Raw genomic sequence first — 57,401 nt, 5'->3', positions numbered from 1 at the left:
TGCCCATCTTCATGATTTAGCAAGTTCAGCACACAGGACGCAACCCTCTTTCAATGAATCCAGGATTCCCTTTCTATATTGGTTACCGTTATTGGCGGGCCAAAAAAGCGAACGCGTTCGCGTCGTTCATTACCTTATTTGCCGTTTCGGGCATTTTTTTAGGCGTTGCAGCCCTGATCGTTGTCAGTTCAGTGATGAATGGCCTTGAAGGCCAACTTAAGCAACGTATCTTAGGTGCAGTGCCACAATTAACCCTTTATAGCGAAGCGCCGTTAGTCGATTGGACAAAGCAGGCGAGTGCGCTTAAAGCCTTACCGGGGGTGTTAGGCGTTACACCGAGCGTATCGACGCAGGCCATGGTGCAATCTGCGTCGAATATTCGCGCTGTGCAGGTTTATGGGGTGTTTCCCGAATTAGCGCAAAAGTTATCCTCCGTTGCGCAGCACACTTACTCAGGTGCATTTGAACAGTTGGCGAGTGGCGACTTCAAGGTGATTTTAGGATCTGAGCTCGCACGGCAACTCAAAGTTGCTCCCGGTGATACGGTACGATTATTGAGTGGCGATGGTGTGGTGTACTCCCCATTAGGCCCAGTTCCGAGTCAACGTAAGTTCTTGGTATCTGGCATTTTTGAAATGGGCTCTCAGGTTGATGCTGGCGTTGCATATATCCATTATCAAGATGCAAAGCGTCTAATGCGTCAACCGAGTGAGGCTATTGATCAGCTTAGACTCTATTTATCCGATCCCTTTAGCGCGCCCGCTTTAGCGTCTAAAGTGCAGGATGTTCTCGCTAAACAAGATATTAAGGTAACAACCAGCGATTGGCGTGATACCTATGGTCACTTGTTTGGTGCGGTAAAAATGGAAAAGAACATGATGTCACTGATGCTGAGCCTGATTGTGGCCGTGGCCGCTTTCAATATCGTCTCGGCGCTGGTGATGATGGTGGTCGATAAAACCACTGATGTGGCAGTGCTAAAAACCCAAGGCGTAACCACGCCCGCCGTGATGGGCATTTTTGTGGTGCAGGGTTCGCTCAATGCAGTACTCGGTTTAGTGCTTGGGCTCGCGGTAGGTATACTTATCACTTTGAATCTGAATGGCATTATGGCGACCTTAGGCATTTCGATTTTAGGTGCGGGACAGAGTTTGCCAGTAAAACTGGAGTTGATGCAGTTGTCAGTGATCGTGATTGGTACGCTACTGGTAACCCTGTTGGCGACCTTATATCCCGCGCTGCGTGCGGCCAGAGTGCAACCTGCAACTGCGTTGAGATACGAGTAAACTCGTGAGCTTTTACGAATAGTCGTCACCCATGGGCATTCATCCGTGAGTGATGGCTTGCCAAGATAAAAATAATTTAATGCATTGATTTAATGAAATAAATCGATGCCAAAGCATGTTTAAGAGAGAACTTCAATGCAAGACGTGTTACTGCAAGTGCAGAGTGTCAGTAAGAGTTACCATGATGGCGCCGTGACCACGCAAGTGTTGTCTAATGTCGATTTGCAGGTGTTTAAGGGCGAGCAGTTGGCGATTGTCGGCAGCTCAGGCTCAGGTAAGAGCACACTGCTGCATATTATGGGAACTTTGGATGAGCCAACCGCGGGCAAAGTTTTGTTGCTAGGCGAAGATTTATACCAAGTGTCTAGTGCGCGTCAAGCGCAGATCCGCAATCAAGATCTCGGCTTTATCTATCAATTCCATCATTTATTGCCTGAATTCACTGCGCTAGAAAATGTCGCTATGCCGGCATTTATTCAAGGTAAAGATCGTAAACAAGCGCTCGCCGATGCCAAAGTCTTATTGGAGCGGGTAGGGCTAGGCCATCGCATGACTCACATTCCCGCTGAACTATCGGGCGGCGAACGTCAGCGTGTCGCTATCGCAAGGGCGTTGATTAATAAACCTAAGTTAGTGCTGGCCGATGAACCTACGGGTAATTTAGATGCTAACAGTGGCGATGCGGTTTATGAGTTGATCCGCGAGCTGGCCGATCAGTTAGGTACGGCGTTTGTGGTGGTGACTCATGATCATAAATTGGCTGCCCGTATGGACCGCCAGCTGATGATGAAGAACGGCTTCCTGCAATTAGCGGCGGAAACCCAAGTATGAAAGGACCGTTAGCCTTATCCATTGGTTGGCGTTTTTATCGCGCTCGCCAATCCAACAGTTTTATTAGTTTTATTTCCTTTGCATCGACTGCCGGTATCGCTTTAGGTGTGGCGGTATTGATCATAGTTCTGTCTGCAATGAATGGTTTTGAGCGCGAGCTAGAGCAAAGATTACTGGGTGTAGTGCCGCAGGCGGACGTTGTCGGGGTGGACGAACCTATCGTCAATTGGCAGAGTGTTGCGCAAGGTGCACTACAAATTGAAGGTATTCGTGGTGCAGCCCCCTTTATTCGCATGCAAGGTTTAGTGCAGAAACCTGGTGGTTTTCAAGGCTTAGCCGTGGTGGGTATTGATCCGAAAGAAGAAACGAAGGTTTCAACTTTGTCACAGTTTATGAGTGATGCAAGCTGGCAGAGTCTGAGCCAAGATGAGAATCATATCGTCCTTGGCGAGAGTTTATTGACTAAGTTGGGGCTTGAGGTGGGTGATACGCTGGCCTTATATGTGCAGGCTATCGATCCCGACGCGGCAGGCAGTTTACGTGCGGCCAAGAGCCATCGTTTTGTGGTGTCAGGCACCTATCATTTGGGCGGCGAGCTTGAACTGACAACCGCTTATATTCCATTGCAATACGCGGCGCAGATCTTGAATATGAATAACGGTGTAACGGGTGTGCGTATTAGCGTCGATAAAGTGTTTGATGCACCAGTAAAAGTGCGCGAACTCGGTTATGCGCAAAAGCAGTCTGTGTATATCAGTGACTGGACCCGTACTCAAGGGCATTTATATCAAGATATTCAGTTAGTTCGTACTGTGATGTATTTAGTTCTAGTGTTGGTGATTGGTGTTGCCTGCTTTAACATTGTCTCCACCTTAGTCATGGCGGTGCGGGATAAAGCGTCCGAAATTGCGATTTTGATGACCATGGGCCTGAGTCGTTTGGCTGTGATGGGGATTTTCATGGTGCAGGGCGCGTTAAATGGTCTGCTTGGCTGTGGTCTTGGCGGCATCATCGGCATTAGTGTAGCGCTGAATTTAAGCGCGATTGCGAGCTCAGTTGAGCAGTTACTCGGTATTCAACTGCTCTCGGCCGATGTTTACTTTGTCGACTTTTTACCGTCTGAGTTGCATGTTTCGGATGCAGTATTGGTGATTGTGATGGCGTTTGTGATGAGTTTAATCGCGACTTTGTATCCCGCTTGGAAGGCGAGCCAAATTGCACCAGCACAAGCGTTAGCGGGTAGATAACTGGATAAGTGGTTGTTCGTCCTGTTAGCCGATTTAGGCTGAAATCAGTGCAGATGTTTTCAGGACACTCCTTTCTTCCCAATGACTATTGCTTAATTACTATACTATTTCTAAATACGATATTGTGGCGACTGAGGACTTGATGACTCGAGTACTTAAGGCTTTAGAATGAAAACCACATAAACAAAAAGGCCAGTGGGCGCTCTTAAAGAGATTGCCACTGGCCTTTTTGGTATCTGTTGTATGCGTTTATTTAAAGCTAAGCGTTAATCTCGATTAACGCTTTAAGCCTTCATTCAATAATGGACGCATGATCTTCACTAATTCTGTGGTCACCTTAGGTGAGCCAGCAACGATGTTGCCCGAAACCAAATAGTTATGGTTGCCAGTAAAATCAGTCACTGTACCGCCTGCTTCGCGGCAAATCAGATCGCCAGCAGCGATATCCCATGGCTTTAAGCCGATTTCAAAGAAACCGTCCAAACGACCCGCGGCAACATAGGCTAAATCTAATGCGGCAGAACCTGCGCGACGTAAGTCAGCACATTGGCCGAAGACTTCGCCGAAAATAGCCATGTAAGTTTCAGTGTGTTGACGCGCCTTGAATGGGAAGCCAGTGCCAATCATGGTAGGCGCTAATTCATTCACGTTGGTAACACGCAGACGGAAATCATTGAGTTTGGCGCCTTTACCACGTACAGCGGTAAAGAGTTCTTCACGGACAGGATCGTAAACAACGGCAACTTCAGTCTTGCCTTTGTATTGCAGAGCGATAGAAACCGCGAAGTGGGGAATGCCTCTAACAAAGTTGTTAGTGCCATCCAGAGGGTCGACTATCCAAACATAGTCTTTATTCTCACCGCGGTTTTCGCCTTTCTCTTCACCCACGATAGTGTGATCAGGATAAGATTTACGAATTTGGTAAGTAATTGTCGCTTCTGCTTCCTTGTCTACACTGGTAACAAAATCGTTGATACCTTTTGAACTGACTTCGATACGGTCAAGTTCAGTATAGGCGCGCATAATAGTTTGGCCGGCCGCGCGGGCAGCGCGTACAGCAATCGTCAGCATCGGATGCATTGCAATCCCCTGGATGTTAAAGAACGTTAAAATAGCGGGCGGTATTATACTCGATTTGATAGTTATATCAAATACCGATTTTCATATAAGCATTCGGCAATGGCTGTGATAATATTCGTCCCCAACGTTTTATGAATTAAATTAAGTTGTTTCATGCTAAGTAATATTCGAGTGGTTTTAGTGGGGACTTCGCACCCCGGCAATATTGGTTCTACTGCCAGAGCGATGAAGACTATGGGTCTGTCTACTCTGTATCTTGCAGAACCCCGGGTTGAGCCCGATGGTCATTCCATAGCATTAGCCGCGGGTGCATCGGATATTCTGAAACATCTTGTGAAAGTGGATTCACTTGCTGAAGCAATTGCCGATTGCAGTCTAGTGATTGCAACCAGCGCGCGCAGTCGCACCTTAGATTGGCCCATGTTAGAGCCAAGACAAGCTGGGGTGAAATTAGCGACCGAGGCACTTAAAGGCCCTGTTGCGATTGTGTTTGGCCGTGAAAACCATGGTTTAAGCAATGAAGAGCTGCAACAGTGCACTTATCATGTGGCTATCCCTGCAAATCCAGAGTACAGCTCGCTTAATCTGGCGCAAGCCGTACAAATCATTTGTTATGAAACCCGCGTTGCCCATCTCGCGCAAAAAGACGTTGCCGAAGAAGAGCTGACTGAGTATCCCTTGGCTGCCGATCAGGAACGTTTTTTCGCACACCTTGAAACGACACTGTTATCAACTGGATTTATCATTAAGAACCATCCTGGACAAGTGATGATGAAACTTCGCCGCTTGTTTAGTCGTGCACGGATTGAGAGTCAGGAAATGAATATCCTCAGGGGTATTTTGACGTCAATTGAGAAAGTGGCGGGTTCTAAAGAAAAATAGCCAAACCTTAATAATTAACACTAATCGCGAAGGATAAACAATGGGCGTGATAGCTAGGCTAAAAGAAGATATTGAATCTATATATCACCGTGATCCTGCGGCGCGTAGCGCGTTTGAGATCTTGGTTAACTATCCAGGCATGCATGCCATTTGGTTGCATCGGATAAGCCATAAGCTATGGAAGCGCGATTGGCGCTTAACGGCACGTTGTTTATCGACGTTTTCCCGTTGGTTGACAGGAGTTGAAATCCATCCTGGGGCAACCATAGGTCATCGATTTTTTATCGACCACGGTATGGGCGTTGTGATAGGTGAAACGGCTGAGATTGGTGATGATTGCACCCTTTATCACGGTGTCACGCTTGGCGGAACCACCTGGCAGGCGGGGAAACGTCACCCGACGTTAGCCAATAACGTGGTGGTGGGCGCAGGGGCAAAAATCCTCGGTCCTATTACCATGCACGATGGTGCGCGTGTGGGTTCGAATTCTGTTGTGGTGAAAGATGTGCCCAAAGATACCACGGTTGTGGGGATTCCTGGGCGCGTGGTGGCTACACCGTCACCGCAATCGAAAGAGAAAACTGAACGCCGCAGCGCGATGGCAAAAAAATATGGCTTCGATGCGTATGCGGTATCACCGGATAATCCCGATCCTGTGGCCAATGCAATAGGGCAGATGCTCGATCACATGCATTTGATGGACTCGAAAGTTCAAGAGTTGTGTCAAGCCATTCAAGGGCTGGGTGGCAATGTCTGCACTGAAAAACTGCCAGAGCTTGATATGGGCGAGTTTAATGATGCAGAAAAAGCGGCAGCGGAAAAACGCCATAGTGCATTAGATGAGTTTGATCCGAGTATCTAAGTTTCAAGAAATAGTTCAACGAAATGATTTAACTTAGCGGTCTAACTTGCTTAAGGGTTGACCCTCACAAGGGTCTCGCTTAGCGTTTTACTTTAGCTCATCCTGTTGTAAAGGCGCATATTGCGATCAAACCTGAGTTTGATCGCGCCATAGTACCGAGATCACTTTTATCCTGCGTTTATATCGTGCTAGATGTCGATTAATTGGCGCTTTAGCATTGAATCTTAGGCTAGAAAAAGGTTAAATACCCCACCAAGATGAAAGGGTATTGGTTATGTGCACACTCATATACTTGAGTGTTTTAGTAGGTTTTAATACTTGACTGAATTACTCGGGTATGTTGAAATAATGCATACCTGTTCGGGAGCTATGGTAGTTATGAAACTTACATCAAAAGGTCGTTATGCAGTAACCGCTATGCTAGATGTGGCAATCCACTCAGCATCGGGACCAGTTCCCTTAGCGGATATCTCTGAAAGACAAGGGATTTCGCTTTCCTATCTGGAACAACTCTTCGCTAAGCTAAGAAAACACGGTTTAGTTGCCAGTGTACGTGGACCGGGCGGTGGTTATCGCTTAGGCCTAGAAGCCAATGATATTTCAGTCGGCATGGTTGTCCATGCTGTAGACGAGTCTGTCGATGCGACTCGTTGCCAAGGACTTGGCAATTGTCAGAGTGGAACTCGCTGCTTAACCCATTCACTTTGGGGCGATTTAAGCAAACAAATTTCCGATTTTTTAGATGGTATCAGTCTTGCCGGCTTGATGCAGAAGCGAGATGTGCAATTTATCTCACTTAAGCAAGACACTATGCAAAAGGAACAAAGAGTCAGTTTATAGTGGCACTTTGTTATATATAAAAATAATTTTTGTACGTTGTATGTAGCCTCTACCAGAGACTGCTCAGTACGGAGTGTGTTATGAAGCTTCCTATCTATTTAGATTATGCCGCCACCACGCCTGTTGATCCTAGAGTCGCGGAAAAGATGTTCCAATGCATGACAATGGACGGCATCTTTGGTAATCCGGCCTCACGTTCACACCGCTACGGCTGGCAAGCCGAAGAAGCGGTGGATATTGCTCGCAACCAAGTTGCCGAGTTAATTAACGCCGATCACCGCGAAATTGTGTTTACCTCTGGCGCGACGGAATCGAACAACTTAGCGATAAAAGGTGTTGCTCATTTCTATCACAAGAAAGGTAAGCACATCATCACCAGTAAGACTGAACATAAAGCGGTTCTCGATACTTGTCGTCAATTAGAGCGTGAAGGTTTCGAAGTGACTTACTTAGAGCCTGCTGCAAACGGCATCATTCCGATGGAACGTTTAGAAGCAGCGATGCGTGACGACACTATCCTTGTCAGCATCATGCACGTGAACAACGAAATCGGTGTTATCCACGATATCGATGCAATCGGTGAACTATGCCGTTCAAAAGGCATCATTTTCCACATGGATGCGGCGCAAAGTGCAGGCAAAGTACCTATCGATGTGCAAGCCACTAAAGTGGATTTGATCTCGATTTCTGGCCACAAAATGTATGGCCCTAAAGGTATCGGCGCACTATATGTTCGTCGTAAGCCACGCATTCGCCTAGAAGCGCAAATGCACGGTGGTGGTCATGAGCGTGGTATGCGTAGCGGTACGTTACCAACGCATCAAATCGTAGGTTTAGGTGAAGCTGCTGCAATCGCAAAAGCGGAAATGGCCTCTGATGACGCTCGTATCGGTGCATTACGTGACAAATTATGGAATGGCATCAAGCACATTGAAGAAACCTATATCAATGGTGATGCGATTGACCGTGTTAGCGGTAGCCTCAACGTCAGCTTCAACTATGTTGAAGGCGAGTCGTTAATGATGGCACTGAAAGATTTAGCGGTTTCATCGGGTTCGGCTTGTACCTCAGCCAGCCTAGAGCCTAGCTACGTATTACGTGCGCTTGGCTTAAACGATGAAATGGCACATAGCTCGATTCGTTTCTCAATCGGCCGTTTCACAACCGAAGAAGAAATCGATCACGCTATCGAAGTTATTACTCAATCTATTGATAAATTAAGAGAAATGTCTCCTTTGTGGGAAATGTTTAAAGATGGGATCGACCTGAACCAAGTTCAGTGGGCACATCATTAATTCTGACCTTTACAATAGATAATTTTGGAGCAGTACCATGGCTTACAGTGAAAAAGTGATAGATCATTATGAGAATCCACGTAACGTTGGTTCTTTTGATAAAAACGATCCTTCGGTCGTGACCGGTATGGTAGGCGCACCTGCTTGCGGTGACGTGATGAAACTTCAGTTGAAAATTGGTGCTGATGGCATCATTCAAGACGCTAAGTTCAAAACCTACGGTTGTGGTAGCGCGATTGCGTCTAGCTCACTGGTAACTGAGTGGGTTAAAGGCAAGACTATCGAACAAGCTGCGGCGATCAAAAACACGGATATCGCTGAAGAATTGGCATTGCCACCAGTGAAGATCCACTGTTCAATTTTGGCTGAAGATGCCATTAAAGCTGCTATCGACGAGTACAAATCGAAACAAGCTAAGTAACATCTGGAGTTAAGATGGCGATTACAATGACCCCAGCGGCAGCCGATCGTGTCAGATCTTTCTTAGTCAACCGAGGCAAAGGTGTAGGCCTGCGTCTCGGCTTAAGAACATCAGGCTGTTCTGGTATGGCTTATGTACTTGAGTTCGTTGATTCTTTAAATGATGATGATGAAGTGTTTGATATCGAAGATGTGAAAATCATCATAGATGCCAAGAGCCTTATCTATCTTCAAGGGATCGAGCTGGATTTTGTTAAAGAAGGGCTGAATGAAGGCTTCCAATTTAATAATCCTAACGCAAAAGGTGAGTGTGGTTGTGGTGAGAGTTTCACTGTTTAACCGCTAAAGTTGACGCATGAATTATTTCGAGCTGTTTAAATTTTCCCCTGCCTTCGATATTGATACCGCCTTACTTGCAGAACGCTATCGCGAACTGCAACGGGCGGTTCATCCCGATAAATTTGCCAATGATACTGATCAGCAAAAATTGCTGTCGGTGCAGCGCACGGCGCAAGTCAATGATGGTTTTCAAACCTTAAAAGATCCCATTCGCCGCGCCGAGCATATGTTATCGCTGCGTGGTATTGAATTAAGCCATGAAACCACGACAGTGAAAGATACTGGCTTCTTGATGCAGCAAATGGAATGGCGCGAGGCGTTAGAAGATATACGCGATAGTGCCGATCCTCAAGCGAGTATTGACGAGCTATATCAATCTTTTGCGCAGTACCGCGCGCAACTCACTCAGCAATTGACTCAACTGTTAACCAGTGAGCAGGCTGAAGATGCATTGTTAGCGGCAGATCAAGTTCGCAAACTCAAATTTATGGCAAAATTACACGACGAGTTGACCAGAGTCGAAGACGCTCTGTTAGATTGATTTTCCGTGTTTATGTTACTTTGCTGACTCAAGTACGCTTGAGTTGGCATTACTAAGTTGGATATATATGGCCCTTTTGCAGATAGCTGAGCCCGGTCAAAGTGCCGCGCCGCACCAACATAGACTTGCCGTTGGCATCGATTTAGGTACGACCAATTCTTTGGTGGCGGCCGTTCGAAGTGGAGAGACGGCAACCCTGCCGGACGAACTTGGACAGCATTCATTACCTTCTATCGTGCGTTATACCCAAGATTCAGTCGAAGTCGGCGCACTTGCGGCGTTGAGTTCGGCGCAGGATCCGCAAAACACGATCGTTTCGGTAAAGCGTTTTATGGGCCGCAGCCTAGCGGATATTCAAGCTGGCGAGCAATCATTACCCTACGAGTTTGCCGAAAGCGAAAACGGTTTACCTTTATTTGTGACTCCCCAAGGCCAAGTGAATCCCGTGCAAGTATCTGCGGAGATTTTACGTCCGCTGATCGCCCGCGCTGAAAAAACCTTAGGCGGCGAACTGCAAGGCGTGGTGATCACTGTGCCTGCGTATTTCGATGATGCCCAGCGCCAAGGCACAAAAGATGCCGCAGCTTTGCTGGGTGTTAAAGTGCTACGTTTGTTGAATGAACCGACTGCTGCTGCGATTGCCTATGGTTTAGATTCTAAGCAAGAGGGCGTGATTGCCATCTATGATTTAGGCGGCGGTACTTTCGATATTTCTATTTTGCGCTTGAATCGCGGTGTATTCGAAGTGTTAGCCACTGGTGGTGATTCAGCGCTTGGCGGCGATGATTTCGATCATTTACTGCAAGCACATATGCAACAAGTGTGGCAGCTTAGCGACATCGACTCACAATTAAGTCGTCAGTTGTTGATTGAATCGCGTCGAGTCAAAGAAGCCTTAACGGATGCAGCAGAAACTGAAGCGAAAGTGATCCTTGCCGATGGTACTGAACTGACGCAAATCGTTACTAAAGCTGAATTTGATGCCATGATTGCGGCATTGGTGAAAAAGACGATTGCCAGCTGTCGCCGTACCCTGCGTGATGCGGGCGTGACGACGGATGAAGTGCTTGAAACTGTGATGGTTGGCGGTTCAACGCGCGTGCCATTAGTGCGTGAACAGGTCGAAGCTTTCTTCGGTAAACCACCGCTGACATCTATCGATCCCGATCGTGTTGTCGCCATTGGTGCGGCCATTCAAGCCGACATTTTAGTGGGTAACAAACCCGAATCGGATTTGCTATTGCTCGATGTGATCCCTTTGTCATTAGGCATAGAGACCATGGGCGGCTTAGTGGAAAAAGTGGTATCGCGTAATACCACGATTCCGGTGGCTCGGGCGCAGGAATTTACCACCTTTAAAGATGGTCAAACGGCCATGGCATTCCATGTGGTGCAAGGTGAGCGAGAGCTCGTTGCCGATTGCCGCTCACTGGCGCGTTTTACCTTAAAGGGTATTCCGCCGTTAGCTGCAGGCGCTGCGCACATTCGGGTGACATTCCAAGTAGATGCCGATGGTTTACTTAGCGTGACCGCGATGGAAAAATCCACCGGCGTACAATCTAGTATTCAAGTTAAGCCGTCTTTTGGTTTATCGGATACTGAAATTGCCACTATGCTGAAAGATTCGATGAAGTATGCCAAAGACGATATCGGTCGTCGTATGCTGGCCGAGCAGCAAGTGGAGGCGGCGAGGGTACTCGAGTCTTTACATGCAGCGTTAGCGAAGGATGGCGATTTGCTGAATGCTGATGAGCGTGGACAAATCGATGCTACTATGGCCAATGTGGCGCAAGTGGCTACGGGCGATGATGCCGATGCGATTAAACTCGCGATTGAAAAACTGGATGAGCAAACCCAAGATTTTGCTGCCAGACGTATGGACAATTCTATTCGAGTGGCATTTAAAGGCCAGTCGATCGACAACATATAGGTGATGTAATGCCCCAATTAGTCTTTCTTCCCCATGCCGAGTTGTGCCCTGATGGCGCTGTGCTTGAGGCGAATGTTGGTGAGACCATTCTCGATGTTGCGCTGCGTAATGGCATCAATATCGAGCATGCCTGTGAAAAGTCCTGTGCTTGCACGACATGTCACTGTATCGTGCGTGAAGGCTTTAATGATCTTGAGCCAAGTGATGAGCTAGAAGATGACATGTTAGATAAAGCATGGGGACTCGAGCCCGAAAGCCGTCTATCTTGTCAGGCTAGAGTGGTCGACACTGACATGGTGATTGAGATCCCTAAATACACGGTTAACATGGTTAGCGAAGGCAATTAATATTGCTTCGATAATGATTAAAACCAGTCCACGTGACTGGTTTTTTGCTTTTGGCGTTGAGCATTTGTGCAACTAATCTTGTCTATGCCTCTAGTTGTTTGATTTATCCTTGCGCAGGCGTATTATGCGCTCAAAATTAATGGTTGCCGGAGACCAAATGAGAATAGCGATTTTATCGCAAGGGCCAGAGTTATATTCAACGAAGCGACTCGTTGAAGCGGCTCAATTACGTGGTCATGAAGTACACGTAATCAATCCCCTTGAATGTTATATGAATATCAATATGCGGCAATCGAGTATCCACATTGGCGGGCGAGAGTTACCTGCATTTGATGCCGTGATCCCCCGTATTGGGGCGTCGATTACCTTTTATGGTTCGGCGGTGTTGCGCCAATTTGAGATGATGGGCGTCTATGCCTTAAATGATTCAGTTGGAATTTCCCGCTCACGGGACAAATTGCGTTCTATGCAGCTGATGTCACGCCGCGGTATTGGTTTGCCTATTACCGGTTTTGCCAATAAACCGAGTGATATTCCTGACTTAATTGATATGGTGGGTGGCGCGCCTCTGGTGATTAAATTACTCGAAGGCACCCAAGGCATTGGCGTGGTATTAGCCGAGACCCGCAAAGCGGCTGAGAGCGTGATTGAAGCCTTTATGGGCCTGAAAGCCAACATCATGGTGCAGGAATATATCAAAGAAGCCAACGGCGCAGACATTCGCTGTTTCGTGCTCGGTGATAAAGTGATTGCCGCCATGAAACGTCAAGCTATGCCCGGTGAGTTCCGCTCTAATTTGCACCGTGGTGGCACGGCGAGTTTAGTCAAACTAACTCCTGAAGAGCGCTCTGTGGCTATTCGTGCGGCGAAGACGATGGGATTGAATGTGGCAGGGGTTGATTTGTTACGCTCAAACCATGGCCCAGTGATCATGGAAGTGAACTCTTCACCAGGGCTTGAGGGGATTGAAGGTGCCACCACGAAAGATGTGGCGGGTGCTATTATTGATTTTGTTGAAAAAAATGCGATTAAAGTAAAAAAGGTGACGCAAGCACAGGGTTAACACCCTTGGTGTCGAGTATTGACTACGGAATATCAACACTTGATTCACCTCCTTATGGGTAACGGCGTTAAGCACTAGCTTACCCATTCAAGCGAACCGAATAGGGGAAAACGATGACATTAACTTGGATAGATTCGTTAGATATTGCGTTGGAATTACTCGAAGCACACCCAGAGGTGAATCCCACTCAGCTGCATTTCACCCAACTGTATGAGTGGGTGTTAGCTTTGAATGATTTTGCAGATGATCCTAAGCATTGCAATGAAAAAATACTGGAAGCAATTCAGCAGTGTTGGATTGATGAAAAGTAGTGAGCACAGTTGTGGTACGGCTTTTTATGTGAGGCATCTTGTCCTTCAGAAGATTAACTAAGGTGATTTATCTCACGTATTTGCAGTGGCGCAGAGAATATTTGGCGAGAGTTTGATCACAGTCAAGTTCATTTTCAGTGGATATCGTAATTTGTTGTATATTGGTTAAGGCATTTATATGGCTTAACTTTATTATCGCAACTGCAAGGATGTTCACATGAAACTTTTGCTTGTATTGTTATGTATGCTTGTCCCTTCAATGGCTTGGGCTCATCCAGGTCATGGCGGTGTCGGTTTATTCCATCACTTGTTAGATCTTGCACCCGCAGTCATTTTAGTCGCTTTGATTGCATGGGCTGGTATTTGGGCAAAAAATAGAAAATAATCCCATTTTTTAATGAGTTAATGAACCCTGCTAAGGATTTATCCTCCTAGCGGGGTATTTTGTGTGATCAAACTGATTACGAATAAAGCGAATGTGCGCAATATCTCAGACTAATTTGCTATAAAGATAGGATTTAGCTTTTAAATTTCGTATAATCCGCGCGAATTTTTTAAACTTGCTGACAAAGGAAGCTAGTTATGGCGATCGAACGCACATTTTCTATTATCAAGCCAGATGCTGTTGCAAAAAACCACATCGGTGCTATCTACAATCGTTTTGAAACTGCTGGTCTTAAGATCGTTGCAGCTAAAATGTTACACCTGACCAAAGAACAAGCTGAAGGTTTCTATGCTGAGCATAGCGAGCGCGGTTTCTTCGGTGCTCTGGTTGCATTTATGACTTCTGGTCCAATCATGGTCCAAGTATTAGAAGGCGAAAACGCTGTTTTAGCTCACCGTGAAATTTTAGGTGCAACTAATCCTGCTCAAGCAGCTCCTGGTACTATCCGTGCTGATTTCGCAGAAAGCATTGACGAAAACGCGGCTCACGGTTCAGATGCTGTTGAATCTGCTGCTCGTGAAATTGCTTACTTCTTCAGCGCTGAAGAATTGTGTCCACGCACTCGTTAATTCGATGCTAAGACTGAAAAAGGAGCCTAGGCTCCTTTTTTATTGGCTGCAATTTAGCGAATATAGATTTCCGTGTTGCAATGACGCTAATGCCTCTATACAAATCACACGTCAATTCAAAGTATTAAAATTAATAAGAGTTCGTTTTTGTTGGTCTTTTTAAATTTTGCACATTTTTTTAATTTTCTTGCTTGAAATTTTCTCTCCCGTCCTTATATCTATTTCAGGATAGCTCGATGAGGATCCTAGTGTGAATTCTGTGCCGTAAGGGCAGAAGATTTAACTCGGCAGACTCTACAAGCGTTTTCATCGTGAAAACCGTCCGCCAATTCTCCATATTGCTTAAGACAAGGATATGAATATGCGTAATTATGATCTAGCTCCCCTGTACCGTAGTGCCATTGGTTTTGACCGTTTAGCTCAGCTGGCAGAACATGCCGCCGCTAATAATGGCAATACTGGCTATCCCCCATATAACATTGAATTATTAGGCGAAAATCGCTATCGCATTACTATGGCCGTGGCCGGATTCTCAATGAATGAACTTGAGATCAGCAGTGAAGGTGAGAAATTACTGGTGAAAGGCAACAAAGCTGAAAGCCAAACCGAGCGTAAATACTTGTACCAAGGCATAGCGGAACGCGGTTTTGAGCGCACTTTCCAACTGGCAGACTATGTCACTGTGCTCGGCGCAAGTTTAGAAAATGGCTTACTCAATATTGATTTAGTGCGTGAAATCCCTGAAGCATTGAAACCACGCAAAATTGAGATCACTTCATCGCGCTTGCTAGACAGCCAGTCATAATTGACACTGTGGTAACCACCTAAAAACAAGGGGAGCATAATGCTCCCCTTGTTTTTGTGTTCACGCAAAAAATGTCCGCGAGATTTCCGTGAGAAAGTTACGCTTTCATGGCCTTTTCTCCGCGAGCCAAACCCACCACACCGGAGCGAGAGACTTCGACCAATTTAGTCACTTCACCTAGCGCATGAATAAACGCATCGAGTTTCTCTGATGTGCCGACCATTTGGATGGTATATAAATTGGCGGTGACATCGACAATCTGGCCGCGGAAAATGTCCGCCATCCGTTTAACTTCTTCCCTAAACTCGCCTTGGGCGCGGACCTTGATAAGGGCTAATTCGCGTTCAATATAAGCTGACTCGGTAATATTCGAAACTTTTAACACATCGATGAGTTTATGTAGCTGCTTCTCTATTTGCTCTAACACCATTTCATCGGCAACGACTGTGATGTTAAGCCGCGACAGTGTGATATCGTCCGTTGGCGCCACCGTTAAACTTTCAATGTTATAGCCGCGCTGTGAAAACAAACCGACCACACGAGAAAGGGCGCCGGATTGGTTTTCTAATAATACAGATATAATTCGACGCATTAGCATTTCTCCGTCTTGGTCAGCCACATTTCATTCATCGCACCACCACGGATCAACATTGGGTACACGTGCTCAGTTTCATCCACCATGATGTCGATAAAGACCAGTCTGTCTTTCATCGCCAGCGCTTCTGCCATTTTTGACTCAAGTTCGGCGGGATCGCTGATCGTCATACCTACATGGCCATAGGCCTCGGCAATTTTGGCAAAATTAGGTACTGAATCCATATAGGAATGTGAGTGACGGCCAGAGTAAATCATGTCCTGCCATTGTTTAACCATACCAAGGAAACGATTGTTTAAGTTGATAATTTTAACCGGCGTATCATATTGCAGCGCGGTCGAAAGCTCTTGAATGTTCATCTGAATTGAACCATCACCCGTGACACAGACAACCGTGGCATCAGGCATCGCCATTTTAACCCCCATCGCGGCGGGTAGGCCAAATCCCATGGTGCCTAGACCACCTGAGTTGATCCAGCGGCGCGGCTTATCGAACGGATAGTACAAGGCGGCAAACATCTGATGCTGGCCAACATCAGAGGCGACATAGGCATCGCCATTGGTTAGCTTATACAAGGTTTCAATCACTTGCTGTGGTTTGATGCGACCACTGTTTTTGTCATAGGCCAGACAATCGCGGCCGCGCCATTGCTCAATATCATTCCACCAAGTGGCGATGGCATCGTTGTCATTGTGCTCGTTCGATTCATCTAATAGTGTCAACATGCTGTCTAAAATACTGTCTGCCGACCCTACGATGGGAATGTCGACGTGGATAGTTTTTGAAATAGACGAGGGATCAATATCTATGTGTAAAATGGTTGCATTCGGGCAATATTTTTCCACATTATTAGTGGTTCTATCGTCGAAGCGCACACCAATACCGAAGATCAAATCGCAGTTATGCATAGTCATGTTGGCTTCGTAGCGACCGTGCATCCCTAGCATGCCTAGGCTGTTTTTGTGGGTACTTGGAAAAGCCCCGAGTCCCATAAGTGTGCTGACGACGGGAATATTTAATCTCTCAGCTAATTGTAAAATTTGCTTATCACAACCCGAGATAATGGCGCCGCCACCGACATAGAGCACAGGCTTTTTAGCCGCTAATAGTGCCTGTAGTCCACGACGGATCTGTCCTTTATGCCCCGAGGTTGTCGGGTTGTATGAGCGCATTTTCACGCTTTCGGGATAAATATATTCGTGCAGTAGCGCTGGGTTTAAGCAATCTTTTGGCAGGTCGACGACCACAGGCCCAGGACGGCCGGTAGAGGCAATATAAAAGGCTTTTTTTATCGTTTCAGGGATTTGAGTGGGATCTTTTACTAAAAAGCTGTGTTTGACCACTGGACGAGAGATGCCGATCATATCGCATTCTTGGAAGGCGTCATTACCGATAAGGTTGCTCGGTACTTGACCCGATAATACCACGAGGGGAATAGAGTCCATGTAGGCGGTGGCAATACCGGTAATCGCGTTGGTGGCACCGGGTCCTGAGGTGACTAATACCACACCCACTTTACCCGTGGCACGGGCGTAGCCATCGGCCATGTGTACGGCAGCTTGTTCGTGGCGAACGAGTATGTGTTCAATACCTGGGATAACGTGCAGGGCATCGTAGATATCTAAAACTGAACCGCCAGGATAGCCAAAAATGTGTTTTACGCCTTCATCAATCAAAGAACGCACTATCATGCTGGCGCCGGATAACATCTCCATGTGGAACTCCTATTGCATAGTACCGTTACGGTAAACAGTATTTTGTTACAGCGACGGTAATCGCTCTAAAAATTAAGCCTGAAGGGTAATTCAGACTCCGAAATGCTGAACTGACTTCGTAGAAGACAAGTGATTCATCCTTAGGATGCAGCAACTGTTGCAATGAACAGAATTTCATCATATTCAAAAAAAACAACATTTCAAGCCTTTTATGTAAAAAATAACCAACTTGAAACAATTTCACGTTTGAATGGCTGGATAACTTGCTGGAATCGCTAAGTAATCTAGGCTGATTTATGGGCTTATTTTATATTTTTCAGATTGTTAGATGCTTAAAAAGCAAAAACGGCACTAAAAGTGCCGTTTTGGTGTGGGACGTTAGATAAGCAGATACTTAACTGTTGCGATTAAATATTACTTATTTGCTACAAAAAGCCAATGCGCTGTTTTCACGCGATCAAACATGTGTTGCCGATGTGGCATTGGCATCCATGATTTCTTAAAAATAGATCCTTAAATCGTCGGCTGTATTTGATGCTTTGGACGATTAAATTGGCAAATACCGACTAACACAATAGAGCCTAACATGAGGGCAGAGAAGGGCACTGCTGTGCCATCATAGAACACCGCTAATAATGGCCCCGCTAACGCGCCACAGCCAAATCTTAAGGTGCCAATAACCGCCGTTGCCGTTCCGGTTTCTTGTTTGAACTTCATCAGCACTATCGCATCGGCGTTGACCGACATCACCCCTAGGCTGCCCATCAAAGGAATAAGCATGATCACGGTAAAATGATAGCTCATATCCAGTAGGTTGACGGTTAATAAACCAGCTCCCGCAATAGCGCCAAAAAAGGTCGATACGTGCAACATACGCAGCGAACCATAGCGGCCGACAATGCGAGTATTAATGATATTGGCCAACATCAAGGCGCCAACGTTGGTGCTAAACAAGATGGCAAAATAGGATTTATCTAAGGCAAAGACTTCCATATAAACGAAGGGGGATGCGGTGAGATAACAGAAAAACGCAAAAGACGTTAACACGCCGCTGGCAATGTTTAACTTAACGCCAGATCGGGAAAATACGGTCGCATAGGCACCAAGAAACGATTTTTGGCTGCGGGTATCCATATCTTTATCGCTGGGCATTTTTAGCGCAAACAGCACGAGTAATAACAGGGTTGCGGCATAGGCAGATTGAATGAAGAAGATTAAATGCCAATCACCGAGTTCTAAGATAACGCTGCCAATGCTAGGTGCCAGTAATGGCGCTAACATCATGATTAAACTCACGTAAGACATACCTTTGGCGGTATTGTCGCCATAGACTTCTTTGATGTATCCCGGCACCACCACAGTCGCTGCTGCGCCGATAAAGGCCTGCAAAAAGCGTAGTCCAAGAAAGATTTCGACTTGACCAGCAAAACCAATCAATAAACTTGTTAGCATAAAGCCACTCAGCCCCATTATCACCATAGGGCGACGGCCAATGCGGTCAGCTAAGGGACCGAAACACAACATGCCCAGTGCATAACCTGCTAAGTAGATACTCAGGGACTGTTGCACTGTTGTGATATCGGTATGAAAACTAAGGGCCAATGTCGACATCGCAGGTAAGTACATGTCGATGGCCAATGGTGTGATCGCGACAATCGCCGCTAGCATGGGAATAAGCAGTGCTAAATTCGGTATACGTCTGCCGTTATGGGCAGAAGGTTGTGATTGTGGGTCCACTGTTACCTCGGGTGGCGAAAGAATTGAAAGCGTATTTCTCAGGGTTATGCGGCGTGGTTTAAATTGTACTAGGACAATTCACTCTAATCCGTCCATTTTTAGCCAGCATCTTGCGCTAATTGGCGATGTTTGGGGAAAAGTGAATTGTGCTTCGATCAATTTTCACGGTAAGGCATTAAGCAATAGCATAGTAAAGCGCTAGGACAAATAAACCAATCTTTGCGATGATTTCTTTACCGTATTTTACCGATTAAATTGTAACTAAGTAGCAAGTCTCGATAATCGAGGCATAACCTTGGCGGCTCGAGCCGTTATCCTCCAATATGCTTCATTCAAAAGTGTTAGTTGTCATCTGAGTGTCACTGCTTTGTCATCTAGGTGTCTTTTATGCTGACTAATTTAGTGGGCTTTAGCTTCACCTTACTAAAAATAAAATATTCAGGAATGACACGATGAAAACACAACGACTCCCGCTTGCAGCCGCCATTATGGCGAGCTTATTACTCGGTGCTTGCAGCGGTGATGATGGCGCAGCAGGTGATAAAGGCGACAACGGCTTAAATTCACTGGTTAAAGTGACCGCATTAACTATCGGTGATGCAAATTGTCCCGCCGGTGGTCAGCGTATCGATACCGGATTAGATGCCAACCATAATGGACAATTGGATAACAGTGAAATTGCAGTCGCGCAAACCCAATATGTTTGCCAGCCACAAACTGCAAGCTTAAAAGCAGAGTTAATTGGTCGTCATCAGACTGGCGTTTATGGCTTAAGTGCCGCCGAAATCGTTGAATATCACAGTGCATCTAACCGTATTTTTGTGGTCAATGCGATTAGCGGCAAAGTCGATATTATCGATGGCAGTTTATTAGCGACCTCATCAAACGCCACAGATCCTTTAGCATTGAATAATCTCGAAAAATTAGCAGAACTCGATGTTGCTAAGGATGTGGGTCAAGCCTTTATGGGTAGCGTGAACAGCGTGAGTATTTCAGGCAACTTGTTAGCGGCTGCCATTGAGCGTGGTGACGCTGCAGGCAATAAAACCCAAGCCAATGGTTTTGTGGCTTTTTATCAGCTTAATGGCACAGATGCTCCGCAGTTTATCAGCGCCGTTGAAGTCGGTGCTTTACCCGATAATGTAGTGTTCACCCACGACGGTAAAACCTTACTCGTGGCCAATGAAGGCGAACCTAATCCTGCTTATACCTTAGATCCTGAAGGCAGTGTTGCGTTGATTGCGATTACTGACGGTAGGCCCGCAGCTACTGCGACCATCATAAATTTTAGTGCGTTTAATCAGGGCGGTGCGCGTGCAAGTGAAATCACCGCTGACATTAAAATTAATGGTCCAATGGCGAGTGTGGCGCAGGATTTAGAACCTGAATATATCGCCATTAGCCAAGATAACCGCCGTGCATTTGTCAGTTTGCAAGAGAACAATGCCATTGCCGTGATTGATATCGCCAATGCTAAAGTGGCCAAGATTTTACCGCTAGGCCTCAAGGATTACGGGCTTGAGGTGAATAAAATTGATGCGAGTGATAAAGATAATCTCGTGAACCTGCAAAGCTACACAGGGGTGTACGGTCTGTATCAACCCGATACCCTTGCTAGCTACCGTTGGAATAACACTGACTTTATTGTAACTGCGAATGAAGGAGATTCCCGTGACTATGCGGCTTTTTCGGAAGAAACCCGCGCAGGGGATTTAGTGCTCGACCCGAATCACCCACAATTTGCCGCCGCAAAAGATAAAACCCAATTAGCGCGTCTTAAGGTAACGAAGAGCATGGGGGACGATGATAAGGATGGCGACTACGACAAAGTCGTGAGCTTTGGTGCTCGTTCCTTCTCGATTTGGAATGCTGATGGCCAGCAAGTGTTTGACAGTGGCAGTGATTTTGAACGTATTACCGCCGCACTACTGGGGGATAAGTTCAACAATAACAACGAAGAAAATAAAGGTGATAGTCGCAGTGATGACAAGGGGCCAGAGCCAGAAGCTTTAGCCCTAGGCCAAATTGGTCAACGACTATATGCCTTTGTTGGTTTAGAACGTACCTCTGGCTTTATGATCTATGACGTGACTAATCCTTTTGATGTGCATTTTGTCGACTATGTTGTGAACCGTGATTTTGAAGCTGACTTCGTTGTCGATACCGCTACAGGTGCAGTCAAAGGTGATGCAACATTGGCGGGTGATTTGGGACCAGAAGGGATGAAATTTGTCAGTGCCGATAAAAGCCCTAACGGTAATCCTTTGTTAATCATAGGCAATGAAGTCAGTGGCACCACAAGTGTTTACCAACTTAAAATTAAATAGTGGTGCACTAGTAAGTTATAGCTAATGGCTCACCGATAGTTCATCAAGCTTGTCAGTAACACCAGCGCCAGTAGCATGTATGCTACTGGCGCTTTTTTATTCACTCTTCTACAAAATTCGCCATTTTGTGTGAATTAACTTCATCTGAAATGGCGCATAAAAATTGGCTGAGCTTAATGGTCTTTAAGCGCTTTTACACCACTGAATAAGCATTTTGCACTAAGGAACGTATGGTCGATTCTATGCATTCAACCGCGAGATTGAATTGAGTGTCGTTTTCGGCGCCACCAAGGCTCAAGCGGATAAAATTATCATGGCAATTAAAGTCATCACCATTACGGACTAATATGCCTTTTGCGGCCAGTGCGGTAACGAGGTGATGGGCTTTGATATCTTCTGGCAGTTGTATCCAACCGTTTAACCCTCGCCAAGTTTGGGTTAATCCCAGTCGTTCGCCCATGGCGATACAGTGACGTTGGCGTTGACGTACGAGCGTATCTCGTTCTGCAGTGATATGACCTTTCTTTATCAACTGACAGGCTATTTCAATATTCAGCGGCGACACCATCCAGCATTGGCTATGGATAGCGAGTCGCACTTGGGCGATAAGGGGGTCAGGAACCAGAATAAAACCTTGCCTTAAGCCGCCAGAAAACAATTTTGACAGGCTGGAAATATAAATCACCCGTGGTATCGCCAGCTGTTTTGCTAATTGCCACAGGGGCGAATGCCATTCTTCAGGTAAACAATAATTCACGTCATCTTCAATGATATAGAATTGATATTGCTCTGATAATTCAAGGATTTTCTGCCGCTGTGATTCACTGTACTGAATGCAAGTGGGGTTTTGATTATTCAGTGTGAGATAGACTAATTTAGGGTTGTGGATCTGTAATAGGGCTTCAAAGCGCGGCAGATCTAATCCTTCGTGGGTAAGGGGCACTCCAACGCTAGTGACACCAAGCTGTTTAGCACAAATTCTCACGCCTGGATAACTGTATTGCTCGTGTAACAGTACATCGCCTGTTGATAAAAATGCGCTCAAACAGGCAAAAATGGCTTGCTGGCCGCCATGGGTAAAGACCAGTTGCTCGGGCGTTTGCTGTATGCCGCGTTGGTTTAACCATTGGTGGAACACTTGTTGGTGTTGATCTAATGGACTGGCGCGATAACCGAGTAACTGACTCAATTTAGTGGGGTCTTTCGCTAATTGGCTGAGGCAATCGCTTAGGGTGCTGATTTGATCTGTGAGTGGCTGCTGACAGGTCGCCATATTCAATTGTACGTTACCCATTTCAGGTACAGGGGAGGCATTGACATAGGTCCCATCTCCCACACGCGCTTCGACGTAACCCCTTTGTTCCGCCAATGCATAGGCGCGGGTCACAGTGCCAATAGTGATGCCTAAGGCATCGGCTAAACGGCGCTGTGGTGGCAGTTTACTACCTTGGGTTAACACCTTCTGCAAAATGCCTTGTTCTATGGCACTGACTAAGCGCTGATATTTCGGGCCTGAAAAAGTCGTTAGGTCTGGCGTCCAGATTGTACCCATGACAATAAATCCATTGATCTCTAATATTCTCCGTATATTATTTATTGCATCTTTTTATGTCAACAAATGTATGCATACAATTTAAGGCGAATATGAATACTGCACTGCTTTATGATCCACAATTATGGACTTTAATGGCCTCGACCGCGCTATTTTGCGCGACTATGACAATGACTCCTGGACCGAACAATATTCTCTTAGCTAGCTCTGGAGCGCATTTTGGTGTGCAGCGTACCGTGCCACATATTGCAGGGATCCGCTTGGGTTCGACCTCTTTACATCTTGCGGTATTATTCGGCCTCGGTACCTTGTTTGAAGCATTACCGGTATTGCACCAAGTATTGAAATATTTCGCTTTAGCATATTTGCTGTATCTCGCGTACAAATTAGTGACGTCGCCAGTGCAGAGCACGCATATGGATGATGGACGAAAACCTATGACGCTCATTGAAGCTGCATTATTTCAATGGATTAACCCTAAATCTTGGATGTCGACGATTACCCTGTGTAGCGCTTTTACATTAAGTGGCGATGGCTTTTGGTTGAGTGCGTTTCTTGGCGTATTAATGTTCAACATAGTGGGATTTCCTGCATCATTTACTTGGGTATTTGTCGGTGCCGCGATCAGTAAGAAACTCAATACCGATAGACGTAAGCGCCATTTTAATTGGTTTATGGGCAGCTTGCTCTTAGTGTCATTACCTATGATATTACGCTAGCTTGGCTTGAATTAAGTGTCTAACCCTATAAATATTCTGAGGAAGACACTCGCGTAATGATTGGCTTTATGCCATAACCAACATACTATTGATGGCTTTTTAGGTAATGACCTTTTAGCTGAACATTTTCAGTCTCAGTTATACTTGTTGCTTATCTTGATAGTGTGTATATGGAGGTTGCCGAGTGAAGTTCCCTAGTTTGATTTCGTTTATGCCGGGATTGGCGCAATTATTACAATATGAAAAGCAATGGCTTAGGGATGATGTGCGCGCAGGCTTATCCGTTGCTGCTGTGGCATTACCCGTCGCGATTGCTTATGCCCAGCTCACAGGTGTGAATGCTGCCGTGGGTTTGTATTCCTGCGTATTGCCAATGTTGGTATACGCACTATTTGGCACCTCAAAACAATTAATCGTGGGTCCAGATGCGGCGACTTGTGCCGTTATCGCCGCGGTTGTCACGCCCCTAGCTGCAGGGGATAGCATGAAGCACTGGCAGTTAGTGATGACCATGACGGCCATGACAGGCTTTTGGTGCTTGATTGCGAGTCGTTTTAGGCTGGGGGTGCTCGCCGATTTTCTATCAAAGCCGATTTTGATGGGGCTGCTTAATGGCGTTGCAATTACCATTATCGTGGGACAGTTTTCAAAAATCTTCGGTTTTACCTTCGATGAGCGCTATTTAATTGAGCGCCTCAGCGGTGCGCCTTCCTACTTATCCAAAACCCATTGGCCGACATTGACTATGGGGATTGTGACGCTAGCGACTTATGCCTTAGTGAAACGGTTTCGTCCCCAATGGCCTGCTTCTATGTGCGCAATGGCGATGGCGGCTTTCCTTGTTTGGGTGTTTAACCTGACGAGCTTTGATATTAGCGTCGTCGGAGAAGTGACCTCAGGATTACCTTCATTTCAAGCGCCTGTATTTGATTTAGGTATCGCCCGTGAGCTTGTGGTACCAGCGCTTAACTTAGCCATGGTGAGCTTTGTGAGCATGATGTTGACGGCTCGAAGCTTTGCGGCAAAAAACGGTTACGATATAGATGCCGATAAAGAGTTCAGGGCGTTAGGTATAGCCAATATAGCGTCTGCCATATCTCAAGGTTTTGCGGTGAGCGGCGCGGATTCCCGCACTGCGGTTAATGATGCCAATGGTGGTAAGAGCCAGTTAGTGTCTATCATTGCGGCGGTATTGATTGGTGTTGTGGCGCTATTTTTCACTGCGCCTTTGAAGTTTATCCCCAGTGCCGCCTTAGGTGTGGTGCTGGTAATTGCCTCTATCTCGCTTATCGATTTAAAGTCACTGTGGAATCTGCGAGTGCGGGATAGGTCTGCTTTTCTACTTGCCTGTATCACCTTGTTCTCTGTGTTGTTTATTGGGGTTATCCCTGGGATAACCTTGGCTGTATTACTGGGTTTATTCCAGTTCCTTGCTACTGTGATGCGGCCTACGGATCAAGTGCTTGGTTTAGATCATAAGGGCGTTATCCGCAGTGTCGATGAATCGGGTAAAGCTAAATCGGTTCCAGGAGTATTTATATATCGCTTTAATTCACCGTTAACTTACTTTAATGCGACGTATTTTAAGCGCCGTTTACTGGAAAAGTTTATTCGGGAATCTGAGCCTGTTGATTGCATCATTATTGATGCAGTGCCTTGTTTTACCCATTTGGATTTAAGCGTGATGGCCATGTTGGCTGATTTACACCAACTGCTTAAAAAACGTGGCGTTCGTTTAGTGCTTGCGGGACGTAAACGGCAGATGCTGAGTTGGTTTGAGCAAGCGGGCATGCAGACAGGGGAAGGTGGTATTTTGATCCGGCCAGATTTGTATCTCGCCCTTAAAATGAATCAAAGCTATAAACAAGCCTTGGCTGAAGGGCAAGCGCCTGTGATCCAAAAAGTTCCTGATGACTCGGTATTGTTGCACAGTCATTTGTAGTTAACTGTCATGCCTTGTTTGATTAAACTGGGTCGTAAAAATAGCGCAGCTTAAGGTTGCGCTATTTTTTTCTTAATTTGATAAGTAAATCAATTGGATGACTAGCTTTTTGAAGGTATTCAGTTTTACCGTTTAGTCTTTGAGAATTCTATCTAGGGGAATAAAACCGTGAAAACCATAATAACCCATAGGGCCGAGTATCAGACTCAGTAGGCACCATAAGCACTTTTTGTTGGTGCTGAGATCCACTTTACTCTTGAAAGCCCGAAGGGCAAATAGACAATGCAATAGCACCAGGCCCCCAAGCATAATAACGATATTAATATCCATATTTTCCAACTGTCTTATCCTTGTGTTCTATCATTCACGTCCTTGAGTCTTTAGGCGTGGTTACTTTTCTTGAGAAGATTGTCTAGCTTCGATTAGCTAAATTAGTTACCTAGTGGTAAATACCTTACTCGAATATTTTACCGATGGCTATAACATAAAATAAAAATAATCTTTAAATCTTATTGGCTTACACGTCTCCTAACAAACAAATTGGAGAATGGCTAGCGTCCCAGATCACATATTTTTCCATCGCACGAATAAATATTTCACTCGAAATAAGTCGATTTAGCCAAACGGCGACTCGCGGAAAATCATCACTAAGTGCACATTTAAGATCCACTGCGGCAAACTGGCGTACAAAAGGTACGATTGCGTAGTCGGCAAGGCGAGGTGTATCGGCGACTAAAAAGGGGTGTTGCCCTAAGCATGTTTCAAGTTGCAGGAGGAAATGACTCGCCTGCTGATAATAATAAGCTTGCGTTTGCTCAGGGTAACGGTCGGCATATTTATAGCGGTCAAGCCATGGTTTAAATTGCTGATCATTTTGCGCGATAAGTTGTGCCATTTTATCTTCAATAGCAGGATTTTGCTGACACAATAGATCTAAGGGATCTGCTTGCGTGAGTGCCCAGCGCATGATCTCAAGACTTTCGGCAATCACCTCGCCGTTTGCTAGCACTAATACCGGCACAGTACCCTTAGGTGAGGCAGCTAGCATTTGTGGTGGTTTGGCTTTAAGGGTGATTTCACGGACTTCAACATTGCATTGGGCTAACAAGAGTCCCAAACGTGCTCGCATAGCATAGGGGCAACGGCGGAAGGTGTATAAGACGGCTAGAGTCATTCGGATTTCCTCTACTGTGCGGCGCCATGCGTGGAAGTTGATGCGACTAAAGCTGACGTCAGCATGTTTATGCATGTTTATGCATGCTTATTGACGACGCGAGTATGCCAATGCAAATGTTGTGTGCCAATCATGCAATATTCAAAGGGCGCAGATGGTAACGCTTTCATACTGGGATTTCTGCTTAATTTGCCATCATAGAATGATTTTTCTCACCACTGTGCGTAAAGAATTAAAGACCCTGTATTTTATCTGTGTTTATCTTGCTGTGACTCAGGTAGAATTCCGCGCTATTTTTGGGATCTGCAGCAAGGCTGCAGATGATTGATTTGTTTATGCACTGGAAATTAAGTTCCAGCCAGCAAAGAGGGTGTTATGGCTAAAGTTGTCGTATGTGCGTTATATAAATTCGTGTCGTTACCGCATTTTGAATCTATCCGAGCGCCATTGCTTGCTATGATGGAACAGGCCGAGATCAAAGGCACTCTGCTCCTCGCAAGTGAAGGGATCAATGGCACAGTTGCTGGCACTCAAGAAGCTATTGAAGCGTTATTAGTGTGGCTCAACAGCCAAAATGGCCTAGACAATATCGTTCACAAGCTGTCATTTGACGATGAGATGCCGTTCTACCGCACTAAAGTCAAACTGAAAAACGAAATCGTCACTATGGGCGTTGAAGGTATTGACCCACTTAAAGTGGTTGGCACCTATGTGAAGCCTAAAGATTGGAATGCGCTGATTTCTGATCCGGACGTGATTTTAGTCGACACCCGTAACGACTATGAAGTGCAAATCGGCACTTTCAAAAATGCTATTAATCCTGTGACTGAAACTTTCAGAGAATTCCCTGAGTATGTGAAGCAAAATCTTGATCCTGCTAAACATAAGAAGGTCGCCATGTTCTGTACTGGCGGTATTCGCTGTGAGAAATCAACTGCTTATTTAAAAGAGCAAGGCTTTGACGAGGTCTATCATCTCGAAGGCGGTATTCTTAAATACCTTGAAGAAGTCAAAGCGGAAGAAAGCCTGTGGGAAGGCGAGTGCTTTGTATTTGATAACCGCGTTGCGGTAAATCATGACTTGAAGAAAGGCCAATACGATCAATGTAATGCTTGCCGTATGCCAATCACCGAAGCTGAAAAACAGAGCCCTGCCTATGTGCAAGGTGTCAGTTGCCCACATTGTATCGATAAAATTTCTGACGAGCAGCGTAAACGTTTCGTTGAGCGTGAGCGTCAAGTGAATCTGGCAAAAGCCCGTAACGAAGCGCATATCGGCAGCGATGTGAATCAAGTGATTGAAGCGCGCCGCGAGAAAAAAGAAGCGCAGCGTCGACTCGCCGCCGAGAAAAATAACGCGAAAAAATCGCAAGCGCTTTAACTTTATATGCCATTAGATGGGTCGTGAGTGAGTTCGTACTGAGCTCGTTTCTCACTCGGGCAGTTTTCACATGGCTCTTACAGTGAATATGGCTTGCACTCTGGCCCGACTGGTTCGGGCCATTTTTTTATGCCGATTTTAGTTTTAGTGTAAATGTGCTTTAAACCATTATTTATCATAGCGCTATGCCGAAAACCTTAAATTTATGATAACTTTCAGTCGCTAGCATTTCAAAAAAGTCGAGTGCTATATACGAAGGGAGCGATTCAGTGCAAGGTAGGCAAAGCGCATGAGCATTTGGAAAGAGCTATACGATATTTTTGATAAGGAACGCAGTCGCTGGCAGCAATCAAGCGCCAGTAAGCAGGCGATTGCCTTTGAGTTAAAAGCCAATTTGGGTTTTCTGGCCGATGCGTTAAGCAGCGGTTTGTCGCAAAGTGCGATCGCCAGTGGTTTAGAATGCAGTATTTTTGAGGCAAAACTGAAAGAGGGTGCTGCACTCTCTGCGTTAAATCGCCGTAAAGTGACCGTGAAGTTTATTGGCGAATTTGCCGAGTTTGCTAAGTATGTCGGTAAAGAGAACGACGCTTTAGTCGAGAATGCTTACGCTAGAATCAAATCACTGCAGAAGTTAGTCGCGGCAGAGCCCGATAAAAATTATGATCTTAAGATTAAATCCCTGTTTCGCTTTTTAGTCTTTTTAGTGGCGCACCTTGAGGAGCAGCCATTGAGTCGCACATCAGCGAAAAAAGCCTAAGGCTGATGAGTGGCATTGGCTAGCTTGTTATTTGAGAGACAAAAAAGGCGCCTGTGGCGCCTTTTCTATGTTTGCGAACGTCATTGCTCAGTGTTTATAGCACAGTCTTTAAAAGGCGTGTTCAAGAGCCATCTTTAGACCACGCTTTAAAAGCCGCCATTGGTTTTAGTGCTTAGGTGGCTCAATCAGCTTTATTGGCTTCTGACTCTGTAGAACTTGGCTTATTTGAAGCCGTTTCTGCGTCATTCTCAGCTGTCGAAGGCTTGATCTGCTTATCTTTACTATGTTGGCCGAACTGTGGCAATTTGAACTTAGCACTGTATTTCAACGCGGCAAGATTGCTGGCGATGACACCGACGATCAAAATAATAATGATCCAGACTTCTAAGGTCGACATACTCAGCTCCTGTTTCGAATTGACTTGCGCACACCTAACGGGCGATTAATCAACCGCTAAGCGTTGCTCACATTTACGAATGTCTTCTGGCGTATCAACTTCAATAGAATCAAAGGCGCTAATGGCGATTTTGATCTTATGGCCGTACTCTAATGCACGTAATTGCTCGAGTTTTTCCAGATCTTCTAGACGACCTAATGGTAGGGCGGCGAAGGCCTGTACGAATTTGCGTGTATAAGCATACACACCTAAGTGCTTATAAACGGGGTAATCTTGAGTATCGCGGCCAAAAGGAATACGCGAACGAGAGAAATACAAGGCGTAGTTGTTGTTATCGAATACCATCTTCACATGCATAGGATCGTCAAGCTCGGCTTTATTGACGATTTCAAAACCTAAGGTGGCCATTTCAAACTCACCAGGGTTACGCTCGAAGAGGCTGATGACTTGCTCGATAGAGGTTGGGTCAATAAGAGGTTGATCGCCCTGTAGGTTGATCACTAAGTCGTCATCTTTCAGTCCCAGCTGGTTTATTGCATCATTGATACGATCTGTACCCGAGGCAGCATCTGGGCTGGTCATGACCACTTTGCCGCCAAAACCTTCAACGGCCGCTTTAATGCGATCATCATCGGTAGCGACGTAAATATTGGTGAGGCCTTTGGCTAACGACGCGCGTTCATACACGTGTTGGATCATTGGCTTGCCGTTAATCGGGGCTAAGGGTTTGCCCGGGAAGCGGCTTGAACCGTAACGAGCCGGGATTAACAGAGTCACATTCATCAAATTATCCTACTTTTATCAAAGATATACAGTGTAGATATACAATGCATATAGACAAAAGGGTTCACAATTGAGCCCTTTTAACATGTGTTAGAGCTTAGATACGACGGAACAGGGCAGTCAACATTTCATCTGTGACTTTCTCTTCCCAAGCCGCGCCGTAAACGTTAGCCCATAGTGGACCCATGCTCTTAGTCACGGCAACCATTTTCGCTATGGTTTCGTCTGGCAGATCTTTACAGATGTTCTTCGGCAGCGTGATGTTATGTTTCTTCATCATCAGACGGAACTCTTCAACACCTTCTGGATAGAATTCTTCTAACACGTCAAAGGCGATACAGTTGCCGATACCATGGTGGTAACCCAGGATGTAAGACAGACCGTAAGATACCGCATGACAGGCACCCACTTGGCTATACGCTATGCTCATGCCGCCCATGAAAGACGCCATCATTAGCTTGTCGTCTTTTTCTACGTGGTCGTCTAAGTACACTTGGCGACATAAATCCATTGCTTTTTCAGCGTAGGATTTAGAGAACTCGTTTAAGAAGGTACCTTGTAAAGATTCAACACAGTGGATATAGCAATCCATACCTGTGTAGAACCATTGGTCCGTTTCCACGCCTTCGATTAACTCAGAATCCATGATGATTTGATCGAATACTGTGTAATCTGAGTTCAGGCCTAGCTTACGTACTGGACCACATAATACTGCGGTGCGTGACGCTTCTGCACCCGTACCTGAAATCGTTGGGATACCAATGTGGTGTACCGCTGGGTTCTTGATTAAGTCCCAACCTTGATACATAGCAGAGCCACCTGGGTTTGTCAGCATCAGCGATACCGCTTTAGCCACGTCCATGGTTGAACCGCCACCTAAACCGACGACGCTCACTGGCAGTTTGCTATTGAAAGCTTGAACTTGTTCAGTCAGGGCATCGATTTGAATGGTACTTGGCTCTTCATCAACGTTAACCCAAATTACCATGTCTTGTGCTTTAGCTGGAATGCGGCCCTCAAGGGCTTTGCCTTGATGCACGTCATCGACTAAAAACACCACGAAGTCGTCGGCGGTTTTACGTTCAGTAGCTAACACTTCATCCAATTGGACGAATGAGCCACGGCCGAAGATCATTTTTTCAACTACTTTAAAATTCTTAAAACTCATTGCAACAAACTCCCGTAGAATTATTGGGCAAATGCTTTCTTGATGTTTTCGATACGCTCGGCGATCTGAGCATCGGTCCAAGACAACTTGATGAGCATAGAAATCGTGCGGCTCATAATGGCATCGGATTTAGGCACAGAAACTTGAGTATAGTCAGGTCTGTCGGAGATTAATGTGATTGGCAACGCAGCAGATGCCTTAAGCTCCTGAATGTGTTTCCAGTTTTTCAAATAATGCCAGTTGTTTACATACCAGTAGAAGCAGCCATCAACGCCGTTTTCAGCCAGTTTTTTGCTGATTTCTTGCGTGCGCGCTTCGGTTGGCAACATAAAGGTTAAGAAGCCAGCCGAGTCGCCTTCTGGATCTGGGATCTGGCGGAAGGTGACTTCTGGGATAGCGGCCATTGCATCTTTAATGGTCTTTTTGTTTTTACGTTGAATATCGATAATGGTATCGAGTTTACGTAACTGCGCTAATCCTAAGGCGGCATTCATTTCCGAAATACGGAAGTTCAAGCCAATGATAGGGTGTGACTCTGCACCGCGGTCTTTACCAATATGGTCATGGCCGTGATCTGAGAACATGTGCGCATTGTTGTAGATTTCTGTGTTGTTAGTGATCACAGCGCCACCTTCACCACAGGTGATGGTTTTGACTGAATCGAATGAGTAACAACCCACATCCCCGATAGTACCTAGGGCTTGGCCCTTGTAGCTACCACCGATGGCTTGGCAAGCATCTTCTAAAATCAGTAAGTTATGTTTTTTACAGACGGCTTTGATCTCGTCCATCTTCGCCATAGAACCGCACATGTGCACTAAGTTGATGGCTTTAGTGCGTGGGGTAATCGCGGCTTCGATACCTTCTGGAGATAAACACAATGTCTCATCGATTTCGGCAAAAATCGGAATAGCGCCTGCCATAAAAATTGCTTCAACTGAGGCTACAAAGGTAAAAGGTGGCACGATAACTTCATCGCCAGCACCAATGCCTGCAGCCATCATGGCCGTTTGCAGCGCAGCAGTACCGCTTGATAAAAGGTGAGCATGCTTCACGTTCATCTTCTCGCACAGTAGTTGCTCCATATCGCGCGTCTTCCAGCGATCATTACGCATATGGTCGAAGTTGTAACGGAAGGTAAAACCGTTTTCCATAACGTCAGCGACTTCCTGCTTCTCTTCAGGACCAAATAATTCAAAACCGGGCATGGAAGGTATCTCCTTAGAATTTGTGGCGCATAGGTCGCCTGCAATTAACTGGCGGATTATAACTGGCGTAATAGACCCTTGCGATGTTTTATTGCTGAAAATTGTCATGGAAAAAGAAAAACCTGCACAGGGGCAGGTTTTATCTGAGCATAGATGACACTCAGCTAAGGGTTGAAAGCCTATATTCAGGCTGTTAGCGTGGATTGGCTAAACCATGTTCACGGTCAACCGTGACATCTAAATCTGTCAGTAAACCGTTATCAATGCCGTAAATCCAGCCGTGTACCGCCACTTCTTGGCCGCGATCCCAAGCTTCTTGCACTATGGTTGAACTGGTCACATTAGCAACCTGCTCAATCACGTTTAGCTCGCACAGGCGATCAAAACGTTTGGCTTCGTCCATCTGTTGTAATTCTTCCTGATAAATACGATAGATATCACGTAAATGCCCGAGCCAGTTATCGATGAGTCCTAAGCGTTGCTGACCCATGGCCGCGCGCACACCACCACAGCCGTAGTGACCCACCACCATAATATGCTTCACCTTGAGCACATCGACGGCGTATTGCAGTACAGATAAGCAGTTAAGATCGGTATGGATCACCATGTTGGCGATATTACGGTGAACAAAGACTTCACCGGGCATAAGATCAATGATTTGGTTTGAGGGTACGCGACTATCTGAGCAGCCAATCCACAGGTATTCAGGATGTTGCTGTTTCGCTAATTGTTCAAAAAAATCAGGATTTTCTTGGCGTATACGTCCGGCCCAGCGGCGGTTATTGTCGAATAAAGGTTTGAGTAGTTTCATTTTAACCTATTGTTTTATTGACATATAAAATGTCTTCTCATGCTCTAATTCATGCAAGCAGCACATTTTTAGCAAGAGTATACCAGCAAATTTGGCTCTGCTGGTCTATCCAATTAAGGTTTGAATCAGGATATTGAAAAATCGAGATTATTTTTTCTTAACAGTACTGCAAATGGATAAGCCCTCTCTGAGGGGGCAAGCACCATTTGATAGTGTGTTTGTTTATATCGCGCTAATGCTGAGTGGAAACCTTGTCCGCCACAGATTAAGGCGGACAAGGATGATGCCGTATGGGTTAGAACTTACTGATCACTTTCACGCTGTCGTTTACTTCGCTGACGTCAACAAATCCGATCATATTGGGATTGGCGGCAATCAATGCGAGCATTTCAGCGCTGGAGTCGACGACTTTGGGCGGTTGACCTTGGCCTGAAAAGACCAGTTTTGACCAATAGGCTTTTAACTGACTCTCGGTTTTATTAAGGATCTGTTTAACAAAAGCATCACGTGCGGGCGTGCCTTCAGATTGATCGAGTGCGACGACAGTGCCACCACTGGGGAAAGACTTGAGTTTGCCTAAATAGATCCGTGAAATATCCGCAGCGCTAATTTCTGACGTATTAGAAGGGTGCACCACGACGGCAATTTCGGCTTGAACACAGGCACTGCCAAATAGAAGCGCACTGGCGACTAAGGTTTTTATCATCAACCGAGAACTTATTAATAGTTTCATGCTTAACTCCTTAAAAAACTAAGTCTATTGCCATACTCAGCAACTGTTCATCGGAGGACGGTTTGTCATTACTGTAGTTGGTGTACTCTAGTTTCAGTGCGGCAGAAGGATGGAAATCCCAGCGGGTACCTATGATGTAGTAGGCGCTGTCTTCCTGTTGTGCTTCAAGCGCCGCTTGTGTACCAAAAACAAGCGGTGCGAGTGCAGCTTGGTTTGCCGGTGGCAGACCATTGTAAACAGGTAACATAGCGTCATAGGCATCGTATTGGGGCTCACCTTTATCAATACCGTAGGTTAAGTGGAAGGTGAAATCGTGATAGCGGATCCCGCCGGAAACAAAGGCTGAATCTTGAATATTAAAGCTACTGGGATCGACATCAATTCGTGTGTATTCGGCCAAAATAAACCATTTTTCAGCATCATATTTAACGTTAGCGCCAATGAGTAACGCGCTGTCATTAATTGGTAAAAGATCATCAACCACTTGCTGAGTAAAGAGTCCGGTTTGAGAAATTGCATTGCCTAAGCCAAGCAGTGCGGGTAATTCGTAGGAGAAATCGGTAACTATGCCAATATTTAAACCGTACTCAAACCCATAGGTTACAAAGTTAAAGTTCATTATGTGGCCCTCGGCGGAGAAGGGCGCAGGAGGCGTTGATGAACCCGTAGGCGAGTAGTCAGAAACTGAAGTGGTAATGTATTTATAGGTCAAACCTACTTCGGTATCTCCCCATAAATCGGCATAAACTAAGCCTACACCTTCACCTGAATTAAATGGCAGTGAATAAACTCCGCGGGGCGGAGTGATCCAATGATAGGCATAGCCTACATCAATATAATCGGAGTATTTATAGAGATTAAAACGTTGGCGACCTGCCATAAGCATAAGTTTGTCGCTGATGTCATAGGAGATATAAGCCCATTCGAATTCAGCGCTATAATCGTTACTGCCTCTGGATAGCACTTGTGCAGTCGCTCTTAAGCCACTACCAAGATCGGCGGTAAATTGTAAGGCAACTTTGGAATCATTATTAAAATCGAGTTCTTTATCGTAACCATAATAGCTTTTATCGTCACTTAGACTCGAGCCCGCGACAATAGAGGCAAATCCATTTATTTGAACATCGGCATAAAGAGACGGTATATAAAGTGTGCTGAATACGCAGAGGGCAACTGTACTTTTTCTCATGGCAGAATACCTTGTTGAGGGAATACAGTATAAAGGTAGTTGATAATTAGTAGATTTCACCTTTGTGCAACATTTTTTAAGCCGCTTGGAACAAAAACAAGGTCTTTACTTGTTAATAGAGGTTTCACAGATGAGTTTAATGAAACGAGGCGTGCTCAATAACAGACTTTAATAAAGTAAAGCCTAATGTATTTATCCATAAAATAGGAATTAAGTATGGGTGAGCAATATTGATATAAGCATATCTTAGTAACATGTGCTAAGTAGAAATACTCATCTTCAAGATGCGAGTTTTCGCACCTTGAAGCGTAGATTTAGCGATTGATTAATAATGTTTAGCCAGAAAATCGGCTAAATGTTGGTTAATAAATTCCGCTTGTTCGAGAGTTGATATGTGTCCTGCCGCAGGAATATGCACAAGTTGGCTGCCGTCAATGGCATCACTCATCAGGTAACTTTCCAATACGCTGCGGGCCTTATCTTCCACGCCAGCCATGATGAGGCAGGGTAGCGTCAATTGCTCGGCGTATTCCATGGTATCGCGACGACCAAAAATCATTTGTCCAAGTTTAACTATCGTGGGGATTTGCTCCGCTGTGATACTGGTAAGGGACTGTTCAAAGCCCGTAACCAGTTCGGGAGTGTTATTCGCGGCATCATTGGCGAAGAATAAAGGTGAAATTGCACTGATCAGCGGCGCAGGGATCGCCTTAGCGGCGGTAATCATATCCAGCATGCCATCATATTTCGCACGGGTGACTTCGGGTTCGAAACCGATAAAACTGTTGAGCATAACGAGGGTTTTAACTCTTGTTGGTGCTTTCAGTACCAATTCTGCGCCCCACATAGCACCGACAGATTGTCCGACAACACTAAAGTGAGTTATCTCAAGAGCATCCATTAGCTCAAGCATTTGATCGGCAATATCGAGTAGCGTTTTGCAGTTATTGGGCAGTAAATCTGACTGACCATGGCCCCAAAGTTCAGGCACTATGCAGCGATACTGGGCGCTTAAGGTGGCAATTTGAGGCGCCCACATAGCGCTATCCCATAAATAACTGTGCCCAAACAACAATACAGGGCCTGAGCCGACATCAAGGTAACTTAATTTTCGATCGGCAATAACAAGCTGCTGACGGTGTGAAGAAAAATCCATAAAACCTACTTTATCAAATATATCATTGTGTTAAACCGCATTTTGGCGCCAATTTTGACGATATAGCGCTATGCTTAACCTGTGTTGACTGATCTTGGCGAGTATTTCGTGATTAGGGCTGAGCGATACGCAGCACGTATTCATCTATTAGATTGTCTAATCGGGCGAGTACTGCATCTTTTAGCAACATATCACTGTTTTCTAACAGGATTGCCAGTTCGGCACGATCGAATTGTGGCAACAATAACTGTGCTACAGGGAAATAGCTGATGTGCCAAGGCTCAGGACTTACCGCACTTTGTCCCTGCTGAAACGGGAAGTAAAAGCCAAAATCATGGGCATTTTCTACCAGCCAAGCATGTAATTTAGCGCAGGGACCACCCTGAACATATTCAGCTTCAACAAGGCGCAGGGCTTTAACATCAATTTGAGCCGCATCGAACACATCGAGATCGGTACCCCAATGGTGGCGTGAAGCGCCGGGCAACGCCGACCAGAGCAAAATCAAGTCAACTATGGCATCGTCACTTAAGCCCTGAATATTGACCGGTAACTCATTGGCATCCAATACCGCGCGTTTACCGCTAGCCTTGGCATTCCAAATTGCCAGTTGCCGTTCAAAGGGACGATGTGCCGAGCAAATCGCGAGTTTTATGCCCGCATCTTCAGCTTTTGCCGCCATAGACTTAAAGGCGATAGCTGTGTTCTCCTCTAACCCAAAGCTATGATAACCAAGGTGATACGGGCTTAAATAATCCACCAATTCAGGGGAGCTTAAGCCGTAAAGCTTTGCGGTTTCGGGACGGATCTTCAGATGTGCTAACACAGTAATTGTTCCAAAATGACTTCATAACACAGAGCTAACTGCTCAAGGTCATCCACTTTAACGCATTCATTCACTTTATGAATGGTGGCGTTGACAGGGCCAAGCTCTAACACTTTGGCGCCCGTTGGCGCGATAAAGCGACCGTCTGACGTGCCGCCTGTGGTTTGTGGATCGGTTTCATAACCTGTGACTTGGCGGATCGCGATACGGGTTGCATCTAATAACGGGCCATCACCGGTTAAAAATGGTAGGCCATTGAAAATCCAGCTGATATCGTAATCTAGCTCATAGGCTTTCAGTAGAGTTTCAACTCGCTCAATCAAGATTTCGGCGGTCACTTCGGTGGAGTAACGGAAGTTAAACATCACTTCCAGTGCGCCAGGGATCACATTTGATGCACCTGTGCCGCCATTAATATTGGCGATTTGGAAGCTGGTGGGCGGAAAGAACTCATTGCCATTATCCCAGTGCATTTGACTTAGCTCGGCTAAGAAAGGCGCGGCTTTGTGGATTGGATTATCGGCAAGGTGTGGATAGGCCACGTGACCTTGAATGCCTTTCACGGTTAAGTTGCCGGTTAAACTGCCGCGGCGACCATTTTTGACCACATCGCCCAGCTTTAGGGTTGATGAGGGTTCGCCGACTAATGCCCAAGTGATCTTCTCGTTGCGCGCTTCTAAGGTATCAATGACTCGCGTCGTGCCGTTGATGAATGGACCTTCTTCATCGCTGGTGATCAAAAAGGCGATAGAGCCATGATGATCGGGATGTTTAGCCACAAACCGCTCGGTGGCAATGATCATAGCCGCCAGTGAGCCTTTCATGTCCGCTGCGCCTCGGCCATATAAGTAGCCATCAATGATGGTGGGCACAAAAGGCGGCGTGTGCCAGCGGCTCACATCGCCTGTCGGCACAACGTCTGTGTGACCCGCAAAACAAAAAACGGGGCCTTCATTACCACGGCGAGCCCACATATTGGTGGTGTCTTCAAATACCATAGGTTCGATATTAAAGCCGATGGCGCTGAGTCTTTCAGCCATTAAGGTTTGGCAGCCTTCATCAAGCGGTGTTACCGAAGGGCGGGCGATCAGCGCTTTTGTTAGTTCTGTAACGGGATAATTGTCTGCTGGCATCATACTGAGAATACTCTTTTATAGGCGGCTTCATCAAAGCCAATCAGCACTTGTTCACCGACGACCAAGACGGGGCGTTTGATCAGTGTCGGTTGCGCCAGCATAAGTTGAATGGCTTTGGCTTGATCGATATTGGTTTTATCTGCGTCACTGAGGGCACGAAAGCTTGTGCTGCGCTTATTGAATACGGTTTCCCAGCCTGAGGTTTTACACCAGAATTCGAGGTCTTCTTGACGTAGGCCGTCATCTCTAAAATCATGGAAATGAACTGGAAGTTGATGATTTTCAATCCATTTACGTGCTTTACGCACTGTATCGCAATTCTTAATACCGTAGAGGGTCAAAATGATGCTCCAGTGTGGATGGACGCTTGGCTTGCAAGCATTGATTTTGCTGGCATTGTGGCATTGTGCGTCGCATGTCACAAGTGGGATGTGTTGCCGATATCTGGTGATTAATAAAACGTTAATTTTCTAGAGATAATAATCGCTGGTGACTTGCTTTGGTTTAACTTTTTAACACTTGTTTAACTTAAGTGCCTTGTATATATTGTTTTTCCATTAAAATCAGTTTGATTTAAGCATTGAGGTCAATGCGCTTTTAAAGGATTAAGATGCACAGCGATGTTTCATTGCAGCGATTTAAGCAATTTCCGCGCTTGATGTGGATATTTTTGTTTGGGTCTTTTATCACCCGTGGCAGTTATTACATGGTGTGGCCATTCTTAGCCGTTATTTTATATGAGAAATTTGCGCTAAGTGCCACAGAGGTCGGCATGGTCTTGTCCAGCGCCGCGATTATTTCGGTATTTACGAGCTTTGTTGGTAGCTCATTGTCCGACAGAATCGGTCGTCATAAGCTGATGTACCTGACGGGCATCCTCTATATCATCTCGTTTTCGTTATTGGCTGAAGCAAATTCTGTCGAGGGGTATGTGGTCGTGATGACCCTGTGCTCTATGGCCACTTCACTGTGGCGACCGCTGACATCCGCCGCTATTGGCGACATTATTGCCGATCCTAAGACACGCGAATTGGCGATGCAGTCGCTGTATTTTATCGTCAACGTTGGCTGCGCCGTTGGCCCTATGTTGGGGGTATGGCTTGGTCTTACGGGCAAGCAATCCAGTTTCTACCTTACTGCAGTGGCCTTTGCCGTATTGTTGGCCTTGTTATATTGGGGATTTAACCATCAAACCCGTCAGGAACCTGCTATGGCGGCTGGCGCCTTATCGAGTGACAATTTAAGTGGCGATACGAGTGGCAGTGAAAGTGACTTTGTAAATGACATGACAAGTGATGGTGTTAATCGTGGTGTGAATAGCTTATCGACTGATGCAGAGGCAAGCACGAAAAAAGCGGCAGTCGTGAGCCGTAAGCAAATTATCGCCATTCTATTGCAAGATAAATTGCTGCAATGTTTAATTTTTGCCAATATTTTGTGTATGTTCATTTATGCCCAAATGGACAGTTCGTTGATCCAATATCTTACTCGCGCAGGTGCGCCTGATTTGCTGACGTTAATTTCTGGCATGATTTTCACCAATGCTATGGTGATTATCTCCACCCAATTTTTGCTATTGAAACTCATGGCCCGTTTTCCGCTCGTCAAACGGATTCAAATCGGATTGCTATTACTGATCGGCTCACAAATCTGGCTGGCGTTTAATCCACTGGATCTATTTTGGGGCTGGATTGGTGCGATTGTGGTGATGAGTGTCGCCGAGACTATTTTGTTCCCCACTATGAATGTGCATATCGACCGCTTAGCCCCTGATCATCTTCGTGGCGCTTACTTTGGGGCCGCTTCATTCTATGACTTAGGATTTGCGCTCGCGCCCCTTGGAGGTGGCATCATATTGGATCATTTTGGCGGTCAGTGGCTGTTTTTGACAGGCGCTTTACTCTCGGTATTGGTGATTTATCTGTACAGTATTTTAGATAAATTGCCGCGCCCCGATTTTGCCATGTTCAAAGTAGATTAGTTTACTAGAGTCCTGTAGCCGTTATTCGCAGGGAACGTGATGCTTAGCGTGAGAATGGTCGAAATAGATTCTCTCAAGCCTGTGTATCGGTGCAGCTTGGCGAATTCAAATACCGTGTATAGGCTTGGTTTTCAAAACTTAAAAGGCTGGCTCATGATGGTGAGTCAGCCTTTTATTATTCAGAAAACAATCGATAAACGATTTATTCGAAATGGTTAAATTAGAGCTGTACCGTAAAGATCACGTCTTTGCCTGCGGTGACACTGCCTTGGGCTTTGTCGAGGTATTTGACATCTTCCATGTTCGCCAGCACGACAGGAGTGAGTAGGCTGTCGACTTGATCTTTTAGATAATCAATATCGAATGACAGGATCGGATCGCCGACTTTCACTTCTTGACCTTCCTGGGCCAAACGTTTAAACCCTTTGCCTCTCAGCTCGACTGTACCTACACCAAAGTGAACAAATAGCTCTAAACCTTGGGGAGACTCAATACTGAATGCATGATTTGTCTCAAAAATTTTACCTATGGTGCCGTCGATAGGCGCCAGAATTAATTCGCCTTTGGGAGCGATAGCGATGCCATCACCGACAATCTTTTCAGCAAAAACCACGTCGGGGACTTTTTCAATGGCGACAATATCCCCGGAAACGGGTGCATATACCATGATACCGCCAGCTAATTGAGTCTGGCCCGATACCAAGCGCCTTATTCGGCTTAAAAATCCCATAATCTAGAGCCTCTTTTGCTTGTTTTTGTCATTGTTTTTGTTCTGTAACGCAGCATAACGAATAAATGTATCTATTTATAGCTTGTTATACACTGCTGTAAGCTTGCAATTCTATCTTGTTGTAATGCTGTGTGAGCTAATGCCGAAAATTGTGTGATGCTGCCTTGGCAAATAGCTGCTTTCACTTCTAAGAGTGAGCTTAAGTTAACACTGAGTTCGTCCAACCCCATGCCGATTAACAGTGGCGCAATTTGCGGTGAACTGGCGAGTTCACCGCACAGAGAAACTTTAACATTAGCGGCCTTAGCTTGGGTTATTGTCATGTTAATTAAGGCTAAAATGGCAGGCGAAAGGGACGGATAGTCACGGGTAAGCTGCGGATTGGTTCTATCGGCAGCCATCGCATATTGGGTTAAATCGTTGGTACCAATGCTGACAAAATCGAGTCTTGGCAGCATAGCGTTGAGGTTGAATACCGCAGCAGGGGTTTCGACAACGATACCGTAGCTAAGTTCGCCATAGCCTTTCTCTTCTTCTTCCAAGGCATCTTGGCACTGGGCAATAAGTGCAAACACCTCGTCCAATTCTTCGACTTGATTGACCATAGGGAACATCAAACGGATCGGGCCATGGTTAGCGGCACGCAAAATGGCCCTCAATTGGGTTTTAAATAATTCTGGGTGCGCCAAGGTGTAGCGAATGCCGCGAAGACCCAAGGCGGGATTATCTTCAATTTCTTGGCATAAACAGGGTAGTTCTTTGTCTGCACCTATATCTAAGGTACGGATGGTAAAGGTTTTACCGCCTAGGGCGTGCAATGCATCGCAATATAAGCTGTATTGGGCTTTTTCATCGGGCAGGGTGGCGACGTTCATCAACATAAATTCGGTGCGAAACAAACCTATTCCATCGGCGCCGACATCGCTGACATGGGTGATGTCGTTGAGATTACCCACGTTTGCCATGAGTCCCACGGTATGACCGTCTTGGGTTTGCGCTGGGACATCCTTGTAAGTTTGAAGTGCTGCGCGCCTTGCTTGTTCATGGTGAAAGGTGACTGTGAGTCTTGCCTGTTGGTCTGGATTGGGATTGACACAAAGTTCACCCGCGAGCGCATCGAGCACTAAGGGCGTACCGTTGGGAATAGAGTCTGCGTCGAACTGACAACTTAAGATGGCAAGAATACCGGCTGCTCTGGCTAAAATGGCCGTATGGCTCGTTAAACCGCCCGTTTTCAGTACAATACCGCAGAGGTTTTCCCGTGGCAGTAAGGCAAATTCGGCGGGGGTCAAATCCTGCGCTAATAAGATAGTGGGTCTATCGAGTTTTTCGAGTCCTTGAGCTAAATGGCCGTTTATCGCCGCGACGACTCTTTGGCCTAAACAGCGCACATCTTGGGCTCTATTGGCTAAATAGGGGTCATCTAAGGATTGTAATTCATTGGCCTGATGGGCAAAAATACGTTCAACCGCCACACTTGCCGACAATTGTAAGGTGCGAATAGCATCGTTCACTTGCTCGATTAATTCATCGTCTTCTAATAACAATAAGTCGGCTTCGATCAACTGATAATTTTCGGAGTCGCTGTCGAGTGCAGCTTGGCTGTGGGTCAGTTGTGCCTGTAGTTCTTGCAAGGCTTTGGCAAATTTACCCTGTTGTTGAGGGATTTTAGACAGGGGAATAGGGCGATAATCGAGGTGATGTTCGGTGTGGAGCAGGTGAAGTGCCTGTCCAAAGGCAATTCCCGATGACACTATAATCCCCGTTATTGACATATCCCTTCCTAAATTAACCACTGAACTGAGTGTCCGTTAGCGATAGCGAGTCTAGTTGAGTGACGCTAAGCTTGTAAAGCGTTTGTATGTAAAGCATTAGCATGTCAAGACGGTCGAGACGAGTTTTTTGCGTGTCGGTTAAACCTGCAGATAAACGCATTTTAGCGTAAGAAAAGGCCTAGCTTAGGGTAATGAGCAGCTCAGAGACTTTCTCAACCGCGGCCTGAGCCTGTTCACCTTCGGCAAACACTCTTACCGTGACGCCAGAATATAAGCCTAAGGTTTGTAGCTTAAACAGACTCTTAGCACTGGCTTGCTTACCATTACACTCGACCATGACATCACAGTCAAAGGTTTTGGCTTCTTTAACCAGTAAGGCTGCTGGACGGGTGTGAATGCCATGTTTGGCGGTAATGGTGACTGTTTTTTCGTACATAGTAGATGAACTCATATTTAAAGGGGTATTACATTTCGTCTTTCGATTCTATGATGTGATAGCCCTGTTTTTTCAAGGCGGCGATGGCACTTTTGAGGCGATTATTTTTTACTAAAATGTAATCGGTATCAAAGGTCGAAATCGCAAAAATACTGATTTGTTCGTCCGCTAAGGTGCCAGACACTTTAGATAAAATGCCTGTCATCGAAAATCCCAGTGGCCCGAGTACTTCAAAGCAACACCAGCCCGGTTCTTGCTCTAGGCTGTCGAGTTCCATTTCACTGGAAACGACTAAAGATAAACCTTCTTGGGTCTTACCAATGAAATACATGTCCTGTGCAAAAACCTCACTGGGCAATACGGCATTCGGGCTAAAGCTATGAATTGTGTACTGTTCAGGGTGAACGGCTAAGGTCATTCGCATGGCAGTGTCTCGGTTGGATTTTTAAGGCTAAAGCATACCGCATATCAAACGTTAGCGTGACAGAGAATTTGTGGTTAATGGGATTTTTTCGTTGAAATTCATTGTTGGTGAGATAGCGGTTCACAAGCGTTACCAGACGGTTTACCCAAAGAAAAGGGCGCCCTATGGCGCCCCAATCGACAAGTCATGCCGTTCTCATACACTTTAGTTAGATTTTAAACTGGCCTAAGGTGCGGGACATGTCTTGGCTAATGTCTTGCAGTGACTGAGCTGCATGGCTATTACTTTCGTTAGCTTTTACTGAGACTTCGGTTAATTCCGAAATATTACAAATATTTCGATTAATTTCTTCGGTCACCAGTGATTGCTCTTCAGTGGCGCTGGCTAATTGTGTGTTCATGTCACTGATATGGGCAATCAATTGCAGAATCGCCGCCATGGCTTTACCCGCTTCGTGGGCTTGAGCCTGCAGCTCATCGGATTGCAGTTGAGTTTGATTGTTGCTCTTCATCACTGAGCCTACACCGGATTGGATCTCGCTAATGATTTTTTGGATCTCATTGGTCGAGTCTTGGGTGCGAGTAGCAAGGGCGCGGACTTCATCGGCAACCACGGCAAAACCACGGCCGTGGGTCCCTGCTCGAGCAGCTTCAATGGCGGCATTGAGGGCGAGCAAGTTGGTCTGCTCGGCAATGCTGCGGATCACATCGAGAATGCTACCGATTTGCTGTGAGGCGACGCCCAGCTTTTGGGTGATGACTTCAGAAGCTTTTAATTCTGCCACCAGTTTTTCTGTATTGCTGACTGTGTTGTCGATCACTACTTGGCTTTGCTGCGCTTGTTCTTTTACGCTGTTCGCCGCATCGGCCGCTTGCTGGGTGTTGCTCGCCATTTCATGGGTGGTCGACAGCATTTGATTGACGGCTGTGGCGACGCTGCCTGTTTCTCTGTGGATATGTTCAGCACTCTGATTGGACTCTTCAACTGCAATCAAAAGCTGTTTTGCATCTTTATCTAATGCTTGGCCTAAAGGTTGTAAATGGCCGACCATGTCGCCAATTTTTTGGGCGAACATGTTGAAGGCGCGGGCGAGATGGGCAATCTCATCTTTACCTTGAGCATTAATGCGCTGACTTAAGTCGCCTTCGCCTTGGGCAATATCTTCAAGGGCATCAATAGCATCATTTAATGGTGAGGTGATGGAATGGTTAAGCACAAGGAAGAAGGCAAAAATCGGCACTGAAATCAAAAACATGATAATCAGATAGTCGATAATGACTGACTTTAAGCTCGCTTTGACATCGCTAAGATAGGCGCCTGTGATGACTGTCCAGCCCCATTGCGGGTAGTAACGGGCTTCAGCAAGCTTGTCTTCTATCGCACGGGTCATAGGATCGGCGATCGGGTATTCGAGGGTGGTTTTCGATTTAGCACGCGCTAATGGCAGCATAGTGGCTAAGGGATTTGTGCCATTAGGTAACTTGAAGGTTAATGCTGAGGTGCCAATAAGATTTGCGCTATCCCCGTGGGCGAGGATTTGATTATTATCATCAATAACAATGAAGTAGCCTGAACCTGAATAGCGAGTTTGATTGATTAAATCCGCGGCGATTTGTTTAGCTTCTGCTTCGCTAAACTTACCTTTGAGCGCATCCTGACGGTGCACATCTATCACGCTTAACATGCTGGCGAGCTGACCGTCTATCTGCAACCATTTCTGCTCAATTAAATTACTGTACTGCTCTTTAATTGAAAAACTGGCAAAACACACAGTCCCTATCGCGGCCATAAGGAGCATCATCATTAAGCGTTGCAAAATGGTAAACCGGCGCAAAAACGTGATCATTTGGATTCCTTAAGGGCTTATTATTGTGCATCAATATACCTGCGAATCAATCTCAATTGAATCGTCTGTGACATAAATTAAGTAAAAGCCGTTATAAAATATGAGTTTCTTTGATCTAAAGCAGGGAATAGTGATAGGGAACTTTAATCTGTTGCATTATGGGGCATGTTCTTATTAAGTTAGGTCGTTTTATAAGTCGCTTTATGTTGAAGGTTTTATCTGAATCTATTAAATATCAATAAGTTAGCATTATGTTAATTTTGCCATCTTGCTATATTAGGCTAATCAATTGTTTTAATTTTGATTTTTTACGCTTTTACGCGCAAGATTAATTCATTATTCAGTTTGAGAATCGATTATGACCACAAATACTATCGTAACGTCGGATGATATTTTACTGAAGTTATGCCACTCAGTCGCCCACGTCCTTTCTAGCACCAGTGCCAGCAATGTTACCCATGCGGGTATGGTACAAAGTATTGCGCGCACGCGTCTTAAACCTGATCTCGGTTGTTTCTCGATTTTTGATGGTGGTTTTTCAGGGCTAGTGGTGATCAACTTTTCCGCCTCTGCAGCGATTGAAATCTACCGTCGCTACATGCTGAACATGGGCATGCCTGAGTCTGAGCTCGCATTTTCACATACGTCAGATGAAGTGAGTAATGTGATGGGCGAACTGATGAACCAAATTCTAGGGGATTTTATTAATAAAATTTCTAAAGAATTGCAAACGTCAATCAGCCAAAGCCAGCCAAAAATGTTGACGATTAATAAAGAGCTAACCATATCAATCGACGCTAACTTAGACGATGCGGTTGCCCGTAGAGTGTCGTTTAGGACAGAGAATAACCATATTTTCTACCTCGAGTTTGCCATGGACAAAACCGAATTCATTCGCTTAGATGAATTTGTCTACGATGAAGAATTCGATCCCGATAGTCTGTTAGAGCAGCACAGTTCGATTGGGGGAAATAACGACACAAATTCGAATGTTTCGCCTTGGGTTAAGATGGCCGATAAACCCGCCATTGCGACTCGTGCCATTGATAATGAAGCCGATGATTTGCTCGATCAGCTCGGCATTTAAGCAGAGTCTCTAATGTAAGACGGATGTTAACGCATTCGTCTATACAAGTGGGTGGAACTGTTTTAGTATCGACGCAAAATAATAACTAAGGTTAAATCCTCTTTATGGCATCGAAAGCGACCTCGATTGATATTGCTTATCGTGCTGGCGTATCCCAGTCAACGGTTTCCCGTGCCCTTAGAAACAGCCCGTTAGTCAATTTAGAAACTCGCCAACGTATTCAAACCATTGCCAAAGAGCTGAATTATAAGGTCGATAAAAATGCCAGCAATCTTCGCACCCAAAATAGCCATACCTTAGCGCTGTTATTGTGTGAAGACCCCACCAACGATGACTCGTTAATCAATCCTTTTTTCCTGTCTATGCTAGGTTCCATTACCCGAGCAACGGCGCAGCAAGGTTATGATTTATTGGTTTCTTTTCAGCAATTGTCCAGCGACTGGCACGCCGATTATGAAGACAGTAATAAAGCTGACGGCATTATTCTGCTTGGTTACGGGGACTATATGGACTACGAGCAAAAGTTGGAGCGATTGCTCGCGCAGAATACTCATTTTGTGATCTGGGGCGCTGAGCATAACAATAAGTCAGTACTTTCCATTGGTTGTGATAATCATCAAGGCGGCTTGATTGCCACAGAGCACTTGATTTCCCTTGGTCGTAAAGCTTTTGCTTTTTTAGGCGATGCCTCGAGCCACAGCCCCGAGTTTAGAGACAGATATTTAGGCCATGTGAAGGCGCTGCAAATGGCGAATATTGCTGTCGATCGCACTAAGCAAGTGTCGGCAATTAGCACTGAAAGTGCTGGTTACGATGCGGCTATGGCATTGATGGCCAAAGGCGCACAGTTTGATGCTATTTTTGCTGCTAGCGATCTGATTGCCATTGGCGCTATTCGTGCGCTGAAAGAGAAGGGCATTTCAGTCCCAGAACAAGTTGCAGTGGTGGGATATGATGATATTCCAGTGGCGAGTTTTGCCAATCCGCCATTAACGACCATTAAGCAGAACACCCAATTAGCCGGTGAGATCTTAGTCGACAGTGTACTCAAACTTATCCGCGGACAAGAGGTGAGTGCGCAGCTTATTCCGACGACCTTAGTGGTTCGCAGTTCCTGCGGCATTGATAGTGCGCCGCTTAAGCCGTTATAGATGGGCCGTTATTGCTAGGAGCTTGCTGTTTTTTGCTGGCAAGTCGTTGAGCACTTAATTTGCTTATTGAAACATCGCCGATAATCCTTGGATTTATCGGCTTTTTGCTTTTGGGGATCACTTAACCGCATATTGACGTAAAAACTTCGGCACATCTGCTTTGGTTTTCTTGGCGATTTTTTGCAGTAACTCGAAGGTGGGAGCATTGAGACCGAACTCTTGCTGAAGGTCTGCCAGCATTGCCAGCCACAAATGGCCAGTCATTTCGGCATCGGCTAAGGCGCGGTGAAAGGTGCCATCGCTTGGTAACTGTTTATAGCGCACTAAAGTACCTAACTGATGATTCGGTGCCGCTTGATATAAACGTCTTGCCACCAGCAAGGAGCAACCAAATTGCCCTCGATAGCGATGGCGAATTTGGGCAAATTCCGCGTCTAAAAAGCGCTGATCAAATGCCGCATTGTGGGCGACTAAGTTATGATCGGCGATAAAGTCGGCAAAACGCGCCATCACTTCATTACAGGGCGCTGCATCCCTGAGCATTTGATTGCTGATCCCTGTGTAGTCCTCAATAAAACGACTTATTCTAAATCCTGGGTTCATCAACTCTGAAAATCTTTGGGTGATCACGCCGTTTTCAATCAGCACAGCTCCGATTTCAATCGCGCGGTCCCCTTGATTAGGCGATAGCCCTGTGGTTTCAAAGTCGAGCACGACCAAAGTGTTAGCAGCAGATGTAGGCATAGATCTTACGTGGACTCTATAAATGATGTGTCAGCATTGCCGTCTTTGACAGTACAACGCTTTTAGATAAGCCGATTGTAATTCAATACGTTAGTAAATTCACTATCACATTGACGCTGATAAAAGACTTAATGCTTTGTTGATCCGGTCGAGCTTTCTTGGTTTCGCTTCCTGTTAGCATTTACCTCTATGAATAACAGTTTGGTTTGTGAGCGACCCATGCAACTCGATATTAATGGCTTAACGCCCGCGCAATTTTTAGCAGAATATTGGCAGAAAAAACCTTTGGTTATCCGCCAAGGATTCAAACATTTTCAAGATTTAATCTCGCCCGAAGAGTTAGCCGGCTTAGCCATGGATGAGCTGGTGGAATCTCGGCGAGTGTACCAACAGGCGGGGCAATGGCAGGCTGAATTTGGCCCTTTTGATTCCTATGATCATCTCGGTGAACGGGATTGGACTTTGATCGTGCAAGCCTTGAACAACTGGGTGCCCGATGCAGAAGCCCTGATCCAATGTTTTGATTTTATTCCGCGCTGGCGTTTAGATGATGTGATGGTGAGTTTTGCCACTCCTGGCGGTGGCGTGGGGCCGCATATCGATCTGTATGATGTGTTTATTTGCCAAGGTTCGGGACGCCGCCGCTGGCGCGTAGGCGATCTGGGGCCGCACAAAGAGTTTGCCGCCCATCCCGCTTTGCTGCACACAGAAGCCTTTGAACCGATTATCGATACTGAGTTGTTGCCCGGCGACATCCTTTATATTCCCCCTGGATTCCCCCATGACGGCATAACCTTAGAACAGTCTTTAAGTTTTTCAGTTGGTTATCGTACAGCTTCCGCCAAAGATATGGTAAGTGCTTTGGCCGATCATCTGTCTGAGCAAGATTTAGGCACACAGCAGATTGAAGATCCAGACCGCGAGCAGACAACGCGCAGTGGTTGTGTTGATAATCGTGATTTAGCGCGGTTACGCACGCAACTGACTAATATGTTAACCGATGAACTGGTGAGCGAGTTTTCGGGCCGCTATTTAACTCAATCTAAATGCGCCCTCGATTTACCCGATGAGCCGTTGGACATCACGCAAGACGAAGTGCTCGCTTGGCTCGATGAGCAACCGCTTATTCGCCTCGGCGGACTGCGTTGTTTGTATTTTGATATCAATGTGGGACAAGGCGTTGTCTATATTAATGGTGATAAGTATCAGCTTTCAGCTGAATTGGCTGCGCTGATCCCACTCCTGTGTGATAGCAATCAGTTAGATAAAACCGCCTTAGCCCCCTGGTTAGCCGATGCCGATTTGCTTACGCAGCTGACTGAGTGGGTGAACCTCGGTTACTGGTACTTTGAAGACCTGAGTGATGAAGAGTGTTAAGGCTGAGATAATAGGCAAAGCATGATGGATGTTGATACCATTTTAGCGCTAACGCCGATGGATTTTAGTGTTAAGTCGGTTTTGCAATCGTTGGATTATAGTGTTGGATGCATTCTAGTGTTAGTTGAGATTTAAAACAGAATAATGTTGAAAGCCGCATCTATGTTTAGGGCAAGCTCATGCTTGCCCTTGCTTATCTTTTTAAGATCGCGAAGGCTTGCAAGTCTGCGTTATTGCTTTAGTCATATTTCTACTGCGTTCATTGTCTTATCATTTTTAATGTTAAACATTGGTTTTTAAAAGTATTTTACCAAGCGAGATGAGTTTTGCTGGCACAGTCTTAGTGAGATGGGTTTAGGCCGATAAGCCTATTCTGATTAATGTCGTCAGGAGTGGAGTGAGCTTCACTGAATAACCAATGCCTAGAGTATTAATGCGATTCGCAGATGGTCATTTAGCCTCTGGATTTGCTGATTATGTCACTATGGGCAGTTGTGCCCATTGGGTGGTGTAGCGCGGGGAGAGCTGTTCACGTTTTATCCCCCAAGTTGGGTCAATACCTTGTCCTGCAAACCAAATTTTTCCGCGGCCGCTGTGGTTCACTTTATCGAGTAACTGCATTAGCTCCTTGCTTTTAGGCCTAGGCGTGACGTCATCGAATAATCCGAGTTGAAACACGCCTGCACCAAAAAAATCCCCTAACATGACACCAGCCTTTGCATAGGCATGACCTTCACGCCAAATGCGTTGCAGTAGGCTTTGGCCAAGGGTGACAAAATCCCGCGTATCATTGCTGGGGCGAACTAAACTGCCCGACAGCGATTTGCTGTACTGGGGACTTGCATCGCTAAAAGGGCTAGTACGGACAAATACTGACATCGCTTTAGCGTACTGGCGCTCGGAGCGCAGTTTTTCACAGGCCCTAAAAGTGTATTCATTGATTGCCTGTTGCATCGTTTCCAAGTTATCAATACGACTGCCAAAGGATCGGGAGCTGATAATTTGTTGCTTAGTGGCGGCGACCTCTTGTATGTCATCACAGGTAATGCCGTTAAGTTCGCGTACCGTGCGCTCAACGGTGACAGAAAAGGTGTCGCGGATAAGCTTTGGATGCGCATCCGCCAATTGCAACGCGGTATTTATACCCATGATGTTCAAGCGTTTTGTAAGCCTACGGCCTATTCCCCAGACTTCTTCGACAGGGATAAGCGCCATGAGTCGTCGTTGGCGTTCACGGTCGCGCAAATCAACCACGCCCCGGGTTGCTGGATAACGCTTAGCAGCATAGTTTGCCAGTTTGGCGAGGGTCTTTGTCGGCCCAATGCCAACGCAAACACTGATCCCTGTCCATTGCGGTATTCGCTGATAAATATCTAATGCAAGCTGATGAATATCGGTGCATTTATCGATGCGTGATAGATCTAAAAACGCTTCATCAATACTATACACTTCTACTTTCGGCACCATTTGCTCTAAGGTGGTCATCACTCTGTTTGACATGTCGGCATAGAGTGCATAGTTGGAGGAGAATACCGCAACCTGATGCTGGCGGAGTTGGTTTGCTATTTGATATACAGGCACCGCCATCTTGATGCCAAGTTGTTTGGCTTCTACGGAGCGGGCGACGACGCAGCCATCATTGTTGGATAACACCACAATCGGCTTGCCAACCAAATCCGGCCTAAACATCCGCTCACAGGAGGCATAAAAATTATTGCAATCGACGAGGGCGAATAGTGAGGGCGTCATTTGAGCTTTTTCACCACGTTGGTCACTACCCCAAAGATGTTTAACTCAGACTCATCATTGATGGCGATCGGGGAGAATAAGGTATTACGTGGTAGCAATTGCACCACAGGGCGTAGCTGTAATTGCTTTACGGTAAACTCACCGTTCACCGCTGCGACAACGGTATCACCGTGGGCTGGCTGTAGTGAGCGATCTACCACCAAAATATCACCGGAGAAAATCCCCGCTTCGATCATCGAATCCCCTTGGACTTTGACAAAAAACGTGGCGGCAGGATGTTTGATGCATAACTCATTGAGATCTAATGTTTGTTCTACATAGTCTTGGGCCGGTGACGGAAATCCTGCGGCAATCAAGGAGCTAAATAGCGAGAGCCGATATTGGGTATGTTTGGCGAAGCGGCCTAGGATCATCATAATAATAAATCACAATATACTGTACATATAAACAGTGTAGTCTAACTATGAAGCTTATCGAAAGAATTTATGTGGGGAGAGTTGTGTTATCGACCCAAGCGCTGTCGAGTGCTGAGCAATTGATGATGGCTGCTCTAAAGCACCCTTGACTGCTTGAATATCGCCAAGGGTGAGCGTTTCGTCCATTTAATTCAGTTAACGCACTTTAGTTAACCCGCTTTAGTTAACGCAATTTAGTTAATCCAACCTAGCCATAGCCACCATAAATAATCCAGTGGCATGAGCGCAATTATGGTTATTGCCACCAGCGGTAAGGTGATGCGAAGTAGTTTAGTTAATGGCTCTTGGGATAATTGCATCGCCAAAATCAAAGGAGCCACCTGATAAGGAAAAATCACGGTTGAAAACCCGATCACCTGCGTCATTAATACCGCAGGGGTGGAGAAGCCAGTTGCATTGGCAAAGTCTGCTGCCATGGGGGATAACACAGTCGGCACGCCTGGAACCGTTGCCACTAATCCTGTTAGCGTCGCGATTAACGATAACGACATAAAATTCAGGAACGATGCCCCTTGCTGCAATGGTAACCATTCACTGAACAGTTGACCTAGCGCAGTGCCGAGCCCGGAATGATTGACCAATGCTCCCAGACCTAAGGCCGCCGCGACAAAAATGACGGTCGACAAATCCACTGAACTATTAAAACTCTTAGGCTCAAGTACTCCCCATTTGGGGAGCAATAACAAGATAGCCGTTGTTAATCCTACCCAAGCGGGATTGATGCCGTGCAGCGAGTCAGTCACCCAAAAGAGCAAAGTTATCGCCAGTAACAGTGCAACTTTCTTTTGCATACCAAGGTTATAAGCTTCTTTTTCAATAACGCGTTCAGGCTGATTTTTATCAATTTTTGCAGGAAATAGGAAGATAACTAGCGCCACAATCAATATCGATTTGAGTAAACCAAGGATTGGAAAATGCAATAAGAGATACTCGGTATAACCAAAATGGATATTGAATAGATTCTCACTGGAACCTGCCAATATCATGTTGGGAATATTCGCGGGCAACACGGCAAAACTGGGCATGTTGCACGCCAGTGCCAAGGCGGTCGCAATGCCTATCCGTCCATGGCTACCACGAGCAAAACCGACTTGCTCAGCTAACGCCATACCAATTGGCACCATGACTACAGCACGGCCAACGGATGAGGGCATCACAAAGCCAAGCAGCACGGCACTAAAGACCAAACCCGCAATCAAGCGTGGATAACTTGAGGTCAGTATGGGGGCAATCAAACTGGCCATTCTGCGACTTAAGCCAGACTGAGTGATGGCACTGCCGATCACAAACCCCGAAATGATTAACCACACCGCAGTTGAGCCGAATCCGGAGAAAAGTATACTCGGCTCAATGAGTTTAAAAATGGTGGCAAGGGCAAAAAAGATTAACCCCGCCATAAAGGGCGGGAAGAAACCTGTGCTCCAAAACATCAAGGTCACTAACACTACGCCTGCGCTGTAGGAAAACACCGCGGGATGCTGACTTAGCGGAAAAAGCGCAAGTAAAGTAGCGATCAACAGTGCACTGAAAAACGCTAGCTGTTTAACGCCAATAAAACGTTTCATGTTTACCGACCTATTGGGTTGAATACGTAAAAGATGCCTACTAAGATAGCTGACTTAGTTTGACGTTTTAAGAGGGTAATATGTCAAAATATGTTCCTAAAGCGACATTGTTAACACCCAGTGATGCGGCGTTTATCATAGATGCCAATCGGCCCGTACTGACCCATACTCGCAATATGGCGGCGGAAGCGGGTATCGAGCCTCACTCGCACCCGCGGGGTCAGCTACTTTGGGCCGCCAAAGGTTTGTTACGTGTTCGCAGTGAAAATGCCGTCTGGGTGGTACCCTCAACCCATGCCGTTTGGATCCCTTGCAATTTGCCCCATCAAGTGAACAGTGAAACCCACGCACATACTCGCAATATTTATATTGACCCTAGCTATGGCGTTAGGCCACAGGATACGCAAGTGGTGATGGTGACTATGACAGCGCTGATGCGCGAATTAGTGCTTAAACTTTGTGAAAGTTCACATCTTATGGACAGTGGACAACTGCATCGGCTGGGTTTGGTTGCCATCGATGAGCTCCAAACTCTGGACAGTCTGGATGCCCATTTACCCGCAGGCTCAGATCCAAGACTCAGCCGCTTGATCCAAACGCTGATCCGACGTCCAAAAGTGAGTTACTCACTGACTGAGTTAGCCGAAATGGGCGGCGCGAGTGTGAGAACGATTGAGCGACTATTCAAAGCTGAAACTGGGCTTACTTATCGACAATGGCGACAAAGATTTCGTTTGTTAAATTCGCTTGAGAGCTTAAGCCAAGGGGAGAGCACAACTATGGTGGCCCATAGTTTAGGTTATTTGAGTGTCAGCAGCTTCAGTGCCGCCTTTAAAATGCAATTTGGTTGCACGCCGCAAGATTACCCGCAGCATAAGCCGATGAAAAGCGGGCGCTAAATCAGGCATCATAAAACCGTCTATAAAAAAGCTAGAACAATATCTAGGATGCTGTTCTAGCCTGCAATTTATCAAAGTATCGTTAAGCTAATGCGCTATTTTAATTGATTATTTCAACTTGTCATTTTAATGCCGCTGGGACGATAGGGTAATAATCCCAGACTTGGCCATCGGTCATTGAGCGCACCAGTTTGATGTATTCGGCATGGGTCCAGGCAAGCGGTGTGGCAGAGTTGGTGCCTTGTCCGAGTTGGTAATGATAACGGGTGGCGTCGCCGACACCGTCCCACGCTTGCTCGGGTAACATCATGCCCGCATTCGCAAAGGTTTCCATGCCTTGCACATAGGTGTTGATCAACTGCTGCTTGGTTTGCTGGGCGTTATTGCCAGTTAGCTCACCTTTTGCTTGGGCGAGTGCTAATTCAAAATGACCACGCTCGCCGGTGAAGAAGGGCCAGACTCGGCCGCGCTGATCGGCGCTGTTGCTGCCAGATTCCGCATAGTTATGGCCAGTCACCGTATCCTCGCCGTAACCGTCGTTGCCATAACGTCTAAAGCCGGGGATAGTGCTGCCATCTTTGGCGGTAAACTCGTATTTAAGGCGTAGGTTGTGCTCAAGCTCTGTATTATCAATCAGTTGAAGGCTTTGATTGATGAGCTTGTCAGTTGCACCGCGCACGCCATAACGCACTAGTTCTAAAAATCCGCCATCGAGGATCTGACGTTGATCTAAACCTTGCTTACCGTTATTTGCCGCCAGTGTATCGCTAGTGTTTGGCTCGCCATTCGGGCTTAAACGTAAATAGTAGGGCGCGCTGACATCTGCGCTGTTCTTCAATAGTCCTTGAGTGGTGACTAAGTGCTTTTCTAAGCTATCACTTAAACCTTTTGCGGCGGCAAGATAACGGCTGCTGGAGTCGGGATCTTTGGCTTCTTTGGCGATGTCACTCGCGGCAACAAGACCTGCGATCACGGCAGCCGTTGTTGAGGGGGAGTAACCCGCTTGTTCTTCCCAACGTTCTTGCTGAGTTTTAGGTGGGGTGATTTGGGTGTGATTCCAATCCAGATTGACCTCACCGCCGCTGATCAAAAAGTCCGCTGCACCTTTGAGCATCTCTTGATACCAGTGACTGATCTCATCAGGGGTGAGTACGCCCGCTTGCCAGAGTTTCCAGCCGAGCATGATAGGCATGGCAGTTTGATCGAGTTGCACGCCGACCCATTCAATTTGGCCATCCACATGGGTCTTTTGCAGGAACCAACCGGGCGTACCCGTAAAGCCAGGCGTCTTTTCGGTCACTTGCACTTTTTTCAGGTATTCGAAGGCCACTTTGGGCGTTTGCGTGTCACCCATGGCGAGGAATGCCATGGCGCATTGGTAAAAGTCGCGCGGCCATACCGCTTTATAGCCAGTGCTCGGCACGGCTGCCGAAACCGTATCGCCCCAAGGGTTAGAAAGCGAAGCGATCAGTGCGCCGGCATAGGTTTTATCTTCCTGCGCTTTCAAGACCATAGCGCTGGTATACAGCAGCTTGCCGTTATCTGTGGTGTTGTTAGCCATGTTAGCGATGGCGGGCAGTGAGCTTAGGTAACCCTGCCAGCCTGCATTGTAATGGCTGAGCACAGCATCATAACCTGAGGCCAAGGTGGCATCGGCATTGGCTAAACTCTGGGGTTCATCTTTACCAAAACCGATGGCGAGATTAAAGGTGACGGGTTTGGCTTTGATGAGCATTGGGTAGCTTGCGGTAAAGGCGATATTGCCGACGGTCGATTTATCTTGCGCACTGGTTGTTTGATAGGGCGTATCGAGTTTGCCGTTATCGGCCAAATCGGCTAGGCCATCGGAGACACCGACAAAGCCAGTCGTAGCCTGCACAAAATTCAGATCGGATTTTACCGTCATTACGCTACTGTCTTTGGCGGCGGTATAGGCCACCAGCGCCTGATTCTTTGTATGAGTGTCGATGCGGCCGATATCATTGGCGCCCGCATTGTCGATATGCGGATTGACATACAAATGCGGTGTAATGCCATCTTCAAAGGCGGTAAAGGTGACACGCATCATCAAAGTGTCGCGGTCGGGATCGGTAAAGATATGCTTTTCAATCTGATACTTACCTTCAACATCTTTATTGATAATTTTATAGGCAAGGGATTGCGGGCGACCATTAGCATCTGTATCTAAATATTCTATGCTGCTGATGGTGTTCTCTTTTTCGGTATCGACAAAGCCATTACCTGTGACCACAAATTGCAGTTCTTTGAGCTGCGCATTGTGGATAAGACCATACATGGTTTCGGTTAAAATACCTTGGGCGAGGGAGAACCAAACGCGGCTAATGGGATTTTGCTTGGCATCTTGATATTGACCTTGGGTATAAGGCTCGTAAGACGTCCCAATACCAGTTTTACCCGAAAATGCCCAAGTCGGCGCTTTACCCGGTGCGCCGGGCGCAACCCGCTGCACATTTGGCGCGGCATTCACACTTGTGGCAGTTGTTGCTGAATTCGATGTGGGTGAACAGGCCGCTAACCCTATTATCCCTAATAGGCTTGCGGCGACGGCAAGCGCTAGGCGGCTGCGTCTTGTTAACGCTTGTGTGTGACGGTTTTGGCTGGTATGCAGATCCTGCTGCGGCGTAGGACTCGATTCCATCTCGTTCTCCCCAAATAATGGTTTTATTTTTATAGTGATTGAATTGATAAAGATATTTTATGCTGCTGTGATTAGCCAAATGACCGAATTCACCGCGCTTAACA

The 57,401-nt window shown here is 46.1% G+C and carries 56 protein-coding genes; 28 read left to right on the top strand and 28 right to left on the bottom strand.

Features of this window, described 5'->3' with window-relative positions; genetic code table 11:
- The first annotated feature begins 53 nt into the window (after positions 1-53).
- The 3 genes from L5M11_RS08815 (at position 54) to lolE (ending at position 3,364) form a co-directional block, all read left to right on the top strand.
- Positions 54-1,286 carry a lipoprotein-releasing ABC transporter permease subunit gene (locus L5M11_RS08815; RefSeq protein WP_263191889.1) on the top strand — a complete coding sequence of 411 codons (1,233 nt, stop codon included), beginning with the start codon at positions 54-56 and terminating at the stop codon, positions 1,284-1,286.
- Between the two features lie 135 nt (positions 1,287-1,421).
- Positions 1,422-2,117: a lipoprotein-releasing ABC transporter ATP-binding protein LolD gene (lolD, locus tag L5M11_RS08810; RefSeq protein WP_263191888.1), complete on the top strand. Its 696-nt coding sequence runs from the start codon at positions 1,422-1,424 to the stop codon at positions 2,115-2,117.
- Positions 2,114-3,364, top strand: a complete 1,251-nt coding sequence (gene lolE / locus L5M11_RS08805) for a lipoprotein-releasing ABC transporter permease subunit LolE (RefSeq protein ID WP_263191887.1) — start codon at positions 2,114-2,116, stop codon at positions 3,362-3,364. The genes lolD and lolE overlap by 4 nt, the downstream gene beginning before the upstream one ends.
- A gap of 276 nt (positions 3,365-3,640) precedes the next feature.
- Here the strand turns inward: lolE and suhB are convergent, their stop codons facing one another.
- The gene (gene suhB, locus L5M11_RS08800) at positions 3,641-4,444 is read right to left on the bottom strand and encodes an inositol-1-monophosphatase (protein WP_028759815.1); all 804 of its coding nucleotides are present in this window, start codon (positions 4,442-4,444) and stop codon (positions 3,641-3,643) included.
- Between the two features lie 153 nt (positions 4,445-4,597).
- On the opposite strand from suhB, the gene trmJ reads away from it, so the two are divergent.
- The 14 genes from trmJ to L5M11_RS08730 all read left to right on the top strand — a co-directional run bounded on the left by trmJ (position 4,598) and on the right by L5M11_RS08730 (position 15,093).
- Positions 4,598-5,326 (top strand): tRNA (cytosine(32)/uridine(32)-2'-O)-methyltransferase TrmJ, encoded by a 729-nt coding sequence (gene trmJ / locus L5M11_RS08795; protein ID WP_028759816.1) that lies wholly within the window; start codon positions 4,598-4,600, stop codon positions 5,324-5,326.
- A 40-nt stretch (positions 5,327-5,366) separates the two neighbouring features.
- Positions 5,367-6,188, top strand: a complete 822-nt coding sequence (cysE, locus tag L5M11_RS08790; protein WP_028759817.1) for a serine O-acetyltransferase — start codon at positions 5,367-5,369, stop codon at positions 6,186-6,188.
- Positions 6,189-6,566: 378 nt separating this feature from the next.
- Positions 6,567-7,028 carry a Fe-S cluster assembly transcriptional regulator IscR gene (iscR, locus tag L5M11_RS08785; RefSeq protein ID WP_006081858.1) on the top strand — a complete coding sequence of 154 codons (462 nt, stop codon included), beginning with the start codon at positions 6,567-6,569 and terminating at the stop codon, positions 7,026-7,028.
- An 80-nt stretch (positions 7,029-7,108) separates the two neighbouring features.
- Complete coding sequence (locus tag L5M11_RS08780) at positions 7,109-8,323, top strand: IscS subfamily cysteine desulfurase (RefSeq protein WP_028759818.1); 1,215 nt, start codon at positions 7,109-7,111, stop codon at positions 8,321-8,323.
- Positions 8,324-8,360: 37 nt separating this feature from the next.
- A complete protein-coding gene (gene iscU, locus L5M11_RS08775; protein ID WP_006081856.1) occupies positions 8,361-8,744 on the top strand; it encodes a Fe-S cluster assembly scaffold IscU in 384 nt (127 codons plus the stop codon).
- Between the two features lie 14 nt (positions 8,745-8,758).
- Entirely contained in the window at positions 8,759-9,082 is a 324-nt protein-coding gene (iscA, locus tag L5M11_RS08770; RefSeq protein ID WP_006081855.1) for an iron-sulfur cluster assembly protein IscA, read from the top strand.
- 16 nt (positions 9,083-9,098) lie between these two features.
- Entirely contained in the window at positions 9,099-9,623 is a 525-nt protein-coding gene (gene hscB / locus L5M11_RS08765; protein ID WP_113940596.1) for a co-chaperone HscB, read from the top strand.
- Between the two features lie 67 nt (positions 9,624-9,690).
- A complete protein-coding gene (hscA, locus tag L5M11_RS08760) occupies positions 9,691-11,553 on the top strand; it encodes a Fe-S protein assembly chaperone HscA (RefSeq protein ID WP_263191886.1) in 1,863 nt (620 codons plus the stop codon).
- Positions 11,554-11,561: 8 nt separating this feature from the next.
- Positions 11,562-11,900, top strand: coding sequence for an ISC system 2Fe-2S type ferredoxin (gene fdx / locus L5M11_RS08755; RefSeq protein ID WP_168827498.1), 339 nt, complete (start codon positions 11,562-11,564; stop codon positions 11,898-11,900).
- 157 nt (positions 11,901-12,057) lie between these two features.
- A complete protein-coding gene (gene rimK, locus L5M11_RS08750; protein ID WP_006081851.1) occupies positions 12,058-12,963 on the top strand; it encodes a 30S ribosomal protein S6--L-glutamate ligase in 906 nt (301 codons plus the stop codon).
- Between the two features lie 113 nt (positions 12,964-13,076).
- Complete coding sequence (gene iscX, locus L5M11_RS08745) at positions 13,077-13,274, top strand: Fe-S cluster assembly protein IscX (RefSeq protein WP_028759821.1); 198 nt, start codon at positions 13,077-13,079, stop codon at positions 13,272-13,274.
- 217 nt (positions 13,275-13,491) lie between these two features.
- A complete protein-coding gene (locus tag L5M11_RS08740) occupies positions 13,492-13,659 on the top strand; it encodes a hypothetical protein (protein ID WP_006081849.1) in 168 nt (55 codons plus the stop codon).
- Between the two features lie 197 nt (positions 13,660-13,856).
- Positions 13,857-14,288, top strand: a complete 432-nt coding sequence (gene ndk, locus L5M11_RS08735; protein WP_011789197.1) for a nucleoside-diphosphate kinase — start codon at positions 13,857-13,859, stop codon at positions 14,286-14,288.
- Between the two features lie 361 nt (positions 14,289-14,649).
- A complete protein-coding gene (locus L5M11_RS08730; RefSeq protein ID WP_028759822.1) occupies positions 14,650-15,093 on the top strand; it encodes an Hsp20 family protein in 444 nt (147 codons plus the stop codon).
- A gap of 97 nt (positions 15,094-15,190) precedes the next feature.
- Here L5M11_RS08730 and ilvN read toward each other — a convergent pair whose 3' ends face one another.
- From ilvN to L5M11_RS08715, 3 genes are all read right to left on the bottom strand, one after another.
- Positions 15,191-15,685, bottom strand: coding sequence for an acetolactate synthase small subunit (ilvN, locus tag L5M11_RS08725; protein WP_028759823.1), 495 nt, complete (start codon positions 15,683-15,685; stop codon positions 15,191-15,193).
- Positions 15,685-17,403, bottom strand: a complete 1,719-nt coding sequence (locus tag L5M11_RS08720) for an acetolactate synthase 3 large subunit (RefSeq protein WP_105252618.1) — start codon at positions 17,401-17,403, stop codon at positions 15,685-15,687. Before L5M11_RS08720 ends, ilvN begins: the two co-directional genes overlap by 1 nt.
- Before the next feature lie 513 nt (positions 17,404-17,916).
- On the bottom strand, positions 17,917-19,140 hold the full coding sequence (locus L5M11_RS08715; RefSeq protein ID WP_263178405.1) for a multidrug effflux MFS transporter: 1,224 nt from the start codon (positions 19,138-19,140) through the stop codon (positions 17,917-17,919).
- A gap of 452 nt (positions 19,141-19,592) precedes the next feature.
- On the opposite strand from L5M11_RS08715, the gene L5M11_RS08710 reads away from it, so the two are divergent.
- Positions 19,593-21,467 (top strand): choice-of-anchor I family protein, encoded by a 1,875-nt coding sequence (locus L5M11_RS08710; RefSeq protein ID WP_263191885.1) that lies wholly within the window; start codon positions 19,593-19,595, stop codon positions 21,465-21,467.
- Between the two features lie 193 nt (positions 21,468-21,660).
- On the opposite strand, the gene L5M11_RS08705 is transcribed toward L5M11_RS08710, so the two are convergent.
- Positions 21,661-23,019 carry a PLP-dependent aminotransferase family protein gene (locus tag L5M11_RS08705; protein ID WP_263191884.1) on the bottom strand — a complete coding sequence of 453 codons (1,359 nt, stop codon included), beginning with the start codon at positions 23,017-23,019 and terminating at the stop codon, positions 21,661-21,663.
- Between the two features lie 92 nt (positions 23,020-23,111).
- On the opposite strand from L5M11_RS08705, the gene L5M11_RS08700 reads away from it, so the two are divergent.
- Positions 23,112-23,738, top strand: coding sequence for a LysE family translocator (locus tag L5M11_RS08700; RefSeq protein WP_263191883.1), 627 nt, complete (start codon positions 23,112-23,114; stop codon positions 23,736-23,738).
- Positions 23,739-23,922: 184 nt separating this feature from the next.
- Positions 23,923-25,680, top strand: coding sequence for a SulP family inorganic anion transporter (locus L5M11_RS08695; protein WP_105252613.1), 1,758 nt, complete (start codon positions 23,923-23,925; stop codon positions 25,678-25,680).
- A 132-nt stretch (positions 25,681-25,812) separates the two neighbouring features.
- On the opposite strand, the gene L5M11_RS08690 is transcribed toward L5M11_RS08695, so the two are convergent.
- Positions 25,813-26,010, bottom strand: a complete 198-nt coding sequence (locus L5M11_RS08690) for a hypothetical protein (RefSeq protein WP_028760072.1) — start codon at positions 26,008-26,010, stop codon at positions 25,813-25,815.
- Positions 26,011-26,197: 187 nt separating this feature from the next.
- Entirely contained in the window at positions 26,198-26,854 is a 657-nt protein-coding gene (locus tag L5M11_RS08685) for a glutathione S-transferase (RefSeq protein ID WP_263185473.1), read from the bottom strand.
- A gap of 154 nt (positions 26,855-27,008) precedes the next feature.
- Between L5M11_RS08685 and L5M11_RS08680 the strand changes: the two genes are divergently transcribed.
- From L5M11_RS08680 to L5M11_RS08670, 3 genes are all read left to right on the top strand, one after another.
- A complete protein-coding gene (locus tag L5M11_RS08680; protein ID WP_198573292.1) occupies positions 27,009-27,182 on the top strand; it encodes a hypothetical protein in 174 nt (57 codons plus the stop codon).
- A gap of 47 nt (positions 27,183-27,229) precedes the next feature.
- Complete coding sequence (locus L5M11_RS08675) at positions 27,230-28,234, top strand: rhodanese-related sulfurtransferase (protein WP_263167262.1); 1,005 nt, start codon at positions 27,230-27,232, stop codon at positions 28,232-28,234.
- A 289-nt stretch (positions 28,235-28,523) separates the two neighbouring features.
- On the top strand, positions 28,524-28,991 hold the full coding sequence (locus L5M11_RS08670) for a hypothetical protein (protein ID WP_263191882.1): 468 nt from the start codon (positions 28,524-28,526) through the stop codon (positions 28,989-28,991).
- Between the two features lie 181 nt (positions 28,992-29,172).
- On the opposite strand, the gene L5M11_RS08665 is transcribed toward L5M11_RS08670, so the two are convergent.
- The 11 genes from L5M11_RS08665 to L5M11_RS08615 form a co-directional block, all read right to left on the bottom strand.
- Positions 29,173-29,388, bottom strand: a complete 216-nt coding sequence (locus L5M11_RS08665; protein WP_263167268.1) for a DUF2897 family protein — start codon at positions 29,386-29,388, stop codon at positions 29,173-29,175.
- Between the two features lie 45 nt (positions 29,389-29,433).
- Positions 29,434-30,171 carry an 8-amino-3,8-dideoxy-manno-octulosonate cytidylyltransferase KdsB gene (gene kdsB, locus L5M11_RS08660; protein ID WP_263191881.1) on the bottom strand — a complete coding sequence of 246 codons (738 nt, stop codon included), beginning with the start codon at positions 30,169-30,171 and terminating at the stop codon, positions 29,434-29,436.
- A gap of 97 nt (positions 30,172-30,268) precedes the next feature.
- Positions 30,269-31,339 (bottom strand): 3-deoxy-alpha-D-manno-octulosonate 8-oxidase KdnB, encoded by a 1,071-nt coding sequence (kdnB, locus tag L5M11_RS08655; RefSeq protein WP_263191880.1) that lies wholly within the window; start codon positions 31,337-31,339, stop codon positions 30,269-30,271.
- 20 nt (positions 31,340-31,359) lie between these two features.
- Complete coding sequence (gene kdnA / locus L5M11_RS08650; RefSeq protein ID WP_263191879.1) at positions 31,360-32,547, bottom strand: 8-amino-3,8-dideoxy-alpha-D-manno-octulosonate transaminase KdnA; 1,188 nt, start codon at positions 32,545-32,547, stop codon at positions 31,360-31,362.
- A gap of 193 nt (positions 32,548-32,740) precedes the next feature.
- Entirely contained in the window at positions 32,741-33,358 is a 618-nt protein-coding gene (can, locus tag L5M11_RS08645) for a carbonate dehydratase (RefSeq protein ID WP_028760064.1), read from the bottom strand.
- 295 nt (positions 33,359-33,653) lie between these two features.
- Positions 33,654-34,091 carry a phosphate ABC transporter substrate-binding protein gene (locus L5M11_RS08640; RefSeq protein WP_263191878.1) on the bottom strand — a complete coding sequence of 146 codons (438 nt, stop codon included), beginning with the start codon at positions 34,089-34,091 and terminating at the stop codon, positions 33,654-33,656.
- A gap of 10 nt (positions 34,092-34,101) precedes the next feature.
- Complete coding sequence (locus tag L5M11_RS08635) at positions 34,102-35,280, bottom strand: porin (RefSeq protein WP_263178393.1); 1,179 nt, start codon at positions 35,278-35,280, stop codon at positions 34,102-34,104.
- Positions 35,281-35,605: 325 nt separating this feature from the next.
- Complete coding sequence (locus L5M11_RS08630; RefSeq protein ID WP_263178392.1) at positions 35,606-36,436, bottom strand: alpha/beta fold hydrolase; 831 nt, start codon at positions 36,434-36,436, stop codon at positions 35,606-35,608.
- Positions 36,437-36,548: 112 nt separating this feature from the next.
- Positions 36,549-37,262 carry a M15 family metallopeptidase gene (locus tag L5M11_RS08625; RefSeq protein ID WP_219233650.1) on the bottom strand — a complete coding sequence of 238 codons (714 nt, stop codon included), beginning with the start codon at positions 37,260-37,262 and terminating at the stop codon, positions 36,549-36,551.
- On the bottom strand, positions 37,256-38,395 hold the full coding sequence (dapE, locus tag L5M11_RS08620) for a succinyl-diaminopimelate desuccinylase (RefSeq protein ID WP_173248640.1): 1,140 nt from the start codon (positions 38,393-38,395) through the stop codon (positions 37,256-37,258). The genes L5M11_RS08625 and dapE overlap by 7 nt, the downstream gene beginning before the upstream one ends.
- Positions 38,395-38,739, bottom strand: a complete 345-nt coding sequence (locus L5M11_RS08615; RefSeq protein WP_263178389.1) for an ArsC family reductase — start codon at positions 38,737-38,739, stop codon at positions 38,395-38,397. Before L5M11_RS08615 ends, dapE begins: the two co-directional genes overlap by 1 nt.
- 269 nt (positions 38,740-39,008) lie before the next feature.
- On the opposite strand from L5M11_RS08615, the gene L5M11_RS08610 reads away from it, so the two are divergent.
- A complete protein-coding gene (locus L5M11_RS08610; RefSeq protein ID WP_263178387.1) occupies positions 39,009-40,379 on the top strand; it encodes an MFS transporter in 1,371 nt (456 codons plus the stop codon).
- Positions 40,380-40,599: 220 nt separating this feature from the next.
- Here L5M11_RS08610 and crr read toward each other — a convergent pair whose 3' ends face one another.
- The 5 genes from crr to L5M11_RS08585 all read right to left on the bottom strand — a co-directional run bounded on the left by crr (position 40,600) and on the right by L5M11_RS08585 (position 45,590).
- Positions 40,600-41,109, bottom strand: coding sequence for a PTS glucose transporter subunit IIA (crr, locus tag L5M11_RS08605; protein ID WP_006081821.1), 510 nt, complete (start codon positions 41,107-41,109; stop codon positions 40,600-40,602).
- 71 nt (positions 41,110-41,180) lie between these two features.
- The gene (ptsP, locus tag L5M11_RS08600) at positions 41,181-42,884 is read right to left on the bottom strand and encodes a phosphoenolpyruvate--protein phosphotransferase (RefSeq protein WP_263191877.1); all 1,704 of its coding nucleotides are present in this window, start codon (positions 42,882-42,884) and stop codon (positions 41,181-41,183) included.
- Between the two features lie 178 nt (positions 42,885-43,062).
- A complete protein-coding gene (locus L5M11_RS08595) occupies positions 43,063-43,320 on the bottom strand; it encodes an HPr family phosphocarrier protein (protein ID WP_028760055.1) in 258 nt (85 codons plus the stop codon).
- Between the two features lie 28 nt (positions 43,321-43,348).
- Positions 43,349-43,744 carry an ACT domain-containing protein gene (locus tag L5M11_RS08590; RefSeq protein WP_198573284.1) on the bottom strand — a complete coding sequence of 132 codons (396 nt, stop codon included), beginning with the start codon at positions 43,742-43,744 and terminating at the stop codon, positions 43,349-43,351.
- Between the two features lie 208 nt (positions 43,745-43,952).
- Positions 43,953-45,590: a methyl-accepting chemotaxis protein gene (locus tag L5M11_RS08585; protein ID WP_028760053.1), complete on the bottom strand. Its 1,638-nt coding sequence runs from the start codon at positions 45,588-45,590 to the stop codon at positions 43,953-43,955.
- 358 nt (positions 45,591-45,948) lie between these two features.
- Here L5M11_RS08585 and L5M11_RS08580 point away from each other — a divergent pair, with 358 nt between their 5' ends.
- A complete protein-coding gene (locus L5M11_RS08580) occupies positions 45,949-46,677 on the top strand; it encodes a DUF3334 family protein (RefSeq protein WP_263191876.1) in 729 nt (242 codons plus the stop codon).
- Positions 46,678-46,781: 104 nt separating this feature from the next.
- Positions 46,782-47,828 (top strand): LacI family DNA-binding transcriptional regulator, encoded by a 1,047-nt coding sequence (locus L5M11_RS08575; RefSeq protein WP_113939612.1) that lies wholly within the window; start codon positions 46,782-46,784, stop codon positions 47,826-47,828.
- A gap of 117 nt (positions 47,829-47,945) precedes the next feature.
- Here the strand turns inward: L5M11_RS08575 and L5M11_RS08570 are convergent, their stop codons facing one another.
- Positions 47,946-48,572, bottom strand: a complete 627-nt coding sequence (locus L5M11_RS08570; RefSeq protein ID WP_105252595.1) for a PolC-type DNA polymerase III — start codon at positions 48,570-48,572, stop codon at positions 47,946-47,948.
- A 219-nt stretch (positions 48,573-48,791) separates the two neighbouring features.
- Here L5M11_RS08570 and L5M11_RS08565 point away from each other — a divergent pair, with 219 nt between their 5' ends.
- Positions 48,792-49,949 carry a cupin domain-containing protein gene (locus L5M11_RS08565; protein ID WP_263191875.1) on the top strand — a complete coding sequence of 386 codons (1,158 nt, stop codon included), beginning with the start codon at positions 48,792-48,794 and terminating at the stop codon, positions 49,947-49,949.
- 474 nt (positions 49,950-50,423) lie between these two features.
- Here the strand turns inward: L5M11_RS08565 and umuC are convergent, their stop codons facing one another.
- From umuC to L5M11_RS08550, 3 genes are all read right to left on the bottom strand, one after another.
- Positions 50,424-51,698 carry a translesion error-prone DNA polymerase V subunit UmuC gene (gene umuC / locus L5M11_RS08560; RefSeq protein ID WP_263185448.1) on the bottom strand — a complete coding sequence of 425 codons (1,275 nt, stop codon included), beginning with the start codon at positions 51,696-51,698 and terminating at the stop codon, positions 50,424-50,426.
- Entirely contained in the window at positions 51,695-52,114 is a 420-nt protein-coding gene (gene umuD, locus L5M11_RS08555; protein ID WP_411569153.1) for a translesion error-prone DNA polymerase V autoproteolytic subunit, read from the bottom strand. Before umuD ends, umuC begins: the two co-directional genes overlap by 4 nt.
- A 233-nt stretch (positions 52,115-52,347) precedes the next feature.
- The gene (locus L5M11_RS08550; RefSeq protein ID WP_263191874.1) at positions 52,348-53,739 is read right to left on the bottom strand and encodes an SLC13 family permease; all 1,392 of its coding nucleotides are present in this window, start codon (positions 53,737-53,739) and stop codon (positions 52,348-52,350) included.
- Positions 53,740-53,819: 80 nt separating this feature from the next.
- On the opposite strand from L5M11_RS08550, the gene L5M11_RS08545 reads away from it, so the two are divergent.
- Positions 53,820-54,638 carry an AraC family transcriptional regulator gene (locus L5M11_RS08545; protein WP_173244669.1) on the top strand — a complete coding sequence of 273 codons (819 nt, stop codon included), beginning with the start codon at positions 53,820-53,822 and terminating at the stop codon, positions 54,636-54,638.
- A 121-nt stretch (positions 54,639-54,759) separates the two neighbouring features.
- Here L5M11_RS08545 and L5M11_RS08540 read toward each other — a convergent pair whose 3' ends face one another.
- Positions 54,760-57,297, bottom strand: a complete 2,538-nt coding sequence (locus L5M11_RS08540; RefSeq protein WP_263191873.1) for a glycoside hydrolase family 15 protein — start codon at positions 57,295-57,297, stop codon at positions 54,760-54,762.
- Between the last annotated feature and the right edge of the window lie 104 nt (positions 57,298-57,401).

The sequence above is a fragment of the Shewanella sp. SM87 genome, assembly GCF_025653705.1.
In the GTDB taxonomy this organism is placed as follows: domain Bacteria; phylum Pseudomonadota; class Gammaproteobacteria; order Enterobacterales; family Shewanellaceae; genus Shewanella; species Shewanella oncorhynchi.
Note: the sequence above shows the minus strand (reverse complement) of the source record. Positions and strands in the feature narration are given on the sequence as shown.

Coding starts and splice junctions, on each gene's coding strand:
- L5M11_RS08815 (WP_263191889.1), top strand. CDS start 54: ATGAATCCAGGATTCCCTTTCTATATTGGTTACCGTTATTGGCGGGCC.
- lolD (WP_263191888.1), top strand. CDS start 1,422: ATGCAAGACGTGTTACTGCAAGTGCAGAGTGTCAGTAAGAGTTACCAT.
- lolE (WP_263191887.1), top strand. CDS start 2,114: ATGAAAGGACCGTTAGCCTTATCCATTGGTTGGCGTTTTTATCGCGCT.
- suhB (WP_028759815.1), bottom strand. CDS start 4,444: ATGCATCCGATGCTGACGATTGCTGTACGCGCTGCCCGCGCGGCCGGC.
- trmJ (WP_028759816.1), top strand. CDS start 4,598: ATGCTAAGTAATATTCGAGTGGTTTTAGTGGGGACTTCGCACCCCGGC.
- cysE (WP_028759817.1), top strand. CDS start 5,367: ATGGGCGTGATAGCTAGGCTAAAAGAAGATATTGAATCTATATATCAC.
- iscR (WP_006081858.1), top strand. CDS start 6,567: ATGAAACTTACATCAAAAGGTCGTTATGCAGTAACCGCTATGCTAGAT.
- L5M11_RS08780 (WP_028759818.1), top strand. CDS start 7,109: ATGAAGCTTCCTATCTATTTAGATTATGCCGCCACCACGCCTGTTGAT.
- iscU (WP_006081856.1), top strand. CDS start 8,361: ATGGCTTACAGTGAAAAAGTGATAGATCATTATGAGAATCCACGTAAC.
- iscA (WP_006081855.1), top strand. CDS start 8,759: ATGGCGATTACAATGACCCCAGCGGCAGCCGATCGTGTCAGATCTTTC.
- hscB (WP_113940596.1), top strand. CDS start 9,099: ATGAATTATTTCGAGCTGTTTAAATTTTCCCCTGCCTTCGATATTGAT.
- hscA (WP_263191886.1), top strand. CDS start 9,691: ATGGCCCTTTTGCAGATAGCTGAGCCCGGTCAAAGTGCCGCGCCGCAC.
- fdx (WP_168827498.1), top strand. CDS start 11,562: ATGCCCCAATTAGTCTTTCTTCCCCATGCCGAGTTGTGCCCTGATGGC.
- rimK (WP_006081851.1), top strand. CDS start 12,058: ATGAGAATAGCGATTTTATCGCAAGGGCCAGAGTTATATTCAACGAAG.
- iscX (WP_028759821.1), top strand. CDS start 13,077: ATGACATTAACTTGGATAGATTCGTTAGATATTGCGTTGGAATTACTC.
- L5M11_RS08740 (WP_006081849.1), top strand. CDS start 13,492: ATGAAACTTTTGCTTGTATTGTTATGTATGCTTGTCCCTTCAATGGCT.
- ndk (WP_011789197.1), top strand. CDS start 13,857: ATGGCGATCGAACGCACATTTTCTATTATCAAGCCAGATGCTGTTGCA.
- L5M11_RS08730 (WP_028759822.1), top strand. CDS start 14,650: ATGCGTAATTATGATCTAGCTCCCCTGTACCGTAGTGCCATTGGTTTT.
- ilvN (WP_028759823.1), bottom strand. CDS start 15,685: ATGCGTCGAATTATATCTGTATTATTAGAAAACCAATCCGGCGCCCTT.
- L5M11_RS08720 (WP_105252618.1), bottom strand. CDS start 17,403: ATGGAGATGTTATCCGGCGCCAGCATGATAGTGCGTTCTTTGATTGAT.
- L5M11_RS08710 (WP_263191885.1), top strand. CDS start 19,593: ATGAAAACACAACGACTCCCGCTTGCAGCCGCCATTATGGCGAGCTTA.
- L5M11_RS08705 (WP_263191884.1), bottom strand. CDS start 23,019: ATGGGTACAATCTGGACGCCAGACCTAACGACTTTTTCAGGCCCGAAA.
- L5M11_RS08700 (WP_263191883.1), top strand. CDS start 23,112: ATGAATACTGCACTGCTTTATGATCCACAATTATGGACTTTAATGGCC.
- L5M11_RS08690 (WP_028760072.1), bottom strand. CDS start 26,010: ATGGATATTAATATCGTTATTATGCTTGGGGGCCTGGTGCTATTGCAT.
- L5M11_RS08685 (WP_263185473.1), bottom strand. CDS start 26,854: ATGACTCTAGCCGTCTTATACACCTTCCGCCGTTGCCCCTATGCTATG.
- L5M11_RS08680 (WP_198573292.1), top strand. CDS start 27,009: ATGGTAACGCTTTCATACTGGGATTTCTGCTTAATTTGCCATCATAGA.
- L5M11_RS08675 (WP_263167262.1), top strand. CDS start 27,230: ATGGCTAAAGTTGTCGTATGTGCGTTATATAAATTCGTGTCGTTACCG.
- L5M11_RS08670 (WP_263191882.1), top strand. CDS start 28,524: ATGAGCATTTGGAAAGAGCTATACGATATTTTTGATAAGGAACGCAGT.
- L5M11_RS08665 (WP_263167268.1), bottom strand. CDS start 29,388: ATGTCGACCTTAGAAGTCTGGATCATTATTATTTTGATCGTCGGTGTC.
- kdsB (WP_263191881.1), bottom strand. CDS start 30,171: ATGAATGTGACTCTGTTAATCCCGGCTCGTTACGGTTCAAGCCGCTTC.
- kdnB (WP_263191880.1), bottom strand. CDS start 31,339: ATGAGTTTTAAGAATTTTAAAGTAGTTGAAAAAATGATCTTCGGCCGT.
- kdnA (WP_263191879.1), bottom strand. CDS start 32,547: ATGCCCGGTTTTGAATTATTTGGTCCTGAAGAGAAGCAGGAAGTCGCT.
- can (WP_028760064.1), bottom strand. CDS start 33,358: ATGAAACTACTCAAACCTTTATTCGACAATAACCGCCGCTGGGCCGGA.
- L5M11_RS08640 (WP_263191878.1), bottom strand. CDS start 34,091: ATGAAACTATTAATAAGTTCTCGGTTGATGATAAAAACCTTAGTCGCC.
- L5M11_RS08635 (WP_263178393.1), bottom strand. CDS start 35,280: ATGAGAAAAAGTACAGTTGCCCTCTGCGTATTCAGCACACTTTATATA.
- L5M11_RS08630 (WP_263178392.1), bottom strand. CDS start 36,436: ATGGATTTTTCTTCACACCGTCAGCAGCTTGTTATTGCCGATCGAAAA.
- dapE (WP_173248640.1), bottom strand. CDS start 38,395: ATGCCAGCAGACAATTATCCCGTTACAGAACTAACAAAAGCGCTGATC.
- L5M11_RS08610 (WP_263178387.1), top strand. CDS start 39,009: ATGCACAGCGATGTTTCATTGCAGCGATTTAAGCAATTTCCGCGCTTG.
- crr (WP_006081821.1), bottom strand. CDS start 41,109: ATGGGATTTTTAAGCCGAATAAGGCGCTTGGTATCGGGCCAGACTCAA.
- ptsP (WP_263191877.1), bottom strand. CDS start 42,884: ATGTCAATAACGGGGATTATAGTGTCATCGGGAATTGCCTTTGGACAG.
- L5M11_RS08595 (WP_028760055.1), bottom strand. CDS start 43,320: ATGTACGAAAAAACAGTCACCATTACCGCCAAACATGGCATTCACACC.
- L5M11_RS08590 (WP_198573284.1), bottom strand. CDS start 43,744: ATGCGAATGACCTTAGCCGTTCACCCTGAACAGTACACAATTCATAGC.
- L5M11_RS08585 (WP_028760053.1), bottom strand. CDS start 45,590: ATGATCACGTTTTTGCGCCGGTTTACCATTTTGCAACGCTTAATGATG.
- L5M11_RS08580 (WP_263191876.1), top strand. CDS start 45,949: ATGACCACAAATACTATCGTAACGTCGGATGATATTTTACTGAAGTTA.
- L5M11_RS08575 (WP_113939612.1), top strand. CDS start 46,782: ATGGCATCGAAAGCGACCTCGATTGATATTGCTTATCGTGCTGGCGTA.
- L5M11_RS08570 (WP_105252595.1), bottom strand. CDS start 48,572: ATGCCTACATCTGCTGCTAACACTTTGGTCGTGCTCGACTTTGAAACC.
- L5M11_RS08565 (WP_263191875.1), top strand. CDS start 48,792: ATGCAACTCGATATTAATGGCTTAACGCCCGCGCAATTTTTAGCAGAA.
- umuC (WP_263185448.1), bottom strand. CDS start 51,698: ATGACGCCCTCACTATTCGCCCTCGTCGATTGCAATAATTTTTATGCC.
- umuD (WP_411569153.1), bottom strand. CDS start 52,114: ATGATGATCCTAGGCCGCTTCGCCAAACATACCCAATATCGGCTCTCG.
- L5M11_RS08550 (WP_263191874.1), bottom strand. CDS start 53,739: ATGAAACGTTTTATTGGCGTTAAACAGCTAGCGTTTTTCAGTGCACTG.
- L5M11_RS08545 (WP_173244669.1), top strand. CDS start 53,820: ATGTCAAAATATGTTCCTAAAGCGACATTGTTAACACCCAGTGATGCG.
- L5M11_RS08540 (WP_263191873.1), bottom strand. CDS start 57,297: ATGGAATCGAGTCCTACGCCGCAGCAGGATCTGCATACCAGCCAAAAC.